The organism is Streptomyces sp. S.PB5 (assembly GCF_030403745.1).
Lineage (GTDB): Bacteria > Actinomycetota > Actinomycetes > Streptomycetales > Streptomycetaceae > Streptomyces.
In genome coordinates, this window is sequence record NZ_JAQMWP010000001.1 from 398,165 (window position 1) to 455,440 (window position 57,276).

Sequence of the window (57,276 nt, forward strand, 5' to 3'; positions counted from 1 at the left end):
TGTTCTGCCGGACCCTGCTGGCGGGGGGCTCGTACGGCCCCGCGCGCATCCTCGGTCCCGACTTCGTGGAGCTGCTGCTGACGCCGCCGGGGCTGGGGTTCGCGATCGACCAGCCCTGGTTCATGGGGGAGCTGGCGGGCCGGGGCGCCGCCGGCCACACGGGCTTCACGGGGACGTCGTTGGTGCTTGACCGGGAGACGGACACGTTCCTGGTGCTGCTGGCGAACACGGTTCATCCGCGGCGGAGGGTGGCGGACAGCCGGCCGAGGGCGGCGGCGGGGACGCGGGTGGCTCGGGCGGTCAGGGGGGCGGGGACGGGGACGAGGGCTGGGGCGGGCTGATCGGGGGATGGGGGCGAGGGCTGGGGCGGGCTGATCGGGGGCGGGGACGGGGACGAAGGCCGGGGCGGGCTGACTGGGGGATGGGGGCGAGGGCTGGGGCGGGCTGACCGGATCGGTCCGGTGCCAGCGCCCCCTGGGAGCGGGGTCGAAGGGGCGGCGCCCCCTGGAGGACGGGACGGGTAGGGGCGGCGGGGGCGAGGAAAGTCGGTCCTCGCCTCGCCGCCCCTAGAATCACCACGTGAACGCCCCCGTACCCCCGGCCGAGACCCTCCGCACCGCCCTCGCCGGCCTCCTCGACGGCCTCCCGCCGAAGCAGGCCGCCCAGGCGGTCGACCGGCTGATCGCCAACTACCGCGGGGCCACCCCCACCCACACCCCCATCCTCCGCGACCGGGCCGACGTGGCCGCCTACGCCGCGTACCGCATGCCCGCCACCTTCGAGGCGGTCCACGCGGCCCTGGAGGCGTTCGCCGAGGCCGTCCCCGACTGGACTCCCGCCGACCACACCGACGTAGGCGGCGGAACCGGCGCGGCGACCTGGGCAGTCACCGCGACCTGGCCGGCCGGCGACCGCAGCGTCACCGTCCTCGACTGGGCCGAGCCCGCACTCGCCCTCGGCAGGGAGCTCGCAGAGGCCAACCCGGCCCTGCGCGGAGCAAGTTGGCAGCGCTCCCGCATCGGCTCCGCGCTCACCCTCGACCCGACCGACCTCGTCACCGTCTCCTACGTCCTCAACGAACTCACCCCCGCCGACCGCACCGCCCTCGTCGACGCCGCCGCCACCGCCGCACAGTCCGTCGTGATCGTCGAGGCCGGTACGCCGGACGGTTACGCCCGTGTCATCGAGGCCCGGGACCGCCTGATCGCCGCCGGCTTCCGGATCGCCGCACCCTGCCCGCACAGCGCGGCCTGCCCGATCGTCCCCGGCGAGGACTGGTGCCACTTCTCCGCACGGGTCAGCCGCTCCTCCCTCCACCGCAAGGTGAAGGGCGGCTCCCTCGCCTACGAGGACGAGAAGTTCAGCTACGTCGCCGCCACCCGCGTCCCCGCCACCCCGGCCCCGTCCCGCATCATCCGCCGCCCCCAGATCCGCAAGGGCCAGGTCCTCCTCGACCTGTGCGAGACGGACGAGCGCCTGACCCGCACGACGGTCACCAAACGCCACGGGGATCTGTACAAGGCGGCTCGGGACGCGGACTGGGGGGATCCTTGGCCGCCGTAGTCACTTCATGGCGTACGCAAAGCTTCAATTTGACGGCAAGTCGGAAGTGAGGCCACTCGCCCGGAAAGGGAATGTTCGCCAGTAAATCTCAAGTGAGCATTACCACTTCTGGTTGAAGAAGCAATGTGAGCCTCTTGTTCATCTTCTAATGATCTCTTAAGAATCTCCCCACACTTGATCCAAGCGTGGGGGGTTCCGTGCGGTCCAGCACAGCCGCTCGTGCCGGCCGGAACGGAGCAGGCCGCGTCGGCATGGATCTCAAGATATGCGCTGTGAGTTCGACAATAATGCGGAAGCCACGTGCAAGTGCTGATGACGTCAGAATACGGAGACCTGAGTGTCGTCAATTGGGCAGTTGATGAACATCCTGGGGAACCCTTCGGGGAGGCATGAATCCAACTTCGACGCGGTAGAGAATCGTCTTGGGGTCAATCTGCCGGAAGAGGTGAAGGAGCTCTGTTCGATTTATGGCGACCGGCTGATCTCTGGATATATTGCCGTCTATGGCGCCGAGTCCATGGTCGAGAAAAATGTTTGGATGAGTGATTTCGTTAGGGGTGGCCATTCCACCATCCCTAGAGTCGTCCTCCCCGACGCCGGGGGTATGCTGCATTGGGGGCATTCCATCGAAGGGGATAGCTTCTTCCTTGAGGACCGAGGTGGTGGGAGATGGACGGTCTCCGCATTTCGCAGGAATTGGCATGACTGGTACGAGTCGGATGAAGATGTAATCGATTGGTTGGTCGACGTCTTTGAGGGGCGCCATGCTGCGGACTGGATGCCGGAATGGTCTGAAGTCCATTGGTTTGAATAGTTGCGAATCCTGAGTCGCATACTCCTGTGGGTAAAAGTGAAATATCGTTTTCGGGCTCACAGTAGGGGCCGGAGAGTCTGGCAGCGGCAGCGGCACTGATCGCTCTGTGTGTGACCGGGTGCTCAGCCAGCGCCCGCACAAGCACCGAGCAGAGAGGTGCGGGCGACTCGCTGACGGATTCCGCGTCGGCGGGCGCGAGGAGTGTCGACACACCCACCGGTGCGCGCCCCTTCGTCGGGACCCCGGCCGAGAAGTGGGCCACGGGCGCGGCCGCCATCAATCTTCGAGTTCCTGGAAATCGCCCTGGGTAAGACCCCAGCCGGAGAGAAATGGAATGAGATCATGTCGTTCGTCAGCTACTTCCCCGGCCGGGGGACCCTTCGTGAGACGGCCTACCTGGACGGCAAGGCCGAGGGCAAGACAGAGGGCAAGGTTGAGGACCGTGCCTCAATGGTCCTGCGCGTGCTGGCGAAGCGTGGCATCTCCGTCCCGGAGGCCACACAGGACCGCATCACCTCCTGCACCGACCTCGACACCCTCACCCTCTGGTTCGACCGTGCTCTGACCGCTGAGGTGGCCGAGGATCTGTTCGCCGAAGACCCGGGAGCTCCGGGGACGAGCCCTGAGCAGGTCTGAGCGTTGACTGAGCAGCAAGACGAGCACGGGGGTGTTGCCTATCCAGAACCGCCTGAGCCGCCGGGGAAGTTGGGGGTGTCGGGGGAGCTCGGTGAGGCGGAGGAGGGCAGGGGGCTGGCGCTGGTCGAGGTCTGGTCGGATCTGTGGGGATGGCATCCGCTGAGCCGGGGCGGCAACCGGGGCAAGCTGGTGTGGTGCGAGCTCGGCAGGTCTTGAGGGGGCGTGGGTGAGGGCGCCCGGCCTGGCGAACCGCCCCCGGCCCTGACGCGAGACGCCTCGTCTCACCCCCCTGCTACCGTCACCCCATGCCCAAACAGCCCGCCCCCGACACCACCCGCCGCAGCGAGAAGTCCCGTCGCGCGATCTACGACGCCGCCCTCGCACTCGTCGTCGAGGTCGGCTACCCCAAGACCACCATCGAGGGCATCGCGGCCCGTGCCGGTGTCGGCAAGCAGACGATCTACCGGTGGTGGTCGTCGAAGGCGGACGTACTCCTTGAGGCGTTCCTCGACCTCTTCGCGCAGGCGTCGCGGGAGGCGGGTGCGGAGCCCTATGTCATCCCGGACACCGGTGACCTCGCCGCCGACATCAAGGGCGTGCTGCGGGCCACCGTCGACCAGCTGAAGGACCCCCGGTACGCGGCGCCGTCACGGGCCCTGGCCGCCGAAGGGCTGGTCGACGAAGAACTCGGCCGGAGGTGCGCGGCCATGCTCATGGAACCGTCCCTGCAGCTCTATGTCGACCGGCTGCGCGCCGCGCAGCAAGCCGGTGAGGTGCGCCCGGAGGTCGACCCGCGCATCGCCCTGGAGTTCTTCATCTCCCCGCTGGCCCAGCGCTGGCTCCAGCACACCGGCCCGATCTCGTACGAGTACACCGACACCCTCGTCGACTACGCCCTCTACGGCCTCGCCCCGCGCTGAGGCTGCCGCCGCGACGAGGACCGGCCCCGGACCGCGACTCCTGGCCGGCCCCGGACTGTGGCTCTTTTCGGGCCCCGGCAGGGTCTCCCGTCGCGGCTCCAAGCGGCAGCACCTGCCGCCGCCCCCTCCGGCCGCGACTCCTGCCGAACCCGCTACCTCCCCGCCCGCCCCCGCACCCCCGCCAGCCTCCCCGGCGTATCCGTGATCACCCCGTCGCAGCCCAGCTCCAGCACCCGGTCCCGCTGGTCCGGCTTCACCACCGTGTGGGCCCACACCCGGCGGATGCCCGAGTTCACCGCCCGGAGCAGGTCCGCGTCGCGCGCCTTGTGGTCGACGTCCAGGACGTCCACGTAGGAACGCCATTGTGACGGGCGGTCCCCCCGTAGCTGCTCAGCCGAGCGCCACAAACCCGTCAGCAGTCCCGCGCGGTGGGTCCGCCGGGCCAGCGCCGGGTCGTTGGAGTGGACGATCACCGAGCGGGTCAGGCCGCGGGAGCGGATCAGCGACGCCAGTCGGGCCAGGCTGCGCGGGTCCTTCACCTCCAGCATCAGCACGGCCCGGCCGCCCAGCAGGTCCAGGACCCGGGCCACCGTCGGCGGGCGCTCCGAGCGCCAGCTGCCCGGGAGGGAGGCCTTGGGGCGCAGGCGTACACCCTGCCAGTCGCCCGCACTCAGCTTGCGCACCTCGCCGCCCAGATACGTCGTGCGGTTCAGGAGCGGATCGTGCATCACCACCGGCGTGCCGTCGCGCAGCATGCGGGTGTCGAAGTCCAGGACGTCGGCCGTACCGCGGACGTACGCCGCCATCAGGCCCGACATGCTGTTCTCCGGGACCTCGCGGGCGCCGCCGCGATGGGCGACGTATGTCACACGGGGGAGCGAGTCGAGGGTGAGTGGGCCGGGTCCCCACTCCAGCGGGATCGTCGGTCCCAGCAGGGAGAGCAGGGACATCGTCGACGTCAGGCCCGTCAGCGCGATCCTCGTGACCATGACGACCACGGTAGGGGTGCCGGGGGGGCTAACCATGGCAAAGCGGGATATGACACCCGATCCCCATCCCCGGTACGCGCTGTCCCACCTACCCCGGTTGTCGGCTCCGGCCCCCCGGAGCGCAGGATGGTGGGACCATAGGGCATGCTGACGGCACCACGGCGAGGCGAGGGGATAGATGAGCGCGGAGGTAGGCGGCCTGACCGGCCTGCAGGGCAAACTCACCCAGTGGCTGCGTGGACGCCGCCCGAAGGAGGCCGCCGACGACGGCGGTCGTGAGGCCCTGCTGCTGGCCGCCGCCGGGGCGGGACTGCCCCTCGCGCCCGCCGCGCACCCGGCCGGTTACCGCTGCTCGTGCGACCGGATCGGCTGTCCGACCCCCGCCCGGCACCCCGTCTCCTTCGCCTGGCAGACGCAGTCCACCACCGACCGCGCCCAGATCGAGCGCTGGGCCCGGCACCAGCCGCAGGCCAACTTCATCACCGCCACCGGCATGACCCACGACGTGCTCGACCTGCCCCTCGAAGCCGGGCGTGAGGCCCTGGAGCGGCTGCTCGCCTCTGGGATCGAGGTCGGTCCGGTCGCCGAGAGCGACGACGGCCGGCTCATGTTCTTCACCCTCACCCGCGGCACCCCCGAGGACGAGGACGAGTGGTGGCCCTGCGAGCTGGACTGCCACCCCGAGACCATGGACGAGCACCCGGGGCTGCGGTGGCATTGCCGCGGGTCCTACGTCCTCGTACCGCCCGCCCGGCTCCCGGGCGAGGGTCAGTCCGTGCACTGGGTGCGCGGGCCCGAGCATCCGCTGCCCGACCCGCTGAGCCTCCTGGAGATCCTCACCGACGCCGGCGCCCGCTGGGCCGGCGAGGAGCCCGACCACGTCTCCGCGGCCTGGCCCCTGCGCGGCTGAGGCGCCCCCGCACAAGACACGGCTGAGGGGCCCCCATAAGAACCCGGGCTACTTGGGTCGGGGTTACTCGGACCGGGGTTACTCGGAACCGGCGCTACTCGCCCTTCGCCGCCGTCAGCCCCTGGATCCGCCCCAGCAGCGACACCCGCCCCCCGTCCGCGCCCTTCGCCGGGTCCAGTGCGACCTCGTTGGAGACGAACTCCATCGTCAGCGACTGCTTGACCTCGCCGGTCGTCAGGGCGTCGACGGACGCGTTCTGCTCGGGGAGCGAGGTGCCGGTGTACGCGGTCTGCTTCATGAAGTGCCGCGTGGTGAAGAACACCAGCGCGCCGCCGTCCTCGGTGCGCAGCGCCAGCGGGGCGTAGTCGCCGCCCGTCAGCGACTCGTCGATGTACTGCGTGGCCCGCCCCGGCTTCTTGGCGTCCTTCTCGCGCTGGGTGCGCCAACCGCTGGTGTGCGCGCCCTCGGCGAAGGAGTTCCCCTGGCCGTTCTGCAGGTAGGTCGCGTAGTCCTGGCTCAAGTCCTTGGGGGCGACGGACAGTTCGGCGGAGTTCGCGGGGACGGCCTCGGCCCAGCCGTCCTTGCCGGTCTTGAACGTGGGTACGTCGTCGGGCGCGACCAGCGTCAGATACGCCACCTGGAACGGGTCGTCCAGGGAACTGCGGGTGAACACGAACAGCCAGCGCGCGGTGCCGCCCTTGTTGGCGGCGGTGTCGGCGAGGAACCAGCGCGGCCAGCCCGCCTTCTTGGGGATGGTGAACTTCGCGTCGGACAGCTTCAGCGGCGTGTGCGAGGCGTTGCCCGCCGGGCTGTTGACCTTGCCCGCCTTCAGCCGCGCCGAGTCGATGTCGGCGAGGGCGCCGGTGACATGGTCCGCGTCCAGGGAACTGTCGTACGCCTTGTCGGCCTCGTTGTACGCGGTCGTGAACTGCTCAAGTGCCTTGGCGGCCTCGGCCTTGGTCGTCGCGGGGAGTACCTCGCGCTCCCCGTGGACCACCACGCACCCGCTCGCCGTCAGCGACAAAGCGGTCACGGAGGCCGCTATCAGCACCCTCCGGTCAAGCCTGCGGAGCCTTCGAGGGCTGCGATCCCTGCTCATCGGATCCCTTCACCTTCCCCTTCCCGGAGGCGAACCCTACCGGGGCGAGGAACAGCGCGAGCGTCGGGATCAAGTACAGCAGCCACACCGTGACCTGGAGGACCGTCGGGTCCGGCTGGAAGTTGAAGATTCCCTTCAGCAGGGTGCCGTACCAGCTGTCCGGCGGGATGGCACCGGAGATGTCGAAGGCCTTGTCCGTCAGCCCCGGCAGCCAGTCGGCCTCCTGGAGGTCGTGGAAGCCGTACGCCAGTACGCCGGCCGCGACCACGACCAGCATGCCGCCGGTCCAGGTGAAGAACTTGGCGAGGTTGATCCGCAACGCGCCCCGGTAGAACAGCCAGCCCAGCACGACCGCCGTCGCGATACCGAGCCCGACCCCGATCAGCGGGCGCGGGGTGCCGTCACCGGCCGCGCGCACCGACGCCCATACGAACAGGGCCGTCTCCAGGCCCTCCCGGCCGACCGCGAGGAACGCGGTGGCGACCAGCGCGCCGGTGCCCATCTGCAGGGCCGCGTCCAGCTTGCCGTGCAGTTCGGCCTTGAGATGCCGGGCGGTGCGCCGCATCCAGAAGACCATCCACGTCACCAGGCAGACGGCGAGGATCGACAGCGAGCCGCCGAGCGCCTCCTGTGCCTCGAACGTCAGCTCCTGGGAACCGAATTCGAGCGCGCACCCGAAGCCGAGCGCGAGGGCGACCGCGACGCCGATGCCGATCCAGATGGGCTTGAGAGCGTCCCTGCGGTCCGTCTTCACCAGGTAGGCGATGAGGATGCAGACGACGAGAGAGGCCTCCAGGCCTTCGCGCAGACCGATCAGATAGTTGGAGAACACGGTCTCTCACGCCTCCTTGCCGAACAGGGTGCTGCCCCACCAGTCGTCCTTGTCCCGGACGCCCGGCGGGACGGCGAACACCGCCGAACCCACGTGCTGGATGTACTCGTTGAGGGCGTCCGTGGCCAGGTTGCGCTGGATGCGGATGAAGCCCTCGCGGACGTCCTTCTGGTACGCCAGGAAGAACAGCCCCGCCTCCAGCCGCCCGAGGCCGTCCGTGCCGTCGGTGAAGGAGTAGCCGCGGCGCAGGATCGTCGCCCCGTGGTTGGTCGTCGGGTGCGCGAGCCGGACGTGCGCGTCGGGCTTCATCGCCTTCAGGAACGGCTCGTCGCGCTCCTTGGCCTTGCCGACCGGGGCGCCCTCGCCCTTGTCACGGCCGAAGATGTCCTCCTGCTCCTGGAGGGAGGTGCGGTCCCAGGTCTCGATGTGCATCCGGATGCGCCGGGCGACGAGATAGGAGCCGCCGACCATCCAGTCGGGCCCCGCCTTCTCGTCGACCCACACGAACTTCTTCAGCCGGTCCGGCTCGGTCCCCGCGATGTTGCGGGTGCCGTCCTTGAAGCCCATGAGGTTGCGCGGGGTCTGCTCCTCGGGCGTCGTGGAGGACGTCTTGCCGAAGCCGAGCTGCGACCACTTGATGACGACCTTGCCGAACCCGATGCGGGCGAGGTTGCGGATCGCGTGCACGGCGACCTGCGGATCGTCCGCGCAGGCCTGGACGCACAGGTCGCCGCCGCTGCGGTTCTTGTCCAGGGCGTCCCCGGCGAAGTGCGGCAACTCGACGAGCGCGTCGGGCTGTTGGCCCGCGAGGCCGAACTTCTGGAACAGGGAGGGCCCGAAGCCGATGGTGAGTGTGAGCCGCGAGGGCTTGAGTCCGAGGGCCTCACCGGTGTCGTCCGGCGGCGCCTCCGCCAGCCCTCCGAAGGCCCCCTCGCCGACGGCCTGGCCACCGGTCATCCGGCGGGCCGCGGCCGTCCAGTCCTTCAGCATCCGCACGAACTCGGCGCGGTCCTCGGTCTTCACGTCGAACGCGGCGAAGTGCAGCCGGTCCTGCACGGGCGTGGAGATACCGGCCTGATGGGCGCCGTGGAAGTCGACCGCGGCGCCCGCCTCGGCGGCGACGGTGTCGACGTCGTCACCGGCACGGGCCATCGCGACCGCGCCACCGGCCGCGACGGCGCCGAGCGCGAGCCCGGCCCCGCCCCAGCCGATGAGCGAACGCCGGGACGGAGCCTGCGGGTTCTCGGTCTGCGAGTTCTCGGTCCGCGGGTTCTCGGTCTGCGGGTTCTCGCTCATCGGGTGCCCCCACTCACTTCACGACGACGGCGGCGGCGAGCTTGGACAGCGGCTCCGCGAGGGCGTTCACCGCGTCCGAGAGCTCCTTGCGGTCGGCGTCGCCGACCTTGTCGTACGAGGTGAAGTCGTACTGTGCTTGCTTCGAATCGTCCGTGCGGTACTTGTCGAGCAGCGTGTTCAGCGCGGCGAACTGCTTGTCCAGCTCGGTCACCAGGGCCGGGTCGTTCTCCTTGGCTACGGCCTTCAGCAGCTCGTACGACTTCTCCGCGCCCTCGACGTTGGCCTTGAAGTCGACGAGGTCGGTGTGCGAGTAGCGCTCCTCCTCGCCGGTGACCTTGCCGGTGGCGACCTCGTCGAGGAGCTCCTTGGCGCCGTTGGCCATGGAGGTCGGGGTGATCTCGGCCTTGCCGACCCGGTTCTGCCAGTCCTTGAGGTCGGTGATCAGCTGGTCGGCGAGCTCGGAGTCGCGGGCGGTGAGCTTCTTGTCCTTCCAGAGGGACTTCTCCAGGCGGTGCCAGCCGGTCCAGTCGGTGGCCGGGTCCTGGCCGTCCTCCAGACCGTCCTCGCGGACGTCGACCTTGGGGTCGATGTCACCGAAGGACTCGGCGACGGGCTCGGTGCGCTCCCAGCCGATGCGGGAGGGGGCGTAGGCCTTCTTGGCCGCCTCGATGTCACCGTCCTTGACCGCCTTGGCGAAGGTCTCGGCGAGCGGCAGGGTCTCGTCGGCCTGCGCCTGCACATAGGTGCGGTAGGCGGCGACGGCCTTGTCGAGCCGGGGGTCGCGCTTGGCGGTGGAGCCGCCGGTGGCCTTGACGGCCTGGCGGATGCCGTCGCCCTTCATGCCGGGCTTGCAGGCGATCGTGTAGTCGCCGGCCTTCACCTCGGCGGTGACCCGCTGCTTGGTGCCGGGGCCGATGTTCTCGCGCTCGGTGACGACACGGTCGTCGGGGAAGAGGATGTAGACCTCGGTGACCTTGGAGCCCTTGTTCTCGATGGCGAGTTCGACGTGCCCGGCCGGGAACTCCTTCTTCGACACGTCGCACTTGGTGTCGGTGGCGGTCACGTTGATCACGCCGTCACTGCCGCCCGAGCTGCCCTTCTCGGTGCACCCGGTGACGGCTGCCAGGGCCGCCACGGTGGCGGTGGCGGTGACGACGGACAGACGGACGGCTCGCATGCGGGCTCCCGGAGATGGCGCGGTGATGGCCGAAAATGCGCGTGACAGGGCTCACACCGTTTGGTGAGGCTCGCCTAACTTATCTGAGGCTTACCTGCGTGATACCCCTCCGTTCCGTGATTCACCTCTCATAGACGGTGTAAGAGCACGAGCCGATCACGGTGACTCAAAACGGGCGCCAAGCAACGGTCAAAGGAGATTCAAAGCTTCCGTTCGGGGTTTACGAGCAGTGCGCCGGTCCGGGGGTGCGGGAACACCTCGACGGCCTGGTCGTACACCTCCGACAGCAGCGCCTGTTCGAAGACCTCCTCCGGCGCCCCGTCGGCGGCGACCCGCCCGGCACGCAGGATCGCCACCCGGTGCGCGTACGCGGCCGCGAGCCCCAAGTCATGCAGCACGACGACGACGGCGTCCCCCGCGCGAGCCCGCTCCCGGCACACCTTCAGCACCAGCTCCTGATGCTTGAGATCGAGCGCCGCGGTCGGCTCGTCGAGCAGGAGCAGCGGGGCGCGCTGAGCAAGCACCCGGGCGAGCGCGACCCGGGCCCGCTCACCACCGCTGAGCGCGGAGAAGGGGCGGGACGCGAAGTCGACGACATCCGTCTGCCGCATCGCCTCGGCGACGGCCCGGTCGTCATCGTCGGGCGCGGTGGCCGCCCAGGGGGCCCGACCCATCCGTACGACGTCCTCGACGGTGAAGGGGAACGAGAGCGACGCGGACTGCGGCAACACGGCCCGCCGCAGCGCGAGCTCCGGCGCGGACCACTCCGCGGCGGGGCGGCCATGAATCCGTACGACTCCGCCGGCGGCCGGAATGTCAGCGGCGAGAGCCCCGAGAAGCGTCGACTTCCCGGCACCGTTGGGCCCGACGAGAGCGAGCACCTCACCGGCCCGGACGACGACGGACACGCCGTCGAGGACATGCCGGGCGCCGAGCCGGACATGGAGCCCTTCGGCTTCGGCGAGCACGTCGCCGGGCTCGGCGGGTGCCGGGGGAGTGGGTCGGTTGCGGAGGAGTCTCATGGCCTGGGTCCTTGGGCTGAAGGGTTGGGGAGGCGGCGGCACCGCCGGGGGCGGGGTGCGGGCCGAGCGCCGTTGCGGCGGGGAGAAGGGGCGGGCGGAATGAAAGGGACGTGGGGGAGGTGCGGGCGGTGGAAGGGAGGTGCGGGTCGAGAGGGAGGGTGGCTGAGGGGATGGGAGGGGCCGAGGCTGATGTCGGGCGGTGCGGGGGACTTCCTCAGGGGCGCGGGGCTGTGTCGATGTGCGGCTCCGCCGCGTGGGCGCGATCGGCCCCCACTCGCCCGCAGACGCCGTACAACCCCCTACGCCCATCCCCCTTGCCGGCGTCGCGTCCGCCGCAGCAGCCAGAAGAAGAACGGACTCCCCAGCAGCGCCGTCAGCACACCCAACGGCAACTCCGCCGGCGCCGCGACAGTTCGCGCAGCGAGATCCGCCGCCAACAACACCAGCGCCCCCAGCAGCGCACTGCCCGGCACCAGGAACCGATGCCCCGGCCCCGCCACCATCCGCAGCAGGTGCGGCACCACCAGCCCCACGAAGCTGATGATCCCGGACACGCTCACCGCCGCCGCGGTCAGCAGCGCGATCACCAGCACCAGAACGATCCGCAGCCGCTCCACATCCACGCCGAGGTGCCGCGCCGGCCGCTCACCCAGCGACAGCAGATCCAGCCGCCGCGCATACAACGGAGCCACCATCAGGCCCAGAGCCGCACACGGCAGCACCGCCAGCACCTTCGGCCAGGTCGCCTGAGCCAAGGACCCCAACTGCCAGAACGTGATCTGGTTGACCGCCGCCGTGTCCGCGAAGAACAGGAACAGCCCGATCACCGCCCCCGCGAACGCGTTCACCGCGATGCCCGTCAGGATCAGCGTCACGACCTCCGTACGCCCCCCGGACCGCGACATCGCGTACACCAGCAACACCGTGCCGAGCCCGGCGACGAACGCGAACGCCGAAACCGTCCACGTGCCAAGGAAGTTGATCCCGAACGCGATCGCCGCGACCGCCCCCACCGCCGCACCCGAGGACACACCGATGACCCCCGGCTCGGCCAGCGGGTTCCCGAACACGCCCTGCATCAGCGCACCGGCACACCCGAGCGACGCCCCGACCAGCAACGCGAGCACGATCCGAGGGAACCGCACGTTCCACAGCACGGACTCCGCGACCCGGTCCAACTCGCCGCCGCCGAGGCCGACCTGGTGCTGGACGGACCCCAGTACATCCCCGACCGGGATCGGATACGCCCCGATCCCCGCCGCCACCGGCACGAGGACGAGCAGCCCCGCCACCAGTCCGACGGTCAGCGCCCATCCGGTGGACCGCCGTCTCCGGGGCGGGCATTCGGCCCCGCCGCCCGTCTCGGTCGCGGTCTTCTCCAACACCGTCACGCCGCACCGTCCTCCTTGTACAGCTGCTCCACGACCGACTTCAGCACCTGGTCGGTCCGCGGCCCGTAGTTGAGCAGAACCCCGTCCTCGACCGAGACGACCCGACGGTCCATCCCGGCCGGAGTCTGGGCGATCCCGGGAATCCTCACCAGCCCGTCGATGCCCCCGACCGACTCAAGTCCCTTGGACATGACGAGAATCGCGTCCGGTGCCGCCTTCACGAGCGCCTCACTGGTGATCGCGGTGAAGTCCTTCTTCAGCCCCGACTCGGCCCCGGCGTCGACGGCCCCTGCGGCCTCGATGAGCGACGTGGCCCCCGACCCCTCACCGCCGATGAGGTACACGGACGCGGACCCGCGGAGATAGAGGAAGGCGACACGGAGCTTCTTCTTCGTGTGCGGAACGTGCTTGCTCGCGGCGGCGATCCGCTGCTCGGAGCGAGCCGTCAGCTCCTGGCCGGCCGCCGTCACGCCCAGTGCGTCGGCCACCGTCCGGATCCGCGTACCGACGTCGTCGAGGCCGTCGGCCGGGTCGACCACCAGCACGGGAACGCCCGCGGCGCGGATCTGGTCCATCGCCTCCGCCGGCCCGCTCGTGGTCTCGGCGAGCACCAGATCCGGCTTGAGCGACAGCACGCTCTCGGCGGAGACGTCATGGCCGCGCGTGACGACCGGCAGCTTCGACGCCTGCGCGAAGGTCGCGGTGATGTCCCGCGCCACGACCCGGTCCCCGAGCCCCAGCGTGAAGACGATCTCGCTGAGGCTCCCGGACAACGGCACGATCCGCGCGGCCTTCTCGACGCTCACCTTCTCGCCGTCGGCGGACTCGACGGTGACCGGAAGCCGCGGGGTGGGGGTGCCGGCGAGCGGCTCCACCGAGTTGCCGCTTGCCGCGGAGGCGGAGGCGGCCGTGGACGCAGCCGGCGCCTCCGCCGTCGCACCACCCCCGCATCCCGTCACCGTCGTCAGAGCGAGCACCGCCAGCAGCGCACCCGCCGCTCGTGTACGCATGCGTCGCACCGCAGGCCTTCCTCTCCGCGCCCGTCCGACGTGCGCTTTCTTCCGGTGAGTCGACTGAGTTCCCATCGGGATACGACCGTGTCCGCTTCCGGACCTACCGACCCGAGAGGTTTTAGCTTAGGTTAGCCTTACCTATCCTGACCAGAATCGATCAGATGCTGGCGGGATTGACGATGCCCGGAGGTCGACGATGTCCCCACCCCTGCGACCGCGCCTGTACGGCGGTGTCGCCGCGCTGTGCCTGGCCGTCCTGGGAGCCCTGCTCCCGGCGGCCACCGCGCACGCCGCGAGCCGGACCGTGCAGGGCGGCCGGCTCGACTGGGGCATCAAGGCGTCCTTCCAGAGCTATGTCACCGGCCCCATCGCCAAGGGGAGTTACTCCCTGACCGGCGGCGCGGCCACGGTCGGCAGCGGAGCCTTCCGCTTCCACTCGGCCACCGGCTCCTACGACGGCGGCACCGGCGCCTTCACCGCCGCCTTCTCCGGCGGGGTCCACTTCCTCGGCCACCGGACGGACACCGGCGCCTACCAGCTCGACCTCACCCTCAGCCGCCCCACCGTCCGCATCACGGGCTCCTCCGGAACCCTCTACGTGGACGTCACCGGCAAGGCGAAGGACACCAGGACGGTCACGACGTCCAGCCAGGTGCCCTTCGCCTCCCTCTCTCTGGGCGGCATCGACATGAAGGGCGGCGGAAACGCGGTCGTCCTCAACAACCTCCCGGCCACGCTCACTTCACAGGGCGCCAAGTCCTTCGCCGGCTACTACACGGCCGGGACCGCACTGGACCCGGTGAGCCTGTCGGTGGACGTCCAGACGGCGAAGGCCACCCCGACGCCTACCGCCACCGCCTCCAAGTCCCCTTCAAAGAAGGAGACTTCAGGCGACGGCATCGAGGACGGCGCCCTCGACTGGGGCGTGCGCCGCACCTTCCGCGAGTACGTCGTCGGCGACATCGCCAAGGGCGAGTGGACCCTGACCTCCGGCGCCCAGGACGGCGGAGCGCTCTTCCGCTTCCCGGGCGGCGACGGCACGTTCAAGAACGGTGACCTTCGGGCCTCCTTCAGCGGCGCGGTGCGCTTCACGGGGGCACACGGCCTCGATCTGAAGCTGAGCGCCGTACGAGCCACCGTCGAGGACGGCGAAGGCACGCTCTACGCCGATGTCGTGAGCGGTGACTTCACCGGCGGCAGGGTCCCGCTGGTCACCTTCACCGCGAAGGACCTCAAGGCCAAGAGCGGCCTGGTCCAGGTGACGGAGGCACCCGCGAAACTCACCGCCCAGGGTGCCGAGGCCTTCGCCGGCATGTACCAGGCCGGCACCGAGATGGACCCGGTGTCCCTCGCCGTCGCCCTCACCGACGACGCCGAACTGCCCGCCCTGCCCGACCTGGGCAGCGCCCCCACGGCGAGCGCCACGCCCGACGACTCCGACTCGGTGTCCCCGGCGGCCTCGACCGAGCCGGTCGCCGCCGACTCCACCTCCGACGGCGTCCCCGTCCTGCCGATCGGCCTCGCGGCCGGTGCCCTGCTGCTGGCGGCCGCGGTGTTCGCGGTGCTCCGCAGGCGCAGGGCACAGCCGGCGGAAGCGGCCGCCACCCCCTCGGAAGAGGACTGAACCCTTCAACTCCGCCAGCCCGCGGCCCTGTTCGGCCGCGCGGACCACCCATCCAAGGAGAACCCGGCCATGCCCGTCAGATCCCCTCGCCGCTCCCTCGCCCTCGCGGCCGCCGTCGCCACCGCGGCCGCCGTCGGTACCACCGCGCTCGCCGTGGCCGGTGCGACCAGCGCGTCGGCGGCCGAAGTACCGCTCAGCGGCTACGAGTTGACCTGGGGCATCAAGCAGTCGTACCGCACGTACGTGACCGGCATGGCGGCCGGCGCCTTCACCGCCACGGACGGCGCCTCGCAGGCCGCGGACAACGGAGCCTTCACCTTCACCGACGGCACCGGCACCTACGACTCCACCGCGCACACCGTCGACCTCGGCTTCAAGGGCAGCCTGAAGATCGAGTCGACCCTGCACCGCTTCGAGATCACCCTGTCCGACGTGAAGTTCGACAGCGCGGCGGCCGAGATCACCGCGGACGTGACGAAGTCCGGTACGACCACGCAGGACGTCCCGCTCGCCGATGTCACGGTCACCCAGGCCATGTCGGCCATGGAGACCAGGCTGACCGAGGAGGCCGCGGACGTCTTCGGCAGCGCGAGCTACGAGGGTGCGGCGGGCGACCCGCTGACGGTGGCCAAGGTGGCGCAGTCCCAGTCGCCGAGCCCGTCCGCCTCCGCGTCGGAGTCGACTTCCCCGAGCCCGTCGCCCTCGGCCTCGGCCTCGGCCTCGGCGTCCGCGTCGGCTTCGCAGAGCGCGAGCCCGTCCGCGTCGGCCTCGGCCTCGACGTCGCAGAGCGCGTCGCCCTCCGCCACCACCCCGGCCCCCGCGAAGGGCGACATAGCCGACGGCACGCTCGGGTGGGGCGTGAAGGAGTCCTTCCGTACGTACGTCGTCGACGGCGTCGCCAAGGGCGAGATCACGGCGTCCGGCGGCGCGACCCAGGCCGCGGACAACGGGATCTTCACCTTCGTCAAGGCGACGGGCGAGTACGACACCGACGCCGACACGCTCTCCGCCGCCTTCCAGGGCTCGGTCAACTTCAAGGGCCACGAGGAGAACGGCGAGTACGGCCTCGACCTGACCCTGTCCGACGTCAGGGCGACCCTCGACGAGGGCGCGGGCAGGCTGACGGCGGACGTGACGAGCCTGGGCGAGAAGTCGCAGGACGTGGTCCTGGCGGACCTGAAGGCGGTGAAGTCCGACCTGACGGCGACGGACGACGTCATCACGGTGAACGACGTGGCGGCCACCCTGACCGAGGCCGGAGCGGAGGCCTTCGGCGGCTTCTACACCGCGGGCACGGAGCTGGACCCGGTCGACCTGGCCGTGGCGTTGACGGACGACGCGACCCTTCCGGACGACGACTCCAACGGCACGAGCGGCCCGTCCGCCACGGCGACCAACTCCGGCACGACGGGCGGCACGACCGGCTCGACCACCGGCGGCGTCACGGGCGGCCTCGCCAACACCGGTTCGGACGTACCGGCGGGCGCGCTGGGCACGGCGGCCGCGGTGACGGTGGCGGCGGGCGCGGGGGTCGTATTCGCGATGCGCCGTCGTCGTACGGAGGCGTAGAACTGTCCCCGTGAACAGGGGACGGAGAGAACTGCTCGGACCGGGGCGGCTGGTACTGAACGTACGAGGCCGCCCCGGGCCGCCGTGGTTGCGCTTCGAGAAGGCGCAGGACGGCCGGCTCCTGCTGCGCCAGGGGGACCGGCCCGTGATGCTGGGCCGCTGGTCGGACTGCGGCTGCTGCCCGGAGCTGTCTCTGCACCGCCTCGACGGCTACCGCTCGCCCCTGCCGCCGCCGCGCTCGACGGCCCTGCGCTCCTCGGTCAACTGGCCGCACCAGTACGCGCGTTGGCTGGAGGACGCGGACGGCACCCCGCTGCTCGACGGACGCTGGGAGCTGGCCCTGCGGACCGAGTTCCCGCCGTACGTCTGGGGCGAGGAGTTCGTAAGGGAGTGGCCGGGCGGGCGGTTGGAGCTGTACTGCGGGGGCGGCTGGAGCGGAATTCTTCCCCTGCGCCGCCTCTCACCGCCGGACGCGGGACGGGTGAAGGCGTACCGCAAACACGCCCGCGAGGGCACCCTCGCGCCCGTTCTGCTGTGGACCGTGGCCTTCCTGGACGGCTGCGTGATCCTGGACGGCCACGACCGGGCGGTGGCGGCGCTGGCCGAGGGACGGACGCCGGAGTGCCTGTTGTTGACCCAGGTACCCGACGAGAACGACTGGCGGCGGGCGGCCGACGAGATGGCCGAGGGCCACGAGCGCCGTCTCCGCGGGCCGGCCCACGGTCCGGGTGTCGAACGCCAACGGGCCGCTCTGGAGAAGGGATACGCGGAAGCGCTCGCCACCCTGCCCTACGGCCTGCCCCCGACCCGCTTCTGGCCCCTCCCCGGCGGAGCCCCCACCTGGGACGCCCTCGCCGCCCGCGCAATGTTTCAATGCCCCCGTGACTGACTACGACGTCCTCCGCGTCTTCTGTGCGCCCAACGGCGGATACGGCAACGAACTCGGCGTCGTCCGGGAGGGCTCCGTGATGCCCGACAGGGACGAACGGCAGGCGTTCGCGGGCAAACTCGGCTTCAGCGAGACCGTGTTCGTCGACGACCCCGAGCGCGGCGTCATCGACATCTACACCCCCACCCTGCGGCTGCCCTTCGCCGGACACCCCTGCGTCGGTACGGGCTGGCTGCTGGACGTGCCCGAGCTGGCCACACCCGCGGGGCCCGTCGGCGCGCGGCTGGACGGGGAGTTCAGCTGGATCGAGGCGCGGGCGGAGTGGGCCCCGCCGAGGACACTGCGGCAGTACGCCTCCGCCGCCGAGGTCGACGATCTCCCCGTACCGCCCAAGGGCGAGTGGATCTACGCCTGGGCCTGGGAGGACGAGCCCGCCGGCCGGATCAGGGCCCGTGGCTTCCCCGGCCGCGACGACGGCATCGACGAGGACGAGGCGACCGGCGCCGCGGCGATCCTGCTCACGGACCTCCTCGGCCGCGCCCTGAACATCACCCAGGGCGCGGGCTCCCAGATCCTCACCGCCCCGCAGCCGTACGGATGGGTGGAGATCGGCGGCCGGGTGGTGCTGGAGCGCGAGCCCGAGCGCTGAGCCCTCCCAGGTCGCTCAGGCGCTCAGGCGCTCAGCGGGAACTCCTCGCCCAGCGCCCGGAACACCGCCGTGTTCAGCGCGAACGCCCTTTTGCACTCCGCCACGATCCGCTGCTTCTCCAGGTCGTCCGCCCGGACCCCGTCCAGCAGTTGGCGGTAACCCCGCTTGAACGCGGCCGGGTTGGCGATCCCCTCGAACACGTAGAAGCGCACGCCGTCGCCCTTGCGCGCGAAGCCCCACGTCCGCTCCGCCTTGTCGCGGATGATCTGGCCGCCGGACAGGTCGCCGAGGTAGCGCGTGTAGTGGTGGGCGATGTATCCGGCGGGCCAGCGCTCGGCGCACTCGCGCACCCGGTCCGCGTACGCCCGGGTGGCGGGCAGCGCGGACAGTCCCGTACGCCATGCGCGACCCCGCAGATGCTCCAGGTCGCGCTCCAGCGCGCCCAGCCGGTACAGCTCCGGCTGGATGAAGGGCCCGGCCACCGGGTCGGAGGCCAGCCGCTCGGCCCCGCTCTCCAGCGCCTCGTACACGAACCACAGCTGCTCGGTGTAGCGCGTGTACGCGTCCACACCGAGCCTGCCGCCGAGCATGTCGCTCATGAACGACGAGGTCTCCGCCTCGACGTGCTGTTCGTGGGACGCGGTGCGGATGACTGTCGAGAAGGAGTCCATGCGCCATATCCTCCGAGGTTAGGCTTACCTAAGTCAATATGCTTGCCGACAGCCTGTCGGTAAAACCGTACAAGAAAAGACCCGCCCCCAGCAGGGGACGGGTCTCGGCGGGCTACGGCAGCGTCAGGATCTCCGCGCCGGTCTCCGTCACCACCAGCGTGTGCTCGAACTGTGCCGTCCGCTTGCGGTCCTTCGTGACGACCGTCCAGCCGTCGTCCCACATGTCGTAGTCGTGCGTGCCGAGCGTCAGCATCGGCTCGATCGTGAAGGTCATGCCGGGCTGGATGACCGTCGTCGCGTGCGGGCTGTCGTAGTGCGGGATGATCAGGCCGCTGTGGAACGACGAGTTGATGCCGTGCCCGGTGAAGTCGCGGACGACGCCGTAGCCGAAGCGCTTGGCGTACGACTCGATGACCCGGCCGATGATGTTGATCTGGCGGCCCGGCTTGACCGCCTTGATCGCCCGCTCCAGGGACTCGCGGGTTCGCTCCACCAGCAGGCGGCTCTCCTCGTCGACGTCCCCGACCAGGTACGTGGCGTTGTTGTCGCCGTGCACGCCGCCGATGTACGCCGTCACGTCGAGGTTGACGATGTCACCGTCGTTGAGGACCGTCGAGTCCGGGATGCCGTGGCAGATCACCTCGTTGACGCTCGTGCACAGCGACTTGGGGAAGCCGCGGTAGCCGAGCGTGGAGGGGTAGGCACCGTGGTCGCACATGTACTCGTGCGCCACCTTGTCCAGTTCGTCGGTCGTGACGCCGGGGGCGATCAGCTTGGCCGCCTCGGCCATCGCCCGGGCCGCGATACGACCGGCGATCCGCATCGCCTCGATCGTCTCGGGCGTCTGCACCTCCGACCCGGTGTACGGCGTCGGCGCGGACTTGCCGACGTACTCGGGACGACGGATGTTTCCGGGGACGGAACGGGTGGGGGAGAGCTCCCCTGGAACGAGCAGCGACTGGCCAGACATGACAGCGAGTCTAACGAGCCCCGGTGGGGGAACATGTCCCTGGCGAGAGGAGCTGGTCATGGCCCTGTTCAAGAAGCGCACGGTCGGCAAGCCGGGCGAGTGGTACTACTGCCTGGAACACAAGAAGGTCGAGGAGGGCCCCGAGTGCCCCGCCAAGGACCGCTTCGGGCCGTACGCCTCCCGGCAGGAGGCCGAGCACGCGATGGAGACCGCTCGCGAACGCAACCTCGAGTGGGAGAACGACCCCAAGTGGCACGACGCCTCGACGGGCGGCACGACCGACGACGACTGAGCCGACGGGCCGGTGACGGGCGGCGGCCGGGACACCGGCCCGCCGCGTCCCGGCCGGTCAGGCTTCCGCCGGGGACGTCACGACCTTCTGGGCCGCGGCCCGCTGCTTCCGCACCCGTGCCGCGTGCTCGTCGGTCCGGGCGTCGTACGTCATCAGCTTCGGCAGACACAGGGCCAGCAGACCCACCGCACCCGCGCACAGCAGACCGCCCGACCACACCGAGGCCCGTACGCCCCACCACGCGGCGAAACCGCCGGACCTGACCTGGCCGAGGGTCGGACCCACCGAGTACGACAGCAGCTCGATCCCGGCGAGGCGGCCGCGCAGCTCGTCGGGGATCGTCTGGTTCCACATGATCCCGCGGAAGATCCCGCTGACCATGTCACAGCCGCCGGCCACGGTCAGGAACAGCAGCACCAGCCATACGTTGCCGATGACACCGGCCGCTGCGATCGCCACGCCCCACAGCGCGGCCGAGAGCACGACCATCCGGCCGTGCCGGTGGATGCGTGCCGTCCAGCCGCTCGTCACGCTCACCAGCAGCGACCCCAGCGGGATCGTCGCGTACATCAGCCCGAGCGACCACTGGGCGTCCAGTTCGTCCGCGAGGAACGGCAGCAGGGCCAGCGGCATCGCGAGGAACATCGCGGCGAGGTCGACGGTGTACGTACCCAGCAGCTCCTTGCGGCTCCAGGCGTACCGGGCGCCCTCGGCGATCGCCCGCAGCGACGGCTTCGCGGCCTCGTGCGCGGCGGGGGAGGAGGCGATGGGGACGATCAGCGCGACCGATACGACGAAGGTGAGCAGGTCCGCGGCGTAGGCCCAGCCGAGTCCCGCGTACGCCACCACCAGGCCCGCCACGGCCGGGCCCGCGACCCCGCCGACGGTCCAGCGGAAAGTGTTCAGGGAGGCCGCGGCCGGCAGGTGCTCGTGCGCCACGATCCGCGGCCACAGCGAGTCGAGCGCGGGCCGCTGGACGGAGACGAGCGCGGAGGACAGCGCGGCGACGACGTACAGCGGCCACACGGCGGGGCTCGGCATCAGCGCGTTGACCAGCAGCACCGCACTCAGCAGCCCCTGCCCGGCCTCGGTCCAGATGATCAGCCCCCGCTTGTCCAGCGCATCGGCCAGCGCACCGCCGTACAGGCCGAAAACGATCAGCGGTACGAGTTCCACCGCCCCGATCGCCCCCACGGCCGCCGCGGAGCCCGTCAGCTCCTTGATCTGCACCGGCAGCGCCACGAACGTCAGAAAGCTCCCGAAGTTCGAGATCAGCCCCGACACCCACAGCCGCCGGAAGTCCGCCGAGGCCCGCCACGGGGTGAGATCGGGCAGCACGGAACGGAGCCGGGAGGCTGCGGGAGAGGGTGGGGGAGGGGTCTCGTCGTCGGTCACGAACGGTCATGGTCCGGCGGTACGGCTGTACCGGGCAACCGAATTTCAGGGCGCGGGTCGCCCGGGGGCCGGTCCGTCCGGCCGCCCTACCAGCGCGCCGGCGGCGGCGCCGTCAGCTGGTCCGTCAGGCGGGAGAGGCGGTCCCTGAAGCGGCGGCGGGCCCGCGGGGTCGGCAGGGCGTTCTCCCCGGCCGCCGCGCTGACCAGGTGCTGGACGGTGTCCAGGTCGAGGTCGGGGCCGTCGGGCACGGCCAGGGATTCATGGGCCATGGCCGTGAGGTCGCCGTCGTCGGGACCCAGCGCCAGCACCGTCACCCCGCAGCGGCGGGCGTCGTGCACCCGTTCCAGCAGCGGGGCGTCCGGGGCCTTCGGGGACACCACCAGCAGCGTCTCGCCCCGCCGGGCCGCCGCCAACCGGCCCGGCCCCACCGACAGATGGGCCGGGTCCGAAGGCTGCGCGTCGTGCCGTACGAGGGTGGGGGCCAGCTCCGGTGTGCCCGACCAGGCCGCCTCGTCCACCAGATGGGCCGCCAGATGCCACGGCTCGTACTCCGGTGTGCCGACCAGCAGCAGACCCCCGCCGTGCGAGACCACCGACCCGCGCAGCACCCCGGCGAACTTCCGGGTCGCCCCCAACCACTCGGTCCCGGCGAGCACTTCACGCAGCAGCGCGACACGTACGGCGTCCATGCGGCCGCATCCTGCCGCAATCGGGCACTCGTGACCCGTAGTTCACCCCGAATTCGCCCGAACCGGGCAGGAGGAGCGACCGACCACCCGAAGAGGAGCGCGCCCCATGCCCGAGACCACCGTCCCCTTCCGCGCGGGCCGCGAGGGGTACGCCAGCTACCGGATCCCGGCGGTGGTGCGCGCCGCCTCGGGGGCACTGCTCGCCTTCTGCGAGGGGCGGGTCGATTCCGCCCGCGACCACGGCCACATCGACATCGTCCTCAAGCGCTCCACCGACGGGGGCCGCACCTGGGGCCCGCTCCAGGTCGCCGCGAGCAACGGCACCGACCTCGCCGGCAACCCCGCCCCCGTCGTCCTCGACACCGGCCGCGTCCTCCTCGTCCACATCCGCGCCGCCGCCTCGGCCAGTGAGGACGCCATCCTGCGCGGCAAGGTGAGCGAGGCCGACGGACGGCGGGTGTGGTTGCAGCACAGCGACGACGAGGGCCTGACCTGGTCCGCCCCGCGCGAGATCACCGAGTCCGTGAAGAGGCCCGGCTGGCGCTGGTACGCCACCACCCCCGGCCACGCCCTCCAGCTCGGCACCGGCCGGGTCGTCGTCCCCACCAACCACACCCTCCCGCCCACCGGCACGGACATCGGCAACGAGCCGAAGTACAACAGCGGTCACTGCCTCCTCAGCGACGACCGGGGCCGGACCTGGACCCTCGGCTACGTCGACGAGAACACCGACGGATACATCAACGTCAACGAGACCACCGCCGCCGAACTCCCCGACGGGCGCGTCTACTTCAACACCCGCAACGACTCACCGTCCCCCGGCAACCGGGCCGACGCCCACTCCGAGGACGGCGGCAGGACGCTGCACCACCGCTTCCGCCCGCAGGCCGGACTCGACGGCCCCGTCTGCGAGGGCAGCGTCCTGCAGCTCCGTGACCCCGACGTACTCCTCTTCTCCGGGCCCGCCTTCCCCGGCGGGCGCGCCCTGATGACCATCCGCGCCTCCACCGACAGCGGTACGACCTGGCGCGCCCGCCACACCACCGACGGCCTGCCCGCCGCCTACTCCGACCTGGTCCGTGTGGACGACGGCACGGTCGGACTCCTCTACGAGACCGGCGACTTCGGCGCCTACGAGCGGATCGTCTTCCGGCGGGTGCCCGTGACGCGGCTCACCTGACCGGCCGGGCCGGGCGGGGCGCACGTAAAGTCTGCCCATGACCTCTACCGACAGTGCTGCGCAGACCCCCTCGACGGCCCCGACGACGGCCCCCGCGAAGGCTCCCGCCAAGGACCCGTGGGACCTTCCCGACGTCTCCGGGCTCGTCGTCGGCGTGCTCGGCGGCACCGGCCCGCAGGGCAAGGGCCTCGCCTACCGGCTCGCCAAGGCCGGCCAGAAGGTGATCATCGGCTCCCGCGCCGCCGACCGCGCCCAGGCCGCCGCCGACGAGCTCGGCCACGGCGTCGAGGGCGCCGACAACGCCGAGACCGCGCGCCGCAGCGACATCGTGATCGTCGCCGTACCGTGGGACGGCCACGGCAAGACGCTGGAGTCGCTGCGCGAGGAACTCGCCGGGAAGCTGGTCGTCGACTGCGTCAACCCGCTCGGCTTCGACAAGAAGGGCGCCTACGCGCTGAAGCCGGAGGAGGGCAGCGCCGCCGAGCAGGCCGCGGCCCTGCTCCCCGACTCCCGGGTCACCGCCGCCTTCCACCACCTGTCGGCCGTCCTGCTCCAGGACCCGGAGATCGACGAGATCGACACCGACGTCATGGTGCTGGGCGAGGAGCGTGCCGACGTCGAGATCGTCCAGGCCCTGGCCGGCCGTATCCCCGGCATGCGCGGCGTCTTCTCCGGCCGGCTGCGCAACGCCCACCAGGTCGAGTCCCTCGTCGCCAACCTGATCTCCGTCAACCGCCGCTACAAGGCGCACGCGGGCCTGCGCGTCACCGACGTATGAGCCGATGGGGGACACTGGACGGCGACGCCCACGGTGTCCCCCGACGTACCCCGACAGGAGAACCGCCCCCATGCCCCGCCTCGCCCTCTACGCCCTGATCGTCTGCCTCCTCGCCGTGGCGGCGGCGGTCGTCTCGTTCGTCCAGGGCAGCTTCCTCGGGATCGTGTGGGTGCTGCTCGCCGGGCTGTCCAGCAACATGTGCTGGTACTACCTCAAGCGCGGCAAGGCCGAGAAGGCCGTCACCCGCTGACCGAGCAGAAGTCGCTCGTCTGCCAGAACCGGTAGAGGTCCTGGCCGCAGTACGTCTCGAAGTCGCTGATGCCGAGCGAGGCCAGGATCGAGTCGATCACGTCGAAGAACGCGTGGTTGACCGACGGCACCCACAGCAGCGCGAACACGAACAGCAGGCCGAACGGCGCGAACGGCTCCACCTGCCGCTTGATCTTGTACGACAGCCAGGGCTCGATGACGCCGTAGCCGTCCAGGCCCGGGACCGGCAGGAAGTTCAGGATCGCGGCCGTCACCTGGAGCAGGGCGAGGAAGGCCAGCGCGAACCGGAAGTCCGCCGGCACCCCGTCCAGGGCGTCCAGCCAGAACGGCGCCGTGCAGACGACCGCGAACAGCACGTTCGTCAGCGGCCCGGCCGCCGAGATCAGACTGTGCTTCCAGCGCCCCCGGATCCGGCCGTGCTCGATGAACACGGCGCCGCCAGGGAGGCCGATCCCGCCCATGATGACGAAGAGGACGGGCAGGACGATGCTGAGCAGGGCGTGCGTGTACTTCAGGGGATTCAGCGTGAGGTAGCCCTTCGAACCGACGCTGATGTCGCCGCTGTGCAGGGCGGTACGCGCGTGTGCGTACTCGTGGAGACACAGCGACACGATCCACGCGGCCGTCACGAACAGGAACACGGCCACGCCCGGCTGCTCGGCGAAGCCGGTCCAGGTGGCCCAGCCGGTCACCGCAGTGACGGCCAGGATCCCGACGAAGACGGGACTGATCCGCCGGTCGCTGTGGCGGGCGGCTGTGGTGGTCATGGGGTTCCCCCGACTCTCGTACAGGCTCTGGGACTGCCCGACCGTACCGGGCGTACGACGAAAACGTCTCGCGGTCCGTCATCGGTTCCATGGAAGGTGGGGCCATGGGACTTTGGCACGTGTTCTACGAGGACTGGCAGATGGAGTGCTGCGGTACGCCGTTCTCGGTGGGGGACGAGGTGAGCTGGCCGCTGCTGCTGGTGAGCGACGGCGAGACGCCGGGCGGGGGCTGGCACGACCAGTTGACCAAGGTGGCCGGGCCGGTGGCGGACGGGGTGCTGCGGGACGAGAACGGGCTCGTGGTCGCCGTGCAGGAGGAGACGGGGGAGTGGATGCGACTGGTCGGGCTGCTGACCGTCGAGACCCACGGTGCGAAGCTGCCCGAGGCACGGGGGCGGGTACGGGCCGTGCAGGTGGTGACGCAGGCGTATGCGCGGTCCGAGCCGGACGGCCCGTGGGAGCCGGTTCCCGGGGAGCGGTCGCTGACGGCGGTGGACACCTGCCCGAAGTGGTTCGGCGACAAGGAGGCCGACGGGCGCCGTCTGAGGGGCGCGGGCGTCCTGGCGACCCTGGAGGTCCCGGGCACCGACTCCTGGCTGTCCCACGCGGTGCGCGAGGCGAGCGGTCTGCCCGGAAACGCCCCGCCGGGTGCCGAGACCGAGGGCATCGACGGGGACTCGCTGGCGGCACTGCTGGAGACGTTCAGCACGGTGTCCGGCCCCGAAGAGCGCCGCGGGACCCGCCCGCGTCCGTGACCCCGTGACCGTCCCCGAACCCACCAGAGACAATGGATCCCGTGCGCTATCGCATCCTCGGCACCACCCAGGTACTCCGTCCCGACGGCACCCCGCTCCCCGTGGGCGGGGCGCGGCTGCGTGCCCTGCTGACCGTGCTCGCGCTGCGGCCCGGCCGTACGGTCGCGGTGAGTCTGCTGGTCGACGAGGTGTGGGACGGCGACCCGCCCGCCGACGCGGCGGGCGCGCTGCAGGCCCTGGTGGGCCGGCTCAGACGGGCCCTCGGCGCGGACGCGGTCGCCTCGGCGGACGGCGGCTACCGGCTCGCCGCCGCGCCGGACGACATCGACCTGCACCGCTTCGAGCGGCTCACCGGTGAGGGCACGCGCGCGTTGCACAACGGCGACCCCGCGAAGGCGGCCGGTGTCCTCGACGACGCCCTCGCCCTGTGGCGCAGCCCGGCCCTCGCCGACCTGCCCGACCGCACCGCCGAGGCGGCCCGCTGGGAGGCCCGGCGCCTCGACGCCCTGCGCGCCCGCCACACCGCCGCCCTCGCCCTGGGCCACGCCGAACAGTCCCTGCCCGAACTGACCGCCCTCTGCGACACCCACCCCCTCGACGAACCCCTCCAGTCCCTGCGCCTTCGCGCCCTGCGCGACGCGGGCCGCACCGCCGAGGCCCTGGCGGCCTACGAGGAGGTACGACGGCTGCTGGCCGACCGGCTGGGAGCGGACCCGGGTCCCGAACTGCGGGTGCTGCACGGGGAGTTGCTGAGCCCTCGGGGCCGAGGTAACGGCTTCGGCGCCTCCGAGGGCGAGCTCCGCCCCGCAGCCGGCGCGCCCCTGAACGGCCGGGACCGGTACCGGTACCGGGACCGGGACCTCGGACAGACCTGGGCCGGGGGAGCCGGGATCTCCGAGGACGGTGCCATCACGCCTCCCCCCGGTGCCCGCGCCGCCGTCGCCGCAGAAACCCCCGCCCCTGCCTCCCCCACACCTCACTCCGACGCCCCACCCCCCGCTCTCGGCAACCTCCGCGCCCGTCTCACCTCCTTCGTCGGCCGGGAGTCCGACATCGAGGCCATCCGGGGCGACCTCGCGACCGCCCGGCTCGTGACCCTGCTCGGGCCCGGGGGCGCGGGCAAGACCAGGCTGTCGCAGGAGGCGGCCGAGACGGTGCGGCACACCGCGCGGGACGGGGTGTGGCTGGCCGAACTCGCTCCGGTCGACGAGCCGGACGGGGTGCCGGAGGCGGTGCTCACCGCCGTCGGGGCGCGGGAGACCGTGCTGTACGGCGCGGGCGCGGAGGCGATGCGGGCCGCGAACGAACGGCACGCCGACCCCGTGGAGCGGCTCGCGGAGCACTGCGGCAACCGCCGGATGCTGCTGATCCTCGACAACTGCGAGCATGTCGTCGAGGCCGCCGCCCGGCTCGCGGCGGAGCTGCTGGCACGCTGCCCGCAGCTCACGGTACTGGCCACCAGCCGCGAACCCCTCGGCGTGCCGGGGGAGTTGCTGCGACCCGTGGAGCCGCTGCCGGAGCCCGTCGCGCTGCGGCTGCTGGCCGATCGCGGGGCCGCGGCCCGGCCAGGGTTCACGGTCGAGGCAGACGATGAGACCGCTGCGGCGTGCGCGGAGGTCTGCCGGCGGCTCGACGGTCTCCCCCTCGCCATCGAGCTCGCGGCCGCCCGGCTACGGATGCTGACGCCGCGTCAGATCGCGGACCGGCTCGACGACCGATTCCGGCTGCTCACCTCCGGCAGCCGTACCGTCCTGCCCCGCCAGCAGACCCTGCGGGCCGTCGTCGACTGGTCCTGGGAACTGCTCGACGAGGACGAACGGGACGTGCTGCGGCGGCTGTCGGTCTTCGCGGGCGGCTGCGAACTCGCCGCCGCCGAGGCCGTCTGCGGGCCCCTCGCGCTGGAGGCGCTGGGCTCACTCGTCGACAAGTCCCTTGTCGTCGCCGCCCCTTCGGACGACGGCGGGATGCGCTACCGGCTCCTGGAGACCGTCGGCGAGTACGCGAGCGAGCGGCTCGACGAGACCGGGCTGCGGAAAGCGGCCGAGCGCGCGCATCTGACGTACTACCGCGAACTCGCCCGCACCACCGACCCGTTGCTGCGCGGCCCGCACCAACTGGCCGCCGTCGGCCGGCTGGAGCGCGAGTACGAGAATCTGCGCACCGCCCTGCGGCACGCCATCGCCGAAGGCGACGAGCAGGAGGCGCTCTGCCTGGGGCTGTCACTGGCCTGGTACTGGCAGATCCGCGACGTCCGCATCGAGGCCCGCAACTGGTACGCCGAGATCATGGCCCTCGGCCCCGACCCGTTCACCGAACCGGTGCGCCGCGCCGCCCCGGTCCACCAGCGCAGCACCGACACACCGCCCCCGCTGACCGGCGAGGCCCTCATCGAGGCCCGGCGCGGGATCCACCTCGCCCATCTGGCCTGCATGGACACCGAGTTGGAGGCCTGGGAGACCCCGGAGGCCAAGGCCAAGCTGCACACCATCACCCAGGTCTACGAGCCCGGGCTGCCGCAGGTCTGCCGTCCCCCGGGCCTGCTCTGGTTCTACGCCGTGATGCTGAGCGGAGGAGTGGAGCGGCTGGCCGGGATCCTCGACGCCGCCGTCGACACCTGCCGCAGGACACCCGGTATGGAGTGGGAGCTCGCCGGCACCCTCCAGATCCGCGCCAACATCCTCGCCAACCGGGCCGACTGGGCGGGCGACGCGGCCCGCGACGCCGACGAGGCGCTGGAGCTCTTCCAGACCCTGGGGGACGCCTGGGGCACCGCGGAGGCGCTCTCCGCGCGCGGCGAGGCCCGGGAGCGTTCGGGCGCCTATCTGGACGCCGCCGCCGACTACGAGGCGGCGATGGAGCAGGCCGACCGGCTCGGCGCCCGCGCCCAGAACGCCGTGCTCAAGGCCCGGCTCGGCAGCGCGCTCATGGAGGCGGGCCAAGGAGAGCGGGCCGAACGGATCCTGCGCGAGGTGATCGACCGGCGGGACGGCGCGGGCAGCAACGAGGCCACGCCCGCCGCCCGGATGTTCCTCGCCGGACATCTCGCCATGACCGGCCGGACCGTGGAGGCGCGCGAGCAACTGCGGTTGCTGCGCGAGTGCTTCGCGATCGCCCACTTCGTCGTCTTCGATGCCTTCATCCTCGGCTCGGAGGCCTGGCTGGAGGCGATGGACGGCTGCTACGAGGCCTGTCTGGACAAGTCCCGGCTGGCTCTGGCCAGGGCCGACGACCCGCTGTCCGAGGCCATCGCCCCGTTCATGCTGCCCCTGTACCTGGCCATCGCGGCGATCGCGCTGGCCGCGGTGGACGACGGGGCCCGGGCCCGGGACGCCGCCCGCGTCCTCGGCGCCGCCCGCGCCGCGCTGCCGCCCGGCCATGTGGCGACGTCCATCGAACGCGAGGCGTTCGGCCGTGCCGAGCGGCACGCGCGGGCCGCACTCGGCGACGAGGCCTACGAGGCCGCGTACACGGAGGGCGGCGCCCTCTCCCCCCGGGAGGCCGCCGCCCTGGTCTGACGTCCGGCGTCCGACGCGCACCGACGAGGTGAACGTCAGCTCTTGGACTTGAACTTGTGGATCGCGACCGGCGCCATGACCGCCGTGATCGCCACCGACCAGCCGAGCGTCACCCACAGGTCGTGCGCGACCGGACCGCCCACCATCAGTCCGCGCGCCGCGTCGGCGAGCGTGGACAGCGGGTTGTAGTCGGTGAACGCCTGCAGCCAGCCCGGCATGGAGTTCGTCGGCGCGAAGATCGACGAACCGAACTGCAGCGGGAACAGCACCAGGAAGCCCATCCCCTGCACGGCCTGCGCGCTCTTCATGACCACGCCCAGGGTGAGGAACACCCACATGATCGACGAGGCGAACGCCGTGGACAGGGCGATCGTGGCGAGCAGCCCGCCCCAGTTGGTGATGTCGAACCCGACCAGGACGGAGACGATCATCAGCAGGGCGGTCGCGAACAGCATCCGCATCAGCTCGACCGAGATCTTCGCGAAGAGCACCGAGCCGCGCCCGATCGGCAGCGACCGGAACCGGTCCATGACACCGGAGTTGAAGTCCTGGCTGAACCCGGTACCGACGCCCTGCGACAGCGTCATGCTCATCATCGCGATCATGCCGGGGATCACGTACTGCACGTACTGGTCCTGACCACCGCCCAGCGCCTGTCCGATCGAGCCGCCGAAGACGTACACGAACAACAGGGTGAAGATGACCGGCATCAGCACGGCGTCGGCCATCGACTCCGGGTCCTGCCGGATCCACAGCAGATTGCGGCGGATGAGGGCACCGGTGTGCCGCAGATGCCCGCGCAGCGGGATCCGGACGTCGTCGACGGTGGAGACGGGGGCGGTGGGGGTGACGGTGGCGGCGCTCATACGGCGACCTCCTCGCGGTCGTCGGCCGGTACGGCGTCCTGCGGGGCGCTCGCTCGGTGGCCGGTGAGGGACAGGAACACCTCGTCCAGGCTGGGGAGTTCGGTGGTGATGGAGGAGATCGTGATGCCGCGCGCGGTGACCGCGCCGACCACTGCGGTCAGCTGCTCGTCGCTGAGGATCGGCACGAGCAGGGAGCCGGCGTCGGTGTCCACGGTCGTGGTGGCGATGCCGGTGATGCCGAGGTCGTCGAGGTGGGAGGCGAGCGGGCGCAGCTGCAGCGGGTCCACGGGCCGGACCCGCAGGGCGCGGCCGCCGACCTTCGCCTTCAGCTCCTCGATCCCGCCGCCCGCGATGACCTTCCCGCGGTCGACGACGGTCAGCTCGTCGGCGAGCTGCTCGGCCTCCTCCATGTACTGCGTGGTGAGCAGGACGGTGACGCCGTCCCCGACCATCCGCTTGACCTCGTCCCACACCTCGTTGCGGGTGCGGGGGTCGAGCCCGGTGGTCGGTTCGTCGAGGAAGAGGACGGCGGGGCTGCCGATCATGGAGGCGGCGAGGTCGAGCCGCCGCCGCATACCGCCGGAGTACGTGCTCGCCGGGCGCCGGGCGGCGTCGGTGAGCGAGAACCGCTCCAGCAGCTCGTCGGCCCTGCGGCGGGCCTCCTTGCGGGGCAGGTCGAGCAGCCGCCCGATCAGGTACAGGTTCTCCCAGCCGGGGAGCTTCTCGTCCACGGAGGCGTACTGCCCGGTGAGTCCGATGACCTTCCTGAGCTGGCGGGGCTGCCGTACGACGTCGTAGCCGGCGACGGTGGCCTGTCCGGCGTCGGGTGCCAGCAGGGTGGACAGGATGCGGACCAGGGTGGTCTTTCCGGCGCCGTTCGGCCCGAGAACACCCATCACGGTGCCCTCCCGCACATCCAGGTCCACACCGTCGAGCGCCTTCGTCTCGCCGTAGTGCTTCACCAGCCCCCGCACGGTCACGGCGATGTCTGCGCCGATGGGGTTCTTGTCGATTCGCGTCATGGGCAAGACGGTGTCAGGGCCCACCGACAAACGACCGACAGGCCACCGACAGCCGTACTGCGCCACCGACAAACCCCCGACGAACGGCAGCAGCCCCGTCGGCGGGGGAAGATCGACGGGGCTGCTTTGGTGCCACTGTGGCTCTAGTGGACGCTGTGCTCCTCCAGCGGGAAGGTGCCTCCCACCACGTCCTCCGCGAACGCCTTCGCCGCGTTGCCCATGACCTCACGGAGATTGGCGTACTGCTTCACGAACTTCGGGACCCGGCCGCCCGTGAGCCCCAGCATGTCGGTCCACACCAGTACCTGCGCGTCCGTCTCCGCGCCGGCGCCGATGCCGACCGTCGGGATGTGCAGGGTGCGGGTGACCTCGGCCGCCAGCTCGGCGGGGACCAGCTCCAGGACGACCGCGAAGGCGCCCGCGTCCTGGACGGCCTTCGCGTCGCGCAGCAGCTGCGCGGCCGCCTCCTCGCCGCGCCCCTGGACGCGGTAGCCCATGGCGTTCACGGACTGCGGGGTGAGGCCGATGTGGGCCATGACCGGGATGCCGGCCTCGACCAGGAGCCGGATCTGGTCGTAGGAGCGCTCGCCGCCCTCCAGCTTGACGGCGCCGACCCCGGCGTCCTTGATCAGCCGGGTCGCGGAGCGGAGGGCCTGTACCGGGCCCTCCTGGTACGAACCGAAGGGGAGGTCGCCGACGATCAGGGCGCGGGAGGTGCCGCGGACGACCGCCGCCGAGAGCATCGTCATCTGGTCGAGGGTGACGGGCACGGTCGACTCGTACCCGAGGTGGCAGTTGCCCGCGGAGTCGCCGACGAGCATGACCGGGATGCCGGCCTCGTCGAAGACGGACGCGGTCATCGCGTCGTACGCGGTGAGCATGGGCCACTTCTCGCCCCGCTCCTTGGCGAGGGCGATGTCGCGAACAGTGATACGGCGTGTGCCCTTCCCCCCGTACAGCGCCTTGCTGCCGTCGGAGGGCCTGTTCTGAACAGTCTGGGCAGCCGAAAGCTGCGTCATGGAACGGCTCCTAACACGTCATCTCGAGGCGCCCTCACGGCGTCCCCGGATCACCTCCATGGTGGCACCTCGTGCCACGCGCGGCCAGAGCGAGGAGGGGGACATGAGTCACGGACCGCATGACTCCAGCGGCGTACGGCTCGGGCCCTAGGGCGTCTAGGGCTCGCGCCCTAGGTCGGTTCTCAAGGGCTCCGTAAAGAATTCCGATACGAGACGGTGCCGTATCGAAATAGGGCTAGGGTCGGACGTATGACTTCTCCTGCCGACCCTGCCCTCGCCGGCTCCCGCGTTCCGGAAGCCGTGCACAGGCGCCGCTGGGCGATCCTCGGCGTGCTGATGCTGAGCCTGCTGATCGTGGTGCTCGACAACTCGATCCTCAATGTCGCGATCAAGACGATCTCGACCCCCGCCCCGACCGGTCTGGGCGCCACCCAGAGCGAGCTGGAGTGGGCGATCAACGCCTACACGCTCGTCTTCGCGGGACTGCTGTTCTCCGCCGGTCTCCTCGGTGACCGGCTCGGGCGGAAGAGGGTGCTGCTCGGCGGGCTCGTCGTGTTCGGCATCGGGTCCGCGCTCGCCGCGTCCTCCGGATCGCCGGGGGAGCTGATCGCGTTCCGCGCGGTGATGGGGCTCGGGGCCGCCTTCGTGATGCCCGCCACCCTCGCCGTGCTCATGAACGTCTTCGAGCGTGAGGAGCAGCCCAAGGCCATCGGGATCTGGGCGGGTGGCGTCGGGCTCGCCATCGCCATCGGACCGATCACCGGCGGGGTGCTGCTGGACCACTTCTGGTGGGGGTCCGTCTTCCTGATCAACGTGCCGATCGTGCTGATCGCGCTGGCGCTGATGGTGTGGCTGGTGCCCGACTCGCGGGACCCGCGCCCCGGCCGTATCGACCCGATCGGTGTCGTGCTGTCCGTGGTCGGCCTGGTGCTGCTGGTCTACGGCATCATCAAGGGCGGCCAGCTCGCGGACTTCACGGACGCGACCGTGCTGGCGACGATCGGCGCCGGGCTCGCCGTGCTCGTCGCGTTCGTGGTCTTCGAGGCGCGCAGCGACCATCCGTCCATCGACGTCATGTACTTCAAGAACAAGGTGTTCTCCGCCGCGATCGCCGCCATCGCGCTGGTCTTCTTCGCGCTGATGGGTGTGACCTTCTTCTCGGTGTTCTACACCCAGAGCGTGCGCGGGTACTCGCCGCTGCAGACCGGTCTGCTGATGTTGCCGCTGGCCGCCGCGCAGATGATCTTCGCGCCGCGGGCCCGGCTGCTCGTCGACCGGTTCGGGAACAAGGCCACCACCACGGCCGGGCTGCTCGTCATCGCCGCGACGCTCGCCGCGTTCGCCGGGTTCGAGTCGGACACGCCGATCTGGATGCTGGAGGTCGTCTTCTTCCTCATGGGCACCGGGATGGCGCACATCATGACCCCGGTCAGTGTCGTCATCATGCAGGCCCTGCCCCGCGAGAAGGCCGGCTCCGCCTCCGCGCTCAGCAACACCTTCCGCCAGGTCGGCGGCGCCCTCGGTATCGCCATCCTCGGCTCGGTCCTCTCCACCGCCTACCGCAACGGCATCGAGGACAAGCTCGGCCTGCTCCCGGCCGGCGCCCGCCACACCGCGGGCGAGTCCATCGAGGCCACCCTCGGTGTCGCGGAGAAGCTGGGCCCCCAGGGCAAGGCCCTCATCGCCCCGGCCCACGACGCCTTCCTGCACGCCATGCACACCACCGCCCTGTGGGGCGCGGGCATCGCGGTGATCGGCGCGATCGTGTGCGCACTGTTCCTGCCCGGCAAGGCACCGGCCGCCGACAAGGACACGGGGGAGCGGGAGTTGGTGACGGCGGAGTCCGGGACGGGGGAGTGAGGGACGGCGCGGGGGCGTATCCGGCGCGGTCGCGGAGATACATCCGGCACGTGACGCGGAGCGCACCCCGGACAAGCCGCGGGTCGCATGCGACGCGGGCCACGGGGACACCCCGTCCGGGCCGGGCAAGTTCTACGGGTCGCAATCCGGCGCGGGCCGCGGGGACACCACCCCGCACAGACCGCGGGTCGCATCCGCCGCGGTTCGCGCGACGCTTCCCGGGCGGGGCGCGGGACACATCCCGGACGGCCCGGGCACGCCCTGCACGGTCCGGGCCCGCTCCCGCCCGCGCGGCGGGCGCACCCCCGGGTTCCCGGGTCCGCCCCCGCCCAGCGGAGACACGTGCGGCGTCGGCCGCGGAGATGCATCCGGCACGGGCTGCGGGGCGCATCCGGGGCGGCCCGGGCACGCCCCTGCACGGGGCCGCGGAACATGCCCCGCACGGGCCGGGCACGCCTCGCACGGGCTGCGGGCTGCATCCGGCGCGGGCCGGGGCGCATCCGGGGCGGTTCGCGGAGCGCATCCCGGGCGGGCCGCGGAGGGGTACGCGCCGCGGACACACCCCGCGGGTTCTCGGGCCCCCCGCCGTGCGGGGAGACGTGCGGCGTCGGCCGCGGAGATGTATCGGGCACGGGGTGCGGGGCGCATGCGACGCGGGCCGCGGGGACACCCCGTCCGGGCCGCGGAGCACACCCCCGACGGGCTGGGCGCGCCTCGCACGGGCTGCGGGCCGCATCCCGGGCGGGCCGGGGAGGGGTACGCCCCGCGCGGGCCGGGCCCGAACCGCACGGGCCGGGCTCGCCCCCGCCCACGCCGCGGGTACACCCCGCGCCCTGTCCCGCCCCGGGCCCGCTCTCGCCCATGCCCGGGGGAGAATCCCCCCAGGACGAAGAAGGGATCCACCGACGTGAACAGCCTCGCCGAAGGCAACTCCCCGCAGGCGGGACCCGTGCGGGGCCGTCCCCGCAGTGAGGCCGTGGAGCGGGCCATTGTCGAGGGGGTGATGAAGCTGCTGGAGGAGGGGGTGCCGCTGGCGGAGCTGTCCATCGAGCGGATCGCCCGTACCGCGGGGGTGGGGAAGGCGACCATCTACCGGCGCTGGCGGGGCAAGGAGGAACTGTTCGTCGACGTCATCCGCAGCGCCGAGCCCCCGGACCTCGAACTGCCCGGCACCTCCCTGCGCGACGACCTCGTCGTCTTCCTGGAGTCGATGCGGCAGCGCGGCCTGGTCAGACGTTCCTCGGTGATCCTGCACAACGTGCACGCCCAGATGAAGAGCAGCCCGAAGATCTGGGAGGCGTACGACAACCTCGTCATCGCACCGCGGCGGCGGCTCGGCGTGGAGGTGTTGCGCCGAGGGCAGTTGAACGGTGAACTGCGCGCGGACATCGACGTCGACCTGCTCAACGACATCTTCATCGGCCCCATGCTGCTGCGTACCGTCATGCGCCCGGACGCCGACCTCCACGAGGGTCTGCCCGAGGAGATCGTCGATGTGCTGCTCCAAGGCCTACGGCCCGTCAGCTCACCGTCCGTCAGTTCGACGAGTCCGTAGACCTCGTGTGCGCGTTTCGTCACAGAGCGCGCTTTCTGCGGCCGCGTCAGGAACTACCGGCGGCGACTTGTTCGTGCTCGTACGGGTACGGCCGTCATGGGACGGCAGGAACGGAACCGATCATCCCCTAGGGTCTTGTGGCAGCGGGGGACGGACGGATGCACGGCAGGCAGTGAGGCGACGCGGTATGGCGCAGCAGGCGTACATGGAGGAGACGGACAACGGCGGCCGGGGACCCGAGCGCCAGGGCTCCAGACTCCGGCGCCTGTTCGACCGCCTGGTCAGCGGATGGCGTGGCGACCCGAGAATCTGGCGTCGCGGCCTGATCGTCGCCGCGCTGGCGGTGCTGCTCGCCCTGGTGATGCTGCTGCACTCCCGCATCCCCAACCGCATCGGCAACCTGGGCAGCCTGACCGAGACCTTCCTGCCCTGGCTGGGCCTGATGGTGCCGGTGCTGCTGATCCTCGCCCTCGTCCGCAAGTCGGTGACCGCCCTGATCGCCGTCGTGCTCCCGGCGGTCGTCTGGCTCAACCTCTTCGGCGGACTGCTCACCGACAAGACCGGCTCCGGCGGCGACCTCATGGTGGCCACGCACAACGTCAACGCCGACAACCCCGACCCGTCCGGCACCGCCCGTGACGTGGCCGCGTCGGGCGCGGACGTCCTCGCGCTGGAGGAGCTGACGGAGGGCGCGGTGCCGACGTACGAGAAGGCGCTGGCGGGGACGTACAAGTACCACTCGGTGCAGGGCACCGTCGGGCTGTGGAGCAAGTACCCGCTGAGCGGGGTCGAGCCCGTCGACATCAAGCTGGGCTGGACGCGCGCCATGCGGGCCACGGTGGCCACGCCCGAGGGGCGGATCGCGGTGTACGTCGCCCACCTGCCGTCGGTGCGGGTGAAGATGGAGGCCGGGTTCACCGCCCGGGAGCGCGACAAGAGCGCCGACGCCCTCGGTGAGGCCATCGCCCACGAGCCCCTGGAGCGGGTCGTCCTGCTCGGCGACCTCAACGGCACGATGAACGACCGCGCGCTCAACGCCGTCACCGCCCAGATGCGCTCCACGCAGGGCGCGGCCGGCAACGGGTTCGGGTTCAGCTGGCCGACGTCGTTCCCGATGGCGCGGATCGACCAGATCCTGGTCAGGGGCGTCGAGCCGGAGAGCTCGTGGGCCCTTCCGGAGACGGGGAGCGACCATCTTCCGCTGGCCGCTCGTGTGAAGGTCGACACGTCCTCTTAACCGCATGGAATACTGGGCCTGAGAGGCTTTGTTCCGCTGGTGAACATAAGCACCGCGGAACTACCCCTGAAAGGCACAGGCACCCCATGCCCCTGGCCCTGCTCGCCCTGGCCGTCGGCGCCTTCGGCATCGGCACGACCGAGTTCGTCATGATGGGCCTGCTGCCCGACGTCGCGGCCGACCTGGACGTCTCCATCCCCACCGCCGGTCATCTGGTCTCGGCGTACGCGCTGGGCGTGGTGATCGGCGCCCCGCTGCTGGCCGCCGTCACCGCGCGCATGTCCCGCCGTACCGTCCTGATCGGCCTGATGGCGCTGTTCATCGCCGGCAACGCGGCCTCGGCCCTCGCCCCCGACTACCACGGGCTGCTCGTGGCCCGCTTCGTCAGCGGGCTGCCGCACGGCGCCTTCTTCGGCGTCGGCGCGGTCGTCGCCACCGGCATGGTCGCGCCGGAGCGCAAGGCCCGGTCGGTGTCCCTGATGTTCCTCGGCCTGACCGTCGCCAACGTCGCGGGCGTGCCGGTGGCCACGCTGATGGGCCAGCACCTGGGGTGGCGGGCGACCTTCCTCGGCGTCAGCGCGATCGGCCTCGCGGCCATCGCCGCGCTCGCGTGGCTGATCCCGCACGACCGGGCGACGGCGGCGTCGAACGCCGGGCTGCGCGGAGAGCTGGCGGCCCTGAGGTCCGTCCCCGTCTGGCTGGCGCTCGGCACGACCGTCGCGGGCTTCGGGGCGCTCTTCGCCGCGTACAGCTACATCACGCCGATGCTGACGGACTCCGCCGGGTTCGCCGACGCCAGCGTGACGCTGCTGCTCGCGCTGTTCGGCGTGGGCGCGACCGTGGGCAACCTGGTGGGCGGGCGGCTCGCCGACCACGCCATGCGCGGCACCCTGTTCGGCGGACTGACCTCGCTGGTCGTGGTCCTCGCCCTGTTCCCGCTGCTGATGGCGACCGGGTGGAGCGCGGCCCTCGCGGTCGTCCTGCTCGGCATCGCCGCCTTCGTCACCGGCTCCCCGCTCCAGCTGATGGTCATGGAGAAGGCGTCCTCCGCCCCCTCCCTCGCCTCCTCCGCCAACCAGGCCGCCTTCAACCTGGCCAACGCCGGCGGAGCCTGGATCGGCGGCCTGGCGCTCGCGGCCGGCTTCGGCGTGACGTCCCCGGCGCTGGCCGGGGCGGGCCTGGCCGTGCTGGGACTGGGCGTCGCCGGGGCGGCGTACGCGGTGGACCGGAGGCGGGCGGTCCCGCACGCCGGGCGGGAGCGGATCCTCGTCGCGCATCTGCCGGAGCAGGTGGAGGCAGTGCAGTACTGAGTGGTCGTAGGTCGTACGACGTGGTCGTAGGACGTACGACGTGGTCGTAGGTCGTACGACGATGAGGGGCGCCCGGGATCGCCGGGCGCCCCTTCGTCGGTTCCGGGGCTTGTGACGGACCCGTTCCGGCGCCTGCGAGGGGCCGGTCACAGGCGCCGCGAGGGGCTTGTTTCAGCTCTCCGGGCCGGCTGAAACCGCGGTGAAGCCGTTCTGAACCGCCGGCGCCGCAAGCTCTTCCGCATGACGACGACGAAGCAGTCACTCGCGATCGCGGCCACCGGGCTGCGGAAGTCCTTCGGGGACAAGACCGTCCTCGACGGCATCGACCTCCAGGTGCCCGCCGGCACCGTCTTCGCCCTGCTCGGGCCGAACGGCGCCGGCAAGACCACCGCGGTGAACATCCTGTCCACGCTGATCTCGGCCGACGCCGGGCAGGCGCGGATCGGCGGACACGACCTGGTCGCCGAGGCGCAGTCCGTGCGCGCGGCGATCGGGGTGACCGGGCAGTTCTCCGCCGTGGACGGGCTGATCACCGGTGAGGAGAACATGCTGCTGATGGCGGACCTGCACCACCTGTCCCGGCAGGAGGGGCGCCGGGTGGCCGCCGAGCTGCTGGAGCGGTTCGATCTCACCGAGGCCGCGAAGAAGCCGGCCTCGACCTACTCCGGCGGTATGAAGCGGCGTCTCGACATCGCGATGACGCTCGTCGGCGGCCCGCGGATCATCTTCCTGGACGAGCCCACCACCGGGCTCGACCCGCGGTCCCGGCACACCATGTGGGGCATCATCCGGGAGCTGGTCTCCGGTGGCACGACCGTCTTCCTCACCACGCAGTATCTGGAGGAGGCCGATGAACTCGCCGACCGGATCGCGGTGCTGAACGGCGGGAAGCTCGTCGCCGAGGGGAGTGCCGAGGAGCTGAAGCGGCTGATCCCCGGCGGGCATGTCCGGCTGCGCTTCACCGACCCGGACGCCTACCGGTCGGCCGCGGCCGCCCTGCGCGAGGTGACCCGGGACGACGAGGCCCTCACGCTCCAGATTCCCAGCGACGGCAGCCAGCGCGAGCTGCGGGCCGTTCTCGACTGGCTCGACTCCGCCGGCGTCGAGGCCGACGAGCTCACCGTCCACACCCCTGACCTCGACGACGTGTTCTTCGCCCTGACCGGCCCCGCCACCGGCTCCGTCACCGGTCCCACCACCGTCCCCGCCCAGTCCAAGGAGACCGCCCGATGAGCTCCCTCGCCCTCGCCGTCCGTGACTCCGGCACCATGCTGCGGCGCAACCTGCTGCACGCCCGCCGCTATCCGTCCATGACCCTGAACCTGCTGCTGACGCCGGTCATCCTGCTGCTGCTCTTCGTCTACATCTTCGGCGACACGATGAGCGCGGGGATGGGCGACGGCGCCGACCGCTCCGCCTACATCGCCTATCTCGTCCCCGGTCTGCTGCTGATGACCATCGGCTCCACGACCATCGGCACCGCGGTGTCCGTGTCCATGGACATGACCGAGGGGATCATCGCGCGGTTCCGGACCATGTCCATCCACCGCGGGTCCGTACTGGTCGGGCATGTCGTCGGCAGTGTCCTGCAGTGTGTGCTGAGCGTGGCCCTCGTCGGTGCCGTCGCCGTGGCCATCGGCTTCCGCTCCTCCGGCGCCACGGTCCTGGAATGGCTCGCCGCGTTCGGCCTGACGATGCTCTTCGCCTTCGCGCTGACCTGGATCGCAGTCGGCATGGGCCTGGTCGGCCCCAACCCCGAGGCGGCCAGCAACAACGCGATGCCGCTGATCTTCCTGCCGCTGATCTCCAGCGCCTTCGTGCCGGTCGACTCGATGCCGGGCTGGTTCCAGCCCATCGCCGAGTACCAGCCCTTCACGCCCGCCAACGAGACACTGCGCGGTCTCCTGCTCGGTACCGAGATCGGCAACAACGGCTGGATCGCCCTCGCCTGGTGCCTCGCGCTGACCGTGCTCGGCTACCGCTGGTCCAGGGCGAAGTTCGACAGCGAGCCGAAGCACTGACCACCGCCCGCAGGACAAGCCCCGCCCTCCTCGGGCCGTCCGGCTGGGGCCGTCCGGCTGGGGCTGCGCTGCTGGGGTCGTTCGGCTGGGGTCGCGCTGCCGGGGTCGTCCTGCTCGGGTCGTTCGGCTGGGGCCGTCCGGCTGGGGCTGCGCTGCTGGGGTCGTTCGGCTGGGGTCGCGCTGCCGGGGACGTCCTGCTCGGGTCGTTCGGCTGGGGTCGCGCTGCTCGGGTCGTCCCGCTCGGGTCCCGCTCGGGCCATTCCGCTGGGGCTGCGCTGCTTCGGCCGTCCCGCTCGGGCCGCGCTCACCGGGCCGCGTCCCGCTCGGGTCCCGCTCGGGCCATTCCGCTGGGGCTGCGCTGCTTGGGCCGCCCCCTCAGACCCGCCCCCCTCAGTCCGCCCCCAACTCCCGCAGCGCCGCCTCCCGCAGTTCCTCGCGTCCCAGGGCGGCGTACGCCGACTTCGCCTCGGTGTACGCCGTCCTGTCGGCGTCCTCGGCGGTCCGGCGGGAGCGGGACGAGGAGAGGGTGGGGAACTCGCGTACCACCGGCATGCGTTCCGTCAGGGCCAGCAGGCGTACGGCCGAGGTGTCGCCCCGGGCGATCCCGGCGAGGCCGAGGGCCAGCAGGACCGTGCCGTAGACCGGGAGTTCGACCGGGGCCCGGTCCTCGGGGGCGCCGGAGAGCATGCCGAGGAGGCGTTCACGGAGTTCCTCGGCGAGCCCGGCGACCGGTTCGAGGCGGTCGTGCTGGGCGTGCGCGGCGAGTCCCGTCGACTGCAGCTTCAGCCACCAGGAGTCCACGAACGGATCCTCGCCCCGCGACGGCCGGTCCTCGCCCATCCGCTCCAGCGCCCGCCGCCACAGCCCCAGGCCGACCTCGGTGAGCCCCCGGGCCAGTGCGATCTCCGCGCGGACCGCGAGGTCGGGGGCGTAGAACTGGGAGAGCTCCGACCGCTGCCGGTTCTGTTCGGCAAGGCCCAGCCAGTACTCGGCCTCGTCGACCTCCCCGCGCTGCAGACAGGCCACCACCAGCCCCCAGCGCACCCCGTCCGAGTCCCACCAGTCGCCGAACTCGCTCACCCCGTCGAGACACACGCGCAGATGACCGTACGCCTCCTCGCCCTGCTCGGACTGCAGACACAGATCGCTGATCCGGCCGTGGGAGAGCAGCATGACGGCCGGGTTGCGCAGCGACCCCAGCGTGTCGACCATCAGGCGGGCGCAGTCCAGGGCGCGCGCGGTGTCGTGCTCGGACTCCCAGACATAGCTGGCGACGCAGGCCGCGACGCCCGCCAGCAGGGGCTCGTCGGACTCGCAGAGCTCCTTGAGACGGGTGTACTCCGGCGGGCGGATGTCCTGGAGCGAGCACAGCACGACCGACAGTGCGCGCACCATCGTGTCCGCAGGGGCGGGTGGCAGCCGGCGCAGGGTGACGAGCTGGCGTACGGCGTGCGGGCCGTAGCCCATGAAGAGGCTCGCCGCGCAGGCCGCCGCCGCGGTGCGGGCCGGTTCCGTGTCCTCGGGGTTCTCGGGCCCGGGGCGGAAGTGGGACAGCGGCCCCGCCGTCTCGGCGGCGAGGGCGGCGAGCCGCGCGTAGTTGGTGTCGGTGGCCCACAGACAGGCCAGTACGGCGGTGAGGGCCGCGATGGTGGGACCGTCGGCGCGGGCCAGCGCGTACCGCAGGGCCAGGACGAGGTTGTCCTGCTCGGCGCGGATACGGATCCAGTCGGAGAAGGGATCGCCCCGGAACAGCACATCGTGCCGGGCCCGCCCGAAGTCCCGCGCCCAGGACAGGAACCGGCCGGTCACCGCCTCCTCCTCGCCGGCCTCGACGCGCCGGGCCGCGCTGAACTCCCGCAGCGTCTCCAGCATCCGGAAGCGCACCCCGAAGGGGCTGTCGTCCACCTTGAGCAGCGACTGCTCGGCCAGCTGCTCAAGGAGCGTCAGCGCGTCCCCGCTCTCCCCGACCATGTACTCCGCCGCGTCCTCGGCGAACCCGCCCGGGAACACCGACAGCGCCCGCAGCGCCGCCCGCCCGTCGTCCTCCAGCAGGTTCCAGCTCCACTCCACGACGGCCCGCAGCGTCCGATGCCGCTCCGGCGTGTCCCGGGCACCCCCGCGCAACAGCGCGAAACGGTCCCGCAGCCGCCGCGAGATGTCCGCCACCGACAGCACCCGCACCCGCGCCGCCGCCAGCTCGACCGCCAGCGGCAGCCCGTCCAGGTGACGGCAGATCTCGGCCACTTGGTCCGCGGGCAGCTCCACCCCGGGCCGCGCGGCCCGCGCCCGCTGCCCGAACAGCTCGACCGAGGTCGCGAGCGACAGCTCCGGCAGCGCGTACACCGACTCCGAGGTCAGCCCGAGCGGCGCCCGGCTGGTGGCCAGGATCCGCACCTCCTTCGACCGCGACACCAGCGCCTGTACGAGGGCGGCGGCACCGCCGAGCACCTGCTCGCAGTTGTCCAGCACCAGCAGCGCGGGCCCCTGTCCGAGCGCCGCGACGATGCCGCCGGCCGCGTCCCCGCTGTTGGCGTACTGCCGGCTCTCCGCTCCGCCGACGGCCGAGGCCACCTCGTCGGCCACGTCGTCGTCGGCGGTGACACCGGCCAGAGCGACGAAGTGCACCACGGACTGCTCGGCCGACTGGCTCACCGCGTGCGAGAGCCGGGTCTTGCCGAGGCCGCCGGGCCCGACGACCGTCACCACCCGGGCCGTGCGCAACAGCCCCGCCACGGCCGCGATGTCGGCCTCCCGGCCCAGCAGCGGGTTCGGCTCGTGCGGCACACCGTGCCGGACCGGGGCGCGGTCGGCCTGCAGCAGCTCCTGGTGCACGGCTCTGAGCCCGGGTCCCGGATCGGTCCCCAACTCCTCGCGCAGACCGCGCCGGTAGCCGTCGTACCGCAGCAGAGCGGCCGCCCGCCCCGCGGTGGCCGCCTCGCACCGCAGGAGCTCCGCGAGGACTTCCTCGTCCCGCGGCAGCGAAGCGGCCACCTCGGCCAGCACCCCCGCGGCCTCCTCCTTCCGCCCGAGGCGGGCGAGCGCGAGCGCCTGGGACCGCACCAGCGCCCGGTGCACGGGCACGCGCGCGACCCGCAACGCCAGCACCGGATCGTCGAGTTCCTCGCCCGCCCCGGCCTGCGCGCTCCCGTCCCACAGCGCGAGCCCCGCCTCGGCCTCCGCCAGCGCCCCCGCGTGATCCCCGGCCCGCGCCCGCCCCGCACTCGCCGCCTCGTGCAGCACCAGCGCCGAGCTGTCGACCTGCGCCTCCTCCAGGGCCAGCCGGTACCCGGTGGGCGTGCTCACCACCAACTCGGCGCCCAGCTGCGACCGCAGCCGGGACACCAGCACCTGCACCGCCTTGCCCGGCCGCTCCGGCTGCTCGTCCGGCCACAGCCCCTCCACCAGCCGGCCCGTCCTGCACCCGGTGCGCGGCTCCTCGGCGAGCAGCGCCAACAGCCCCCGCAGACGGGGTGCGGTGACCTCACGCCCACGGCAGGCGACACGGGGCAGCAGGGTCAGCTCGATGGTCATCCCCGAAGACTAGCGAGATCGACAACTCCCGCCGGACTCCAGGGCGTCAGGGCTGCCAGACGGAATGGCCGATACCCCGGCCCGCCGAACTCCTGCGCACCGCCCTGCGGTTGCGGTGCCGTGTGGACCGACCTAGTCGAAACGTTCGAGGTCCCGCAGCCAGGCGCGGGCCGAACTGTCCGAAGGCGCCCGCCAGTCACCCCGCGGCGACAGCGAGCCCCCGGCCGACACCTTCGGTCCGTTCGGCATCGCGGAGCGCTTGAACTGGGCGAAGGCGAAGAAGCGGCGGCAGAAGACCTCCAGCCACTTGCGGATCTCGGCCAGGTCGTAGGTGACCCGCTTGGCCTCGGGGAACCCGGGAGGCCAGGCCCCGCCCTCGACGTCGTGCCATGCGTGCCACGCCAGGAACGCGATCTTCGACGGCCGGAACCCGTACCGCAGTACATGGAACAGCGTGAAGTCGTGCAGGGCGTACGGCCCGATCTTCGACTCCGTCGACTGCATCTCCTCGCCCGGCACCAGCTCCGGACTGATCTCGGTGTCGAGGATCGCGGCAAGGATCTTGCCCGTCTCCTCGTCGAACTGACCGCTGCTGATGACCCACCGGATGAGGTGCTGGATCAGCGTCTTCGGCACGCCCGAGTTGACGTTGTAGTGGCTCATCTGGTCGCCCACGCCGTACGTGGACCACCCGAGGGCGAGCTCCGAGAGGTCCCCGGTGCCGAGCACGATCCCGCCGCGCTGATTGGCGAACCGGAACAGATAGTCGGTGCGCAGCCCCGCCTGCACGTTCTCGAACGTGACGTCGTACACCGGCTCGCCGGACGCGAAGGGATGCCCCATCTCCTGGAGCATCAGCCGTGCGGTGGGCGTGATGTCGAGTTCGGCCGCGGTGACCCCGAGGGACCGCATCAGGGCGTGGGCGTTGTCCTTGGTGTGGTCGCTCGTGGCGAAGCCGGGCAGTGTCCAGGCGAGGATGTCGCTGCGCGGCCGCCCGGCCCGGTCCATGGCGCGGGCCGCGACGATCAGCGCGTGCGTGGAGTCGAGCCCGCCGGACACCCCGATGACGACCTTCGGCCCACCGATGGAGGCGAGCCGCTGCTGCAACCCCTCGACCTGGATGTTGTAGGCCTCGTAGCAGTCGAGGGCGAGCCGCTCGGCGTCGGCCGGCACGAACGGGAACCGCTCAAGACGCCGCCGCAGCCCGAGATCGGTGAGCGGCGGATCCAGCTCGAAGCCGACCGTACGGAAGTCGCTCGTCCTTGCCCGGTGGGTACGCCGGTTGTCGTCGAACGTGCCCATCCGGGACCGCTCCTGCCGCAGCAGATCGAGGTCCACGTCGGCGATCGCGTACTCGTCGCCCAGCGGGAACCGCTCGGTCTCGGCGAGCAGCACGCCGTTCTCGTAGATCATCGTCTGTCCGTCCCAGGACAGGTCGGTGGTCGACTCCCCGAGTCCGGCGGCGGCGTAGACGTACGCGGCGAGACAGCGGGAGGACGCCGAGCGGCACAGCAGCTTGCGGTCCTCGGCGCGGCCCACGGTGATCGGGCTGCCGGAGAGGTTGACGAGGAGGGTCGCCCCGGCGAGGGCCGCCTCGGCGCTGGGCGGCACCGGGACCCACATGTCCTCGCAGATCTCGGCGAACAGGGTGAGCCCGGGGACGTCCGAGGCCTCGAAGAGCAGATCCACGCCGAAGGGGGCTTCCGTGCCGGCGACGCGGATCGTCCCGCCGCGCTCCTCGGAGCCGTCGGCGATCTGGCGGCGCTCGTAGAACTCGCGGTAGTTCGGGGGGTACGACTTGGGCACGACCCCGAGGATCCGGCCGCGGTGCACGACGACCGCGCAGTTGTAGATCCGGTTGCGGTGCCGCAGCGGGGCCCCGACGACCAGGACGGGCAGCAGGCCGGCCGAGCCCGCGACCACGGTCGCGACGGCCGCCTCGACCTCGTCGAGCAGCGCGTCCTGGAGCAGCAGGTCCTCGATGGAGTAACCGCACAGGACCATCTCGGGGAACACCGCGACGGCGACCCCCTCCTCGGAACACCGCCGCGCGTGCCGCAGCACCGCCTCGGCGTTGGCGGGCGGGTCGGCGATGACGGTGTGACCCGTACAGGCGGCCACGCGTGCGAACCCGTGCTGATAGATCGACCAGAAGTTCAGTGGAGGCACGGGGCCAGTGTAATCGTCAGAGAGACGCGATGGGGTGGCGGGAGATGCCGGCCTCCCACGCCATCCCTCGGCTCAGCGCTCGGCGTCTTTGACCTGGGCTTGATCGTTTGCGGAGGCGCCGTAGGGGATCCGCGGGGTGCGGAGGTGATCGAGACCGCTTCGGCACCTCGGTTCACCTGCTGAAACAGCTCAAGCATCCACGAACAGCGGGTATTTGAGGGTTCTTGATCCGCTCGTTCCCCTGGCATGAACCGTTCGGCGCCAGAGTGACCTCACCGATCACTCCATGCGAGGAACCGCACAGCAGGGGGTTTCATGAGATCCAATCGCGCCATCATGCGCGCCGGTGTGGGCATGGCGGCGACACTGCCGATGCTCGCGGGCGCACTGGCGCTCGGCATACCCGCGGCCCATGCCGCGGACGCCCCGCACCGTGACGCACTGGCCGGGACCAAGCCCGCCTGGGCCACGGCCGGGGCGGACCGGGGTGCCGCCTCCGACACCGCGGGCTTCTCCGGCCGGGTCTACCTCGCCGGCCGGGACGCCACCGGCCTCGCCGCGTACGCGAAGGCCGTCTCCGACCCGCACTCGGCGTCGTACGGCCGGTACCTGACGGCGAAGCAGGCCCAGGCCCGCTTCGGCGCGACCGCCGCCCAGGTGTCCGCGGTGAAGTCCTGGCTGACATCGACGGGCCTGAAGGTCACCGACGTCACACGGCACTACCTCGCCGTCAGCGGCGATGTCGCCGCCGCCGAGCGGGCGTTCGGCACCCAGCTGCACAACTACATCAAGTCCGGGCACACCTACCGCGCCCCGACGAAGTCCGCGTCCGTGCCGGTGGACCTGGCCGACGCCGTCCTGACCGTCACCGGCCTGGACACCGCGCCGCACCGGGCGAGCCACGACGACACGCTGCCGCCCCCGGAGACCGTGGTCCGCAACCCGGGGCCGTTCTCCTCGTACTACGGCTCGAACACCGCGAGCACCCTGCCCGACGCGTACGGCACCAAGGTCCCGTACGCGGTCAAGGGGTACACCGGCAAGCAGCTGCGGGCCGCGTACGGCGCCGGCGCCCGCACCGGCAAGGGCGTGCGCGTCGCCATCACGGACGCCTACGCCTCGCCGACCATCGCCTTCGACGCCGCCACCTACGCGAAGAAGCACGGCGACGCGCCGTGGAAGACCGGACAGCTGCACCAGGTGCTGCCCGAGAAGTACACGAACACCAAGGACTGCAAGGCGGCCGGCTGGTACGGCGAGGAGAGCCTGGACGTCGAGGCCGTCCACGCGGTCGCGCCCGCCGCGGACGTCACCTATGTCGGCGGCGCCTCCTGCAGGGACGAAGACCTGCTCGACGCGCTCGGCAAGGTCGTCGACAGGCATCTGGCCGACATCGTCTCCAACTCCTGGAGCGACGTCGAGGCCGACGCCACGCCGGACCTGCTGGCCGCCTACGACCAGGTCTTCCAGCTGGGCGCCGTCGAGGGCATCGGTTTCTACTTCTCCAGCGGCGACAACGGCGACGAACTCGCCAAAACCAACACCAAGCAGGTCGACTTCCCCGCCTCCTCGGCGTGGGCGACCGCCGTCGGCGGCACCTCGCTGGCCGTCGGCAAGAACGACAACTACCTGTGGGAGACCGGCTGGGGCACCGAGAAGGCCGTGCTGTCGGCCGACGGCACGAGCTGGACCGGCTTCCCCGGCACCTTCGCCTACGGCGCGGGCGGCGGCACCAGCAAGCTCGTCGCCGAGCCGGACTACCAGCAGGGAGTCGTGCCGGACGCGCTCGCCGAGGTCAACAGCCCCGACGGCAACCGGGTCGTCCCGGACATCGCCGCGGACGCCGACCCCACCACCGGGTTCCTGGTCGGCCAGACCCAGACCCTGCCGGACGGCAGGACCCAGGCGTACGACGAGTACCGCATCGGCGGCACCTCGCTCGCCGCGCCCGTCATCGCGGCCGTGCAGGCCCTCACCCAGGAGGCCGCCGGCGGCAAGCCGCTCGGCTTCGCCAACCCGGCGATCTACGCACGCTACGGCTCCAAGGCGTACCACGACGTCACGGACAACCCGACGGGCTCCGGACTCGCGGCGGTCCGGGTCGACTTCGTCAACGGCTACGACGCCACGGACGGTCTGATCACCTCCGTCCGCAGCCTCGGCAAGGACAGCTCGCTGTCCGCCGTGAAGGGCTACGACGACGTCACCGGCGTGGGCACACCCACGGGCGGCTACATCGAGTCCTACCGGCGCCACTGAACGGAACGGCTCCCCAGGGTGGGCCCGGTCCCCGGCACGGGGGTGGGCCCATCCGGCCGTCGGCGGACCTGTGCGACCGTCAGTCGCGAGGCCCGGCGCCCCGCTCCTTGAGCATGTCCGCCATCAGGGCGATCTCCGACTCCTGCGCGTCGACCATGCCCTGCGCGATGTCCTTCTCCACCTTCACCGTGCAGCGCGACACACAGGCCTCGGCCATGTGGACACCGCCCTTGTGGTGGTCGGTCATCAGCTGCAGATAGAAGATCTCCGCCTGCTTGCCGCTGAGCTTCTTCAGCTTCGCCAACTCGGTGTTGGTCGCCATGCCCGGCATCAGCGCGCCGTCCTCGCCGGAGGCCATGCCGCCCATGTCCATCCAGGTCATCGGCGGATCCGAGGACACCTTCGGCAGATTCCACAGATCCAGCCAGCCCAGCAGCATGCCGCGCTGGTTGGCCTGCGTCTGCGCGATGTCGTACGCGAGCAGCCGGACGTCCTCGTCCTTCGTACGGTCGCGCACGATGAACGACATCTCCACCGCCTGCTGGTGGTGCACCGCCATGTCCCGCGCGAACCCGGCGTCCGCCGAGTCCGCCGTCGGGGTGTCACCGGAACCGTCGTCCTGAGTGACGGCGTAGGTGATTCCCCCGGTCGCGACGAGCACCGCCGCCGCGGCCGAGGCGATCCAGCCGGCCTTCCTCACTGCGTCAGACCGCCCGAGCACGTCGCACCCTTCTCCGGTGTCTGCTCACCCTGGACGTACGTCTCGAAGAACTTCGCCACGTTCGGGTCGCTCGCGCCCGTCACCGTCCGCTGGTGGCCCCACGCCGTCAGCATGATCGGGGCCTCCTGGCCCTCGTACGGGCTCATCAGCGAGTACGGCGTCGCCTTGACCTTCTTCGCCAGCGCGTCCACGTCGGCCTTCTTGGCCTTGGACGTGTACGTCACCCACACCGAGCCGTGCTCCAGCGAGTGCACGGCGTTCATGTTGTTGATCTCCTTGGTGTACACGTCGCCGTTGCAGTTCATCCAGCGCGCGTCGTGGTCACCACCGGCCGGGGGCGTCATCGGGTACTTCACGGTCTTGGTGACATGGGTCTGGCTGAGCTTCGACGACCACGTCTTCACCCCGTCCTTGCCCGTCGTCCAGTGCCCCGGGTTGCTGGAGTCGGCCGTGCCGCCGTTGTCGTCCTGCGACTGCACGATCACGACACCGCCGATGACGAGACCGGTCACGACGACCACGCTCGCCCCGATGGTGAGGAGCCGATTGCGGCGCTCGCGGGCCTTTTCGGCGCGCCGCATCTCCGCTATTCGAGCCTGGCGCTCGGCGGAGTTCTTCTTCTTGGCGGAACCCATGGGGTGTGTCCTTCTGGGTAAGGAGGGCCGGTCGGGTCAGCTGATCGTAGTAGGGGCGACAGCGACCCCAGAAAGGGAGGGCACAGGAATGGCCCGGGAGCACGTGATCCGCTCTGGTCCCATCCCGTGAGGTTCCGGCCCGCCCGGCATTACTTATGTGCGTCCGAGCAGGCAAGATGGGCGCAGAACAGTACACCTGCCGTACGTGAGGCGTTCGCCCAGGGGTCGGCCCGCCGATCATGGGCCGCAACACGGATGAAATGGTGTTGTGGTGGGATGCTCAGGTGCCCGACCGTCTCTCGCGGGACCGGAGGCAGGCGGCCTGACCAGCAAGGATGGGGAAGCTAGATGGACAAGCAGCAGGAGTTCGTGCTCCGTACGTTGGAGGAGCGCGACATCCGGTTCGTACGCCTGTGGTTCACGGACGTGCTGGGCTTCCTCAAGTCCGTCGCCGTGGCCCCGGCCGAGCTGGAGCAGGCCTTCGACGAGGGCATCGGCTTCGACGGCTCCGCGATCGAGGGCTTCGCCCGGGTCTACGAGTCCGACATGATCGCCAAGCCGGACCCGTCGACCTTCCAGATCCTGCCGTGGCGCGCCGAGGCCCCGGGCACCGCCCGGATGTTCTGCGACATCCTCATGCCGGACGGCTCCCCGTCCTTCGCGGACCCGCGCTACGTCCTCAAGCGCGCCCTCGCCCGCACCTCCGACCTGGGCTTCACGTTCTACACCCACCCCGAGATCGAGTTCTTCCTCCTGAAGGACAAGCCGCTCGACGGTTCGCGCCCCACCCCGGCCGACAACTCCGGCTACTTCGACCACACCCCGCAGAACATCGGCATGGACTTCCGCCGCCAGGCGATCACCATGCTGGAGTCGATGGGCATCTCGGTCGAGTTCTCCCACCACGAGGGCGCCCCGGGCCAGCAGGAGATCGACCTGCGCTACGCCGACGCCCTCTCCACGGCCGACAACATCATGACGTTCCGCCTGGTCATGAAGCAGGTGGCGCTGGAGCAGGGCGTCCAGGCGACGTTCATGCCGAAGCCGTTCTCGGAGCACCCCGGCTCGGGCATGCACACCCACCTCTCCCTGTTCGAGGGCGACCGCAACGCGTTCTACGAGTCCGGCTCGGAGTACCAGCTCTCCAAGGTCGGCCGCTCCTTCATCGCGGGCCTGCTCAAGCACGCCGCGGAGATCGCCGCGGTCACCAACCAGTGGGTCAACAGCTACAAGCGCATCTGGGGCGGCTCCGAGCGCACCGCCGGCGCCGGCGGCGAGGCCCCCTCGTACATCTGCTGGGGCCACAACAACCGCTCCGCGCTGGTCCGCGTCCCCATGTACAAGCCCGGCAAGACCGGCTCGGCCCGCGTCGAGGTCCGCTCGATCGACTCCGGCGCCAACCCGTACCTGGCCTACGCCGTCCTCCTCGCGGCCGGCCTCAAGGGCATCGAGGAGGGGTACGAGCTCCCGCCGGGCGCCGAGGACGACGTCTGGGCCCTCTCCGACGCCGAGCGCCGCGCGATGGGCATCGAGCCGCTCCCGCAGAACCTCGGCGAGGCGCTGACCCTGATGGAGCGCAGCGACCTGGTCGCGGAGACGCTGGGCGAGCACGTCTTCGACTTCTTCCTGCGCAACAAGCGGCAGGAGTGGGAGGAGTACCGCTCCGAGGTCACCGCGTTCGAGCTGCGGAAGAACCTGCCGGTTCTCTGAGTGGTGTGACACCGAGCGGCGCCGGAGGGGCAACCTTCGGCGCCGCTCGCGCATCACATCTGCATGAGGTCCACGCGCACGGTCTTCGGGGCAGTGGCGGCTTCCGCGCTGCTCGCTCTGGCGCCCGCCGCGCCCGCCGCGCCCGCCGTGGCCGACGATCCGTCGCCGTCGCCGCTGCCGACCCGGGCGCACGCCACGGTCGAGGCGGAGAAGCAGCTCAACGTGGGGTCGGCGGCGCAGGCGGTCCATGCGGGCTGGATGTTCTGGGACGGCGGAGCACAGGTCCCCGCACCCGAGAACGAAACGATCGTCATCGACGCGCGCGGCCTGTCGGGGGTCGCGAGCGTCGCGGTCGACGATCCTCGGTGCGAGGCCGACGGTCGGGTCTTCACCTGCGTCAACACGGATAGCTCACAGCAACGGGGGGTCGAGTTCACGCTGCGCGCGGACGCGGCCGCCACCCCCGGCGCCAGCGGCACGATCACCTACACCGTCAGCGCCGACCATGCCGAAGGTGCCACCGCGAAGGCGAAGGTCGTCGTCGGAGTCCCGGAACTGGTCGTCGCCGACGTGCCCGATGTGACGGGCGCCGAGCCCGGCTCCCGGATCGAGATTCCGCTCCGGCTCCGCAACACCGGGGACCTCGCGACGGACCGGCGCATCATGGTGAGCTGGGTGTCGGCGGGCGGTCTGGACTTCGACCACAAGTTCTCCAACTGCGCCTACGAGAACGGTGACGACGTCGGCTTGTGGGGCAGCCGGGCCTCCGTCACCTGCGTCTTCCCGGTCGGCCCGGACTCCGTGCCCGCGGGGGCCACCGTGGAGCTGAGCAGCCCCCTGACGGCCACCGTCGGCGAGCGTGTCCTGACCGCGGTGACCGACTACTCGGTCGAACTGCTGCGCCCCGGCACGACGCCCGGCGGAGGCCGCGAGCGGGGAACCGGCCCGGCGCTCACCCTGGTGCGGGCGTCAGAAGCGGGAACCGGCTTCGAGAAGGCCGCCGAGGGACAGTTCCTCGTCGCGGCCGACAACTCCGCGGACCTCGCGGCCGAGGTGACGATGGAGCGGCGCGGCAAGACCGGCTGGCTCCTGGACGTCAGCGCCCTGAACCACGGACCGGCCTCCGCGTACGGGATCGGCGACAAATCCGTCGCCGTGGTCGATGTCGTGCTGCCCGAGGGCGTGGTCGCGTACGGCACCGGCTTCACGCCGGAGGAGGACAGCATCGACGGCCCCTGTGTCCGCCCGGGCCGCGACAGCTCGGATCCCTTCGAGCCGGGCCACCGGCACTACGTGTGCACCGTGCGGGTCGGCGTCCCCGCCGGGGAGCGCTCGCCGTTCTCACTGCGGGTGAAGGTGTCCGAGCAGTACGACGGGGCCAAGGGCACGGCGACCGTACGGCCGGGCCCGGCCGGCGTGCCCCTCCACGACCCCGACGCCACCAACGACAGCGTCCCCTTCGCCTTCGGCGCCGCCACCGCCGCACCGAGCACGGACACGGGCCGGACGACCCTCGTCGTCACCGTGGCGGTGTGCGCCGTCGCCCTGCTGGCCGCCACGGTCATGGTCGTCCGGCGCCGCGGGCGGGATCACTGACGCCGGACGAAGCCCTGAGCGTTACTGCCCCGCGAGCTGCGCCAGCACCTGGTGGAGCGGTTCCGTCTCCCGGCGCTTGTACTCCTGGATCGCCCAGCCGTTGCCGTCCGGGTCCTTGAAGTACATGAACGTGGCGCCGTCCTGCGGGGCGAACTGCACGGGTTCGCTGACGTCCAGCCCCCGTGCCTTCAGCTCCTCGTACGCCGCCTTCGCGTCCGTGACGCACAGCTGCATGCCGTGGTACGTGCCCGGCTGCGGTGTGCCCGTCGGGACCTGGAGACCGTCGACGAGCGCGATCGAACACCCCGAACCCGGTGGGGTGAGCTGGACGATCCGTACGCCCTCCATCACCTCGCCGTCGAGATCCACATGGAAACCGACCTTGTCCCGGTAGAACTCCTTGGCCCGGTCCACATCGGTGACCGGCATCAGGATCACTTCGAGACTCATGTCCATGGCGTGACTCCCTTGTCGACGTCAGACAACACGCGACTCACTCAGCTCACTCCGCGCACTCGACTCACTCGAATCGCCAGCGGGTCTGGCTGAACGGCTCCCCCTTACCGAAGCCGAAAACCGTGCGCGGCGCCACCGAAAAGACGAGAGCGCGTCCGGGACCGTGGTGGAAACACCCGTCCCGCACCTCGAAGCGCCAGAACTCGCCGTACTTCTCCTCCCACGCCGCCGCCAGCTCCCGCAGCCGGCCGTCATCGGCGACGCGCGCGGCCTCGCCCTCCACGACGAGGTCGTATCCCCGGTTCCAGGTGTTGGTGCCGGTGGTGAGCACGACGTGCGGGTTCGCCGCGAGGTTGAGTGCCTTGCGTTCCTCCGGGCCCGTGCAGAAGTGCAGTGCGTCCCGGGACCAGACCGCGGGGAGCGGGGTCACATGCGGCCGTCCGTCCGGCCGGACCGTGGAGATCCAGAACAGTTCGGCCCCGGTGAGGATCTTCACCGCCTCCGACCATTCGGTGGCGGAGGCCTTGCTGTCGCTGTAGCGGGGGTCGAGGCGGGTGTCGGGCTGTGTTTCGGGTCGTGTGTCGGACATCAGAGTCCTCCCTTCGGAAGGCAGACCCGCCGTCGGCACGGAAGTCATCGGTCCCGGAGATTCGCCAAATGGCGAATGGGCCCGGCGCCCGGACGGCGGGATCGTCGGCACAGGCAGCGTTCCGGCTGCCCACAGAGACGGAGGCATCCCATGCGTTCCTGCATGCGTTCCCACGACGGTCGCGGCCACCCGCGTCCGCACCGGCGGCCCGCCGCCCTCGCCGCCGCCCTGGTGGCGGCCCTGGCCTCGGCCCTCCTGGCCACCGGCTGCGAGACGGAGGCCCCCGGCACCCCCGCGAAGAAGTTCACGACGGTCCGCTTCACCCTCGGCCGCCACGGCGGCATCCAGATCGACGGCGCCTCCCGTGACGCGGTCACCCCGGCCGGTTCCCACACCGTGTCCGCCGGCCGCGCCCACCGCTTCACCCGCCCCGACGGCCGGCTGCTGGTGGTGCTGCGGCACTGGCCGGAGACGCAGGCGCAGTGGGCCTCGCGCGGCCGGGCGCCCCGCCTCCTGGAACCGCCCGAGCAGTCACCGGTCGAGACGGGATACCTGGTGGACACCACCGACTGGGTCAGGGCCGGTCTCGACGGACATCCGCTGCAGTGGCTGCGCGACGACACGATCCGCGTCGACACCACGGGCGACACCACCGACGCCCTCACGCGGCTCACGCTGTCCGGACCGCACGGGGGTCGGTCCGGACAGCCCGTACCGCCGCCGGGGGACCGCGAGTGCGCGAAGCCCGCACGGGTGGTGCTCCCCGAGGTCACACCGGGGGCCGCCGTCACCGACGTACTGACCCGGCTGCGCGCACTGTGCCTGGACGTCCAGTACGCCTCCCTGCCGGGCAACGACCGCCCCGGCAGCGTCCAGCGCGTGTACGTCCCCGTCGCCGGCCACCCGGCCGCGTCGGCCTTCCTCCCGCCCTTCGACGGCACCGCCCCCGCCGACCGCATGCCGGGCGACAGCATCCCGACGGACCCGTCCCGCCCGGCCACCTTGGTGGTGACCCGCTGAGACCGGCCCGGCGTTCCGGGGCGATCCGCCCCGGCGCTTCTCCCACCCGCTCCGGTTAGGCTCAAGCAGGTATGACCTTGATCGGAGGAGGCCGAGGATGACGGCGCCGGGGCGCAGGAGCAGTACCTTCAGTCGGCTGCTGCGGCACGGCTTCACCGACCCCTCCGCCTCCGAGCGACTGCTGGACGGCCCGGAGCTGACCGGCGTACGCAACGACCCGGTGCTCCTCGAAGCGCTCGGCGCCACCGCCGACCCCGACCTCGCCCTGCACGGACTCGTACAGCTCCTGGAGGCGCAGCCCGGTCCCAGCGCGCGGCGGGAGCTGCTGGACACGGTGATAGCGGCCAAGCCGCTGCGCGACCGGCTGCTCGGGGTGCTGGGCGCGTCCGCCGCGCTCGCCGAGCACCTGGCCCGGCATCCGAGCGACTGGCAGGCGCTCGTCATGTACGAGCCGCGCGATCTGCACCCCGGCGTCGAGGAGTTCGAGCGCGGGCTGGCCGAGGCCACCGACCCCGTCTCCCTGCGGGTCGCCTACCGGCGCTGTCTGCTGTCCATCGCCGCCCGTGACGTGTGCGGGACGACGGACCTCGCCGAGACCGCCGCCGAGCTCGCCGACCTCGCCACCGCCACCCTGCGCGCCGCCCTCGCCATCGCCCGCGCCGCCGCCCCCGACGACGCCGCGGCCTGCCGGCTCGCGGTCATCGCGATGGGCAAGTGCGGTGGCCACGAGCTCAATTACGTCTCCGACGTCGACGTCATCTTCGTCGGCGAGGCCGTGGAAGGGGCCGACGAGGGCAAGGCCCTGCGCTCCGCCACCAAGCTCGCCTCGCACATGATGCGGATCTGCTCCGAGACGACCGTGGAAGGGTCCATCTGGCCCGTCGACGCCAATCTGCGGCCCGAGGGCCGCAACGGCCCGCTCGTCCGCACCCTCTCCTCCCACCTCGCCTACTACCAGCGCTGGGCCAAGACCTGGGAGTTCCAGGCCCTCCTCAAGGCCCGTCCGGTCGCCGGTGACATCGAGCTCGGCGAGGAGTACGTCACCGCCCTCGAACCGCTGGTCTGGAAGGCCGCCGAGCGCGACAACTTCGTCGCCGACGTGCAGAAGATGCGGCGCCGGGTCGTCGAGAACATCCCGGCGGCGGAGGTCGAGCGCGAGCTCAAGCTCGGCCCCGGCGGCCTGAGGGACGTCGAATTCGCCGTACAGCTCCTGCAGTTGGTGCACGGCCGCGCCGACGTCTCGCTGCGCAGCGGCACCACCCTCGACGCCCTCCAGGCCCTCGCCGCCGGCGGCTACGTCGGCCGCGACGACGCCGGCCGGCTCGACGACGCCTACCGCTTCCTGCGCTCCATGGAACACCGCATCCAGCTCTACCGGCTGCGCCGCACCCATCTCGTCCCCGAGGACGAGTCCGACCAGCGCCGCATCGGCCGCTCCCTCGGCCTGCGCACGGACCCGGTGGCCGAGCTGAACCGCGAATGGAAGCGGCACGCCGGCGTCGTACGACGGCTGCACGAGAAGCTCTTCTACCGGCCGCTGCTCGACGCGGTGGCCCAACTGGCGCCCGGAGAGGCCCGGTTGAGCCCCGAGGCGGCCCGGGAGCGGCTCGTCGCGCTCGGGTACGCCGACCCGGCCGCAGCCCTCAGGCACCTGGAGGCGCTCGCCTCCGGTGTCACCCGCAAGGCCGCCATCCAGCGAACCCTCCTTCCCGTACTGCTGGGTTGGTTCGCCGACTCCGCCGACCCGGACGCCGGTCTGCTCAACTTCCGCAAGGTGTCGGACGCGTTGGGCAAGACGCCCTGGTATCTGCGGCTGCTGCGGGACGAGGGCGCCGCCGCCGAGAACCTCGCACGGGTGCTGTCCGCCGGACGGCTCGCCCCCGACCTGCTGATGCGCGCCCCGGAAGCGGTGGCCCTGCTGGGCGACAGCGAGGGCGCCGGACTCGCCCCGCGCGGACGGGCCGCCCTGGAGCAGGAGATCCTCGCCGCGGTCAGCCGCGCCGACGGTGCCGGGCAGGCCGTCGC

The 57,276-nt window shown here is 71.4% G+C and carries 49 protein-coding genes and 1 pseudogene (2 of these 50 only partly in view); 28 read left to right on the forward strand and 22 right to left on the reverse strand.

The genetic code is table 11. The features are described from left to right. The 6 genes and pseudogenes from PH203_RS01810 to PH203_RS01835 all read left to right on the forward strand — a co-directional run. Positions 1-341, forward strand: partial view of a serine hydrolase domain-containing protein gene (locus PH203_RS01810; RefSeq protein WP_289915270.1) — the 3' portion only. The gene continues 862 nt to the left of window position 1, outside the view; the window shows 341 of its 1,203 coding nt (coding positions 863-1,203); its start codon lies off the left edge, out of view; it ends in the stop codon at positions 339-341. A gap of 238 nt (positions 342-579) precedes the next feature. Beyond that, complete coding sequence (locus tag PH203_RS01815; protein ID WP_289915271.1) at positions 580-1,563, forward strand: small ribosomal subunit Rsm22 family protein; 984 nt, start codon at positions 580-582, stop codon at positions 1,561-1,563. Positions 1,564-1,918: 355 nt separating this feature from the next. Continuing rightward, positions 1,919-2,377, forward strand: a complete 459-nt coding sequence (locus tag PH203_RS01820) for a hypothetical protein (RefSeq protein WP_289915273.1) — start codon at positions 1,919-1,921, stop codon at positions 2,375-2,377. A gap of 342 nt (positions 2,378-2,719) precedes the next feature. Then, positions 2,720-3,013, forward strand: a complete 294-nt coding sequence (locus PH203_RS01825; RefSeq protein ID WP_289915275.1) for a hypothetical protein — start codon at positions 2,720-2,722, stop codon at positions 3,011-3,013. Between the two features lie 36 nt (positions 3,014-3,049). Next, a pseudogene (locus PH203_RS01830) lies at positions 3,050-3,229 on the forward strand (ATP-binding protein); the annotation flags it as partial. 89 nt (positions 3,230-3,318) lie between these two features. Further along, positions 3,319-3,933 carry a TetR/AcrR family transcriptional regulator gene (locus PH203_RS01835; RefSeq protein WP_289915277.1) on the forward strand — a complete coding sequence of 205 codons (615 nt, stop codon included), beginning with the start codon at positions 3,319-3,321 and terminating at the stop codon, positions 3,931-3,933. 152 nt (positions 3,934-4,085) lie between these two features. Here PH203_RS01835 and PH203_RS01840 read toward each other — a convergent pair whose 3' ends face one another. Continuing rightward, positions 4,086-4,922: a glycerophosphodiester phosphodiesterase gene (locus tag PH203_RS01840; RefSeq protein WP_289915279.1), complete on the reverse strand. Its 837-nt coding sequence runs from the start codon at positions 4,920-4,922 to the stop codon at positions 4,086-4,088. A 178-nt stretch (positions 4,923-5,100) separates the two neighbouring features. Here PH203_RS01840 and PH203_RS01845 point away from each other — a divergent pair, with 178 nt between their 5' ends. Next, positions 5,101-5,832, forward strand: coding sequence for a bifunctional DNA primase/polymerase (locus tag PH203_RS01845; protein ID WP_289915280.1), 732 nt, complete (start codon positions 5,101-5,103; stop codon positions 5,830-5,832). A gap of 94 nt (positions 5,833-5,926) precedes the next feature. Here the strand turns inward: PH203_RS01845 and PH203_RS01850 are convergent, their stop codons facing one another. From PH203_RS01850 to PH203_RS01880, 7 genes are all read right to left on the reverse strand, one after another. Continuing rightward, a complete protein-coding gene (locus PH203_RS01850) occupies positions 5,927-6,931 on the reverse strand; it encodes a hypothetical protein (protein WP_289915283.1) in 1,005 nt (334 codons plus the stop codon). After that, positions 6,891-7,763, reverse strand: a complete 873-nt coding sequence (efeU, locus tag PH203_RS01855; protein WP_289915287.1) for an iron uptake transporter permease EfeU — start codon at positions 7,761-7,763, stop codon at positions 6,891-6,893. The genes PH203_RS01850 and efeU overlap by 41 nt, the downstream gene beginning before the upstream one ends. A gap of 6 nt (positions 7,764-7,769) precedes the next feature. Continuing rightward, complete coding sequence (gene efeB / locus PH203_RS01860; RefSeq protein ID WP_289915289.1) at positions 7,770-9,059, reverse strand: iron uptake transporter deferrochelatase/peroxidase subunit; 1,290 nt, start codon at positions 9,057-9,059, stop codon at positions 7,770-7,772. A gap of 13 nt (positions 9,060-9,072) precedes the next feature. Further along, entirely contained in the window at positions 9,073-10,236 is a 1,164-nt protein-coding gene (gene efeO / locus PH203_RS01865; RefSeq protein ID WP_289915291.1) for an iron uptake system protein EfeO, read from the reverse strand. A gap of 200 nt (positions 10,237-10,436) precedes the next feature. Beyond that, a complete protein-coding gene (locus PH203_RS01870) occupies positions 10,437-11,258 on the reverse strand; it encodes a heme ABC transporter ATP-binding protein (protein ID WP_289915293.1) in 822 nt (273 codons plus the stop codon). A gap of 299 nt (positions 11,259-11,557) precedes the next feature. After that, positions 11,558-12,649, reverse strand: coding sequence for an iron ABC transporter permease (locus PH203_RS01875; protein WP_289915295.1), 1,092 nt, complete (start codon positions 12,647-12,649; stop codon positions 11,558-11,560). Continuing rightward, complete coding sequence (locus PH203_RS01880) at positions 12,646-13,659, reverse strand: hemin ABC transporter substrate-binding protein (protein WP_289915297.1); 1,014 nt, start codon at positions 13,657-13,659, stop codon at positions 12,646-12,648. Before PH203_RS01880 ends, PH203_RS01875 begins: the two co-directional genes overlap by 4 nt. Positions 13,660-13,858: 199 nt before the next feature. On the opposite strand from PH203_RS01880, the gene PH203_RS01885 reads away from it, so the two are divergent. The 4 genes from PH203_RS01885 (at position 13,859) to PH203_RS01900 (ending at position 18,393) form a co-directional block, all read left to right on the forward strand. Beyond that, positions 13,859-15,286 carry an HtaA domain-containing protein gene (locus PH203_RS01885; protein WP_289915300.1) on the forward strand — a complete coding sequence of 476 codons (1,428 nt, stop codon included), beginning with the start codon at positions 13,859-13,861 and terminating at the stop codon, positions 15,284-15,286. Positions 15,287-15,355: 69 nt separating this feature from the next. Then, on the forward strand, positions 15,356-16,855 hold the full coding sequence (locus tag PH203_RS01890) for an HtaA domain-containing protein (RefSeq protein ID WP_289915302.1): 1,500 nt from the start codon (positions 15,356-15,358) through the stop codon (positions 16,853-16,855). 10 nt (positions 16,856-16,865) lie between these two features. Beyond that, positions 16,866-17,744 (forward strand): hypothetical protein, encoded by an 879-nt coding sequence (locus tag PH203_RS01895; protein WP_289915303.1) that lies wholly within the window; start codon positions 16,866-16,868, stop codon positions 17,742-17,744. Next, on the forward strand, positions 17,737-18,393 hold the full coding sequence (locus PH203_RS01900) for a PhzF family phenazine biosynthesis protein (RefSeq protein WP_289915305.1): 657 nt from the start codon (positions 17,737-17,739) through the stop codon (positions 18,391-18,393). The genes PH203_RS01895 and PH203_RS01900 overlap by 8 nt, the downstream gene beginning before the upstream one ends. A 23-nt stretch (positions 18,394-18,416) precedes the next feature. Here PH203_RS01900 and PH203_RS01905 read toward each other — a convergent pair whose 3' ends face one another. Together PH203_RS01905 and map are read right to left on the reverse strand one after the other, a co-directional pair. Next, positions 18,417-19,064 carry a biliverdin-producing heme oxygenase gene (locus tag PH203_RS01905; RefSeq protein WP_289915307.1) on the reverse strand — a complete coding sequence of 216 codons (648 nt, stop codon included), beginning with the start codon at positions 19,062-19,064 and terminating at the stop codon, positions 18,417-18,419. A gap of 112 nt (positions 19,065-19,176) precedes the next feature. Then, the gene (map, locus tag PH203_RS01910; protein ID WP_289915309.1) at positions 19,177-20,034 is read right to left on the reverse strand and encodes a type I methionyl aminopeptidase; all 858 of its coding nucleotides are present in this window, start codon (positions 20,032-20,034) and stop codon (positions 19,177-19,179) included. Positions 20,035-20,092: 58 nt separating this feature from the next. Between map and PH203_RS01915 the strand changes: the two genes are divergently transcribed. Next, positions 20,093-20,326, forward strand: a complete 234-nt coding sequence (locus PH203_RS01915; RefSeq protein ID WP_289915310.1) for a hypothetical protein — start codon at positions 20,093-20,095, stop codon at positions 20,324-20,326. Positions 20,327-20,383: 57 nt separating this feature from the next. On the opposite strand, the gene PH203_RS01920 is transcribed toward PH203_RS01915, so the two are convergent. Beyond that, positions 20,384-21,721, reverse strand: a complete 1,338-nt coding sequence (locus PH203_RS01920; RefSeq protein ID WP_289915311.1) for an MFS transporter — start codon at positions 21,719-21,721, stop codon at positions 20,384-20,386. An 86-nt stretch (positions 21,722-21,807) separates the two neighbouring features. Further along, positions 21,808-22,410 (reverse strand): hypothetical protein, encoded by a 603-nt coding sequence (locus PH203_RS01925; protein WP_289915312.1) that lies wholly within the window; start codon positions 22,408-22,410, stop codon positions 21,808-21,810. A 106-nt stretch (positions 22,411-22,516) separates the two neighbouring features. Here PH203_RS01925 and PH203_RS01930 point away from each other — a divergent pair, with 106 nt between their 5' ends. Genes PH203_RS01930 through PH203_RS01940 form a run of 3 tightly spaced genes read left to right on the forward strand, consistent with a single transcriptional unit; the run spans position 22,517 to position 24,618 of the window. Continuing rightward, positions 22,517-23,590 carry a sialidase family protein gene (locus tag PH203_RS01930; protein ID WP_289915315.1) on the forward strand — a complete coding sequence of 358 codons (1,074 nt, stop codon included), beginning with the start codon at positions 22,517-22,519 and terminating at the stop codon, positions 23,588-23,590. 37 nt (positions 23,591-23,627) lie between these two features. Then, positions 23,628-24,368 (forward strand): NADPH-dependent F420 reductase, encoded by a 741-nt coding sequence (npdG, locus tag PH203_RS01935; protein WP_289915317.1) that lies wholly within the window; start codon positions 23,628-23,630, stop codon positions 24,366-24,368. 4 nt (positions 24,369-24,372) lie between these two features. After that, positions 24,373-24,618 carry a hypothetical protein gene (locus PH203_RS01940; RefSeq protein WP_289915318.1) on the forward strand — a complete coding sequence of 82 codons (246 nt, stop codon included), beginning with the start codon at positions 24,373-24,375 and terminating at the stop codon, positions 24,616-24,618. Here PH203_RS01940 and PH203_RS01945 read toward each other — a convergent pair. Then, positions 24,608-25,405, reverse strand: coding sequence for a site-2 protease family protein (locus PH203_RS01945; RefSeq protein WP_289915320.1), 798 nt, complete (start codon positions 25,403-25,405; stop codon positions 24,608-24,610). The genes PH203_RS01940 and PH203_RS01945 overlap by 11 nt on opposite strands. A 104-nt stretch (positions 25,406-25,509) precedes the next feature. Between PH203_RS01945 and PH203_RS01950 the strand changes: the two genes are divergently transcribed. Together PH203_RS01950 and PH203_RS01955 are read left to right on the forward strand one after the other, a co-directional pair. Beyond that, positions 25,510-26,160 (forward strand): DUF6578 domain-containing protein, encoded by a 651-nt coding sequence (locus tag PH203_RS01950; protein ID WP_289915323.1) that lies wholly within the window; start codon positions 25,510-25,512, stop codon positions 26,158-26,160. 32 nt (positions 26,161-26,192) lie between these two features. Beyond that, positions 26,193-29,675 (forward strand): BTAD domain-containing putative transcriptional regulator, encoded by a 3,483-nt coding sequence (locus PH203_RS01955; RefSeq protein ID WP_289915326.1) that lies wholly within the window; start codon positions 26,193-26,195, stop codon positions 29,673-29,675. A 35-nt stretch (positions 29,676-29,710) separates the two neighbouring features. On the opposite strand, the gene PH203_RS01960 is transcribed toward PH203_RS01955, so the two are convergent. The 3 genes from PH203_RS01960 to panB all read right to left on the reverse strand — a co-directional run bounded on the left by PH203_RS01960 (position 29,711) and on the right by panB (position 32,582). After that, entirely contained in the window at positions 29,711-30,541 is an 831-nt protein-coding gene (locus PH203_RS01960; protein WP_289915328.1) for an ABC transporter permease, read from the reverse strand. Beyond that, positions 30,538-31,563: an ATP-binding cassette domain-containing protein gene (locus tag PH203_RS01965; RefSeq protein ID WP_289915331.1), complete on the reverse strand. Its 1,026-nt coding sequence runs from the start codon at positions 31,561-31,563 to the stop codon at positions 30,538-30,540. The genes PH203_RS01960 and PH203_RS01965 overlap by 4 nt, the downstream gene beginning before the upstream one ends. Before the next feature lie 143 nt (positions 31,564-31,706). Continuing rightward, on the reverse strand, positions 31,707-32,582 hold the full coding sequence (gene panB / locus PH203_RS01970; protein ID WP_289915332.1) for a 3-methyl-2-oxobutanoate hydroxymethyltransferase: 876 nt from the start codon (positions 32,580-32,582) through the stop codon (positions 31,707-31,709). Between the two features lie 249 nt (positions 32,583-32,831). Here panB and PH203_RS01975 point away from each other — a divergent pair, with 249 nt between their 5' ends. The 6 genes from PH203_RS01975 (at position 32,832) to PH203_RS02000 (ending at position 40,565) form a co-directional block, all read left to right on the forward strand. Continuing rightward, a complete protein-coding gene (locus PH203_RS01975) occupies positions 32,832-34,442 on the forward strand; it encodes an MFS transporter (RefSeq protein WP_289915334.1) in 1,611 nt (536 codons plus the stop codon). A gap of 907 nt (positions 34,443-35,349) precedes the next feature. Next, on the forward strand, positions 35,350-35,997 hold the full coding sequence (locus tag PH203_RS01980) for a TetR/AcrR family transcriptional regulator (RefSeq protein ID WP_289915336.1): 648 nt from the start codon (positions 35,350-35,352) through the stop codon (positions 35,995-35,997). Positions 35,998-36,184: 187 nt separating this feature from the next. Beyond that, positions 36,185-37,234, forward strand: a complete 1,050-nt coding sequence (locus PH203_RS01985) for an endonuclease/exonuclease/phosphatase family protein (protein WP_289915338.1) — start codon at positions 36,185-36,187, stop codon at positions 37,232-37,234. A gap of 86 nt (positions 37,235-37,320) precedes the next feature. Beyond that, on the forward strand, positions 37,321-38,544 hold the full coding sequence (locus PH203_RS01990) for an MFS transporter (RefSeq protein ID WP_289915341.1): 1,224 nt from the start codon (positions 37,321-37,323) through the stop codon (positions 38,542-38,544). Positions 38,545-38,784: 240 nt separating this feature from the next. Beyond that, a complete protein-coding gene (locus tag PH203_RS01995) occupies positions 38,785-39,777 on the forward strand; it encodes an ATP-binding cassette domain-containing protein (protein WP_289915343.1) in 993 nt (330 codons plus the stop codon). Further along, a complete protein-coding gene (locus PH203_RS02000) occupies positions 39,774-40,565 on the forward strand; it encodes an ABC transporter permease (RefSeq protein WP_289915344.1) in 792 nt (263 codons plus the stop codon). The genes PH203_RS01995 and PH203_RS02000 overlap by 4 nt, the downstream gene beginning before the upstream one ends. Before the next feature lie 390 nt (positions 40,566-40,955). Here PH203_RS02000 and PH203_RS02005 read toward each other — a convergent pair whose 3' ends face one another. Together PH203_RS02005 and PH203_RS02010 are read right to left on the reverse strand one after the other, a co-directional pair. Further along, positions 40,956-44,096, reverse strand: coding sequence for a BTAD domain-containing putative transcriptional regulator (locus tag PH203_RS02005; RefSeq protein ID WP_289915346.1), 3,141 nt, complete (start codon positions 44,094-44,096; stop codon positions 40,956-40,958). A 132-nt stretch (positions 44,097-44,228) separates the two neighbouring features. Continuing rightward, positions 44,229-46,265, reverse strand: a complete 2,037-nt coding sequence (locus PH203_RS02010) for an NAD(+) synthase (RefSeq protein ID WP_289915348.1) — start codon at positions 46,263-46,265, stop codon at positions 44,229-44,231. A gap of 315 nt (positions 46,266-46,580) precedes the next feature. On the opposite strand from PH203_RS02010, the gene PH203_RS02015 reads away from it, so the two are divergent. After that, positions 46,581-48,524: a S53 family peptidase gene (locus PH203_RS02015; protein WP_289915350.1), complete on the forward strand. Its 1,944-nt coding sequence runs from the start codon at positions 46,581-46,583 to the stop codon at positions 48,522-48,524. A 79-nt stretch (positions 48,525-48,603) separates the two neighbouring features. Here PH203_RS02015 and PH203_RS02020 read toward each other — a convergent pair whose 3' ends face one another. Continuing rightward, complete coding sequence (locus PH203_RS02020; protein WP_289915353.1) at positions 48,604-49,224, reverse strand: DUF305 domain-containing protein; 621 nt, start codon at positions 49,222-49,224, stop codon at positions 48,604-48,606. Further along, the gene (locus tag PH203_RS02025) at positions 49,221-49,880 is read right to left on the reverse strand and encodes a DUF3105 domain-containing protein (protein ID WP_289915354.1); all 660 of its coding nucleotides are present in this window, start codon (positions 49,878-49,880) and stop codon (positions 49,221-49,223) included. The genes PH203_RS02020 and PH203_RS02025 overlap by 4 nt, the downstream gene beginning before the upstream one ends. 348 nt (positions 49,881-50,228) lie before the next feature. Here PH203_RS02025 and PH203_RS02030 point away from each other — a divergent pair, with 348 nt between their 5' ends. Further along, the gene (locus PH203_RS02030) at positions 50,229-51,590 is read left to right on the forward strand and encodes a glutamine synthetase family protein (protein ID WP_289915356.1); all 1,362 of its coding nucleotides are present in this window, start codon (positions 50,229-50,231) and stop codon (positions 51,588-51,590) included. A 63-nt stretch (positions 51,591-51,653) separates the two neighbouring features. Further along, positions 51,654-53,186, forward strand: coding sequence for a hypothetical protein (locus tag PH203_RS02035; protein ID WP_289915359.1), 1,533 nt, complete (start codon positions 51,654-51,656; stop codon positions 53,184-53,186). A gap of 21 nt (positions 53,187-53,207) precedes the next feature. Here PH203_RS02035 and PH203_RS02040 read toward each other — a convergent pair whose 3' ends face one another. Both PH203_RS02040 and PH203_RS02045 read right to left on the reverse strand, forming a co-directional pair. Then, positions 53,208-53,642, reverse strand: coding sequence for a VOC family protein (locus PH203_RS02040; protein WP_289915360.1), 435 nt, complete (start codon positions 53,640-53,642; stop codon positions 53,208-53,210). Between the two features lie 64 nt (positions 53,643-53,706). Then, on the reverse strand, positions 53,707-54,231 hold the full coding sequence (locus PH203_RS02045) for a pyridoxamine 5'-phosphate oxidase family protein (protein ID WP_289915363.1): 525 nt from the start codon (positions 54,229-54,231) through the stop codon (positions 53,707-53,709). Between the two features lie 162 nt (positions 54,232-54,393). Between PH203_RS02045 and PH203_RS02050 the strand changes: the two genes are divergently transcribed. After that, complete coding sequence (locus PH203_RS02050; protein ID WP_289915365.1) at positions 54,394-55,251, forward strand: hypothetical protein; 858 nt, start codon at positions 54,394-54,396, stop codon at positions 55,249-55,251. Positions 55,252-55,348: 97 nt separating this feature from the next. Next, positions 55,349-57,276, forward strand: partial view of a bifunctional [glutamine synthetase] adenylyltransferase/[glutamine synthetase]-adenylyl-L-tyrosine phosphorylase gene (locus PH203_RS02055; RefSeq protein ID WP_289915368.1) — the 5' portion only. Its footprint extends 1,069 nt past the window's final position; 1,928 of the gene's 2,997 nt are visible here — the first part of the coding sequence; it begins with the start codon at positions 55,349-55,351; the stop codon falls past the right edge of the window.

What these genes read in the sequence shown, in the direction of transcription:
- PH203_RS01825 (WP_289915275.1), top strand. Translation starts at nt 2,720, where the DNA reads ATGTCGTTCGTCAGCTACTTCCCCGGCCGGGGGACCCTTCGTGAGACG.
- PH203_RS01835 (WP_289915277.1), top strand. Translation starts at nt 3,319, where the DNA reads ATGCCCAAACAGCCCGCCCCCGACACCACCCGCCGCAGCGAGAAGTCC.
- PH203_RS01840 (WP_289915279.1), bottom strand. Translation starts at nt 4,922, where the DNA reads ATGGTCACGAGGATCGCGCTGACGGGCCTGACGTCGACGATGTCCCTG.
- PH203_RS01845 (WP_289915280.1), top strand. Translation starts at nt 5,101, where the DNA reads ATGAGCGCGGAGGTAGGCGGCCTGACCGGCCTGCAGGGCAAACTCACC.
- PH203_RS01850 (WP_289915283.1), bottom strand. Translation starts at nt 6,931, where the DNA reads ATGAGCAGGGATCGCAGCCCTCGAAGGCTCCGCAGGCTTGACCGGAGG.
- efeB (WP_289915289.1), bottom strand. Translation starts at nt 9,059, where the DNA reads ATGAGCGAGAACCCGCAGACCGAGAACCCGCGGACCGAGAACTCGCAG.
- efeO (WP_289915291.1), bottom strand. Translation starts at nt 10,236, where the DNA reads ATGCGAGCCGTCCGTCTGTCCGTCGTCACCGCCACCGCCACCGTGGCG.
- PH203_RS01870 (WP_289915293.1), bottom strand. Translation starts at nt 11,258, where the DNA reads ATGAGACTCCTCCGCAACCGACCCACTCCCCCGGCACCCGCCGAGCCC.
- PH203_RS01880 (WP_289915297.1), bottom strand. Translation starts at nt 13,659, where the DNA reads ATGCGTACACGAGCGGCGGGTGCGCTGCTGGCGGTGCTCGCTCTGACG.
- PH203_RS01885 (WP_289915300.1), top strand. Translation starts at nt 13,859, where the DNA reads ATGTCCCCACCCCTGCGACCGCGCCTGTACGGCGGTGTCGCCGCGCTG.
- PH203_RS01890 (WP_289915302.1), top strand. Translation starts at nt 15,356, where the DNA reads ATGCCCGTCAGATCCCCTCGCCGCTCCCTCGCCCTCGCGGCCGCCGTC.
- PH203_RS01905 (WP_289915307.1), bottom strand. Translation starts at nt 19,064, where the DNA reads ATGGACTCCTTCTCGACAGTCATCCGCACCGCGTCCCACGAACAGCAC.
- map (WP_289915309.1), bottom strand. Translation starts at nt 20,034, where the DNA reads ATGTCTGGCCAGTCGCTGCTCGTTCCAGGGGAGCTCTCCCCCACCCGT.
- PH203_RS01915 (WP_289915310.1), top strand. Translation starts at nt 20,093, where the DNA reads ATGGCCCTGTTCAAGAAGCGCACGGTCGGCAAGCCGGGCGAGTGGTAC.
- PH203_RS01925 (WP_289915312.1), bottom strand. Translation starts at nt 22,410, where the DNA reads ATGGACGCCGTACGTGTCGCGCTGCTGCGTGAAGTGCTCGCCGGGACC.
- PH203_RS01930 (WP_289915315.1), top strand. Translation starts at nt 22,517, where the DNA reads ATGCCCGAGACCACCGTCCCCTTCCGCGCGGGCCGCGAGGGGTACGCC.
- npdG (WP_289915317.1), top strand. Translation starts at nt 23,628, where the DNA reads ATGACCTCTACCGACAGTGCTGCGCAGACCCCCTCGACGGCCCCGACG.
- PH203_RS01940 (WP_289915318.1), top strand. Translation starts at nt 24,373, where the DNA reads ATGGGGGACACTGGACGGCGACGCCCACGGTGTCCCCCGACGTACCCC.
- PH203_RS01945 (WP_289915320.1), bottom strand. Translation starts at nt 25,405, where the DNA reads ATGACCACCACAGCCGCCCGCCACAGCGACCGGCGGATCAGTCCCGTC.
- PH203_RS01950 (WP_289915323.1), top strand. Translation starts at nt 25,510, where the DNA reads ATGGGACTTTGGCACGTGTTCTACGAGGACTGGCAGATGGAGTGCTGC.
- PH203_RS01955 (WP_289915326.1), top strand. Translation starts at nt 26,193, where the DNA reads ATGGATCCCGTGCGCTATCGCATCCTCGGCACCACCCAGGTACTCCGT.
- PH203_RS01960 (WP_289915328.1), bottom strand. Translation starts at nt 30,541, where the DNA reads ATGAGCGCCGCCACCGTCACCCCCACCGCCCCCGTCTCCACCGTCGAC.
- PH203_RS01965 (WP_289915331.1), bottom strand. Translation starts at nt 31,563, where the DNA reads ATGACGCGAATCGACAAGAACCCCATCGGCGCAGACATCGCCGTGACC.
- panB (WP_289915332.1), bottom strand. Translation starts at nt 32,582, where the DNA reads ATGACGCAGCTTTCGGCTGCCCAGACTGTTCAGAACAGGCCCTCCGAC.
- PH203_RS01975 (WP_289915334.1), top strand. Translation starts at nt 32,832, where the DNA reads ATGACTTCTCCTGCCGACCCTGCCCTCGCCGGCTCCCGCGTTCCGGAA.
- PH203_RS01985 (WP_289915338.1), top strand. Translation starts at nt 36,185, where the DNA reads ATGGCGCAGCAGGCGTACATGGAGGAGACGGACAACGGCGGCCGGGGA.
- PH203_RS01990 (WP_289915341.1), top strand. Translation starts at nt 37,321, where the DNA reads ATGCCCCTGGCCCTGCTCGCCCTGGCCGTCGGCGCCTTCGGCATCGGC.
- PH203_RS01995 (WP_289915343.1), top strand. Translation starts at nt 38,785, where the DNA reads ATGACGACGACGAAGCAGTCACTCGCGATCGCGGCCACCGGGCTGCGG.
- PH203_RS02000 (WP_289915344.1), top strand. Translation starts at nt 39,774, where the DNA reads ATGAGCTCCCTCGCCCTCGCCGTCCGTGACTCCGGCACCATGCTGCGG.
- PH203_RS02005 (WP_289915346.1), bottom strand. Translation starts at nt 44,096, where the DNA reads ATGACCATCGAGCTGACCCTGCTGCCCCGTGTCGCCTGCCGTGGGCGT.
- PH203_RS02015 (WP_289915350.1), top strand. Translation starts at nt 46,581, where the DNA reads ATGAGATCCAATCGCGCCATCATGCGCGCCGGTGTGGGCATGGCGGCG.
- PH203_RS02025 (WP_289915354.1), bottom strand. Translation starts at nt 49,880, where the DNA reads ATGGGTTCCGCCAAGAAGAAGAACTCCGCCGAGCGCCAGGCTCGAATA.
- PH203_RS02030 (WP_289915356.1), top strand. Translation starts at nt 50,229, where the DNA reads ATGGACAAGCAGCAGGAGTTCGTGCTCCGTACGTTGGAGGAGCGCGAC.
- PH203_RS02035 (WP_289915359.1), top strand. Translation starts at nt 51,654, where the DNA reads ATGAGGTCCACGCGCACGGTCTTCGGGGCAGTGGCGGCTTCCGCGCTG.
- PH203_RS02040 (WP_289915360.1), bottom strand. Translation starts at nt 53,642, where the DNA reads ATGGACATGAGTCTCGAAGTGATCCTGATGCCGGTCACCGATGTGGAC.
- PH203_RS02045 (WP_289915363.1), bottom strand. Translation starts at nt 54,231, where the DNA reads ATGTCCGACACACGACCCGAAACACAGCCCGACACCCGCCTCGACCCC.
- PH203_RS02050 (WP_289915365.1), top strand. Translation starts at nt 54,394, where the DNA reads ATGCGTTCCCACGACGGTCGCGGCCACCCGCGTCCGCACCGGCGGCCC.